Origin of the sequence: Nostoc sp. (assembly GCF_036917275.1) — a bacterium.
Lineage (GTDB): Bacteria > Cyanobacteriota > Cyanobacteriia > Cyanobacteriales > Nostocaceae > Nostoc.
Window position 1 is genome coordinate 1 of record NZ_JBALDF010000014.1, and the last position, 41,380, is coordinate 41,380.

The 41,380-nt window shown below is 42.3% G+C and carries 28 protein-coding genes and 1 pseudogene; 18 read left to right on the top strand and 11 right to left on the bottom strand.

Annotation, left to right across the window (positions count from 1 at the left end; genetic code table 11):
• Nucleotides 1-279: 279 nt before the first annotated feature.
• From V7K35_RS05675 to V7K35_RS05690, 4 genes are all read left to right on the top strand, one after another.
• Complete coding sequence (locus tag V7K35_RS05675; protein WP_335077093.1) at nucleotides 280-618, top strand: hypothetical protein; 339 nt, start codon at nucleotides 280-282, stop codon at nucleotides 616-618.
• The gene (locus V7K35_RS05680; protein WP_335077095.1) at nucleotides 537-2,825 is read left to right on the top strand and encodes a hypothetical protein; all 2,289 of its coding nucleotides are present in this window, start codon (nucleotides 537-539) and stop codon (nucleotides 2,823-2,825) included. Before V7K35_RS05675 ends, V7K35_RS05680 begins: the two co-directional genes overlap by 82 nt.
• Nucleotides 2,826-2,933: 108 nt before the next feature.
• Complete coding sequence (locus tag V7K35_RS05685) at nucleotides 2,934-7,424, top strand: aldo/keto reductase (RefSeq protein WP_335077096.1); 4,491 nt, start codon at nucleotides 2,934-2,936, stop codon at nucleotides 7,422-7,424.
• Nucleotides 7,425-7,580: 156 nt separating this feature from the next.
• Nucleotides 7,581-8,438, top strand: coding sequence for a hypothetical protein (locus V7K35_RS05690; protein ID WP_335077097.1), 858 nt, complete (start codon nucleotides 7,581-7,583; stop codon nucleotides 8,436-8,438).
• 275 nt (nucleotides 8,439-8,713) lie between these two features.
• Here V7K35_RS05690 and V7K35_RS05695 read toward each other — a convergent pair whose 3' ends face one another.
• Genes V7K35_RS05695 through V7K35_RS05730 form a run of 8 tightly spaced genes read right to left on the bottom strand, consistent with a single transcriptional unit; the run spans nucleotide 8,714 to nucleotide 21,775 of the window.
• Nucleotides 8,714-14,149, bottom strand: a complete 5,436-nt coding sequence (locus V7K35_RS05695; protein ID WP_335077099.1) for an amino acid adenylation domain-containing protein — start codon at nucleotides 14,147-14,149, stop codon at nucleotides 8,714-8,716.
• Nucleotides 14,150-14,201: 52 nt separating this feature from the next.
• A complete protein-coding gene (locus V7K35_RS05700) occupies nucleotides 14,202-15,077 on the bottom strand; it encodes a glycosyltransferase family 2 protein (protein WP_335077101.1) in 876 nt (291 codons plus the stop codon).
• A 15-nt stretch (nucleotides 15,078-15,092) separates the two neighbouring features.
• Complete coding sequence (locus tag V7K35_RS05705; RefSeq protein WP_335077103.1) at nucleotides 15,093-16,097, bottom strand: radical SAM/SPASM domain-containing protein; 1,005 nt, start codon at nucleotides 16,095-16,097, stop codon at nucleotides 15,093-15,095.
• Nucleotides 16,094-16,963 carry a glycosyltransferase family 2 protein gene (locus tag V7K35_RS05710; protein ID WP_335077105.1) on the bottom strand — a complete coding sequence of 290 codons (870 nt, stop codon included), beginning with the start codon at nucleotides 16,961-16,963 and terminating at the stop codon, nucleotides 16,094-16,096. The genes V7K35_RS05705 and V7K35_RS05710 overlap by 4 nt, the downstream gene beginning before the upstream one ends.
• Nucleotides 16,960-17,859, bottom strand: coding sequence for a glycosyltransferase family 2 protein (locus tag V7K35_RS05715; protein WP_335077108.1), 900 nt, complete (start codon nucleotides 17,857-17,859; stop codon nucleotides 16,960-16,962). The genes V7K35_RS05710 and V7K35_RS05715 overlap by 4 nt, the downstream gene beginning before the upstream one ends.
• Nucleotides 17,860-17,877: 18 nt before the next feature.
• Entirely contained in the window at nucleotides 17,878-18,774 is an 897-nt protein-coding gene (locus V7K35_RS05720) for a glycosyltransferase family 2 protein (protein ID WP_335077110.1), read from the bottom strand.
• A 37-nt stretch (nucleotides 18,775-18,811) separates the two neighbouring features.
• Nucleotides 18,812-20,560: a carbamoyltransferase family protein gene (locus V7K35_RS05725; protein WP_335077112.1), complete on the bottom strand. Its 1,749-nt coding sequence runs from the start codon at nucleotides 20,558-20,560 to the stop codon at nucleotides 18,812-18,814.
• 42 nt (nucleotides 20,561-20,602) lie between these two features.
• Complete coding sequence (locus tag V7K35_RS05730) at nucleotides 20,603-21,775, bottom strand: radical SAM protein (protein WP_335077113.1); 1,173 nt, start codon at nucleotides 21,773-21,775, stop codon at nucleotides 20,603-20,605.
• Nucleotides 21,776-23,179: 1,404 nt separating this feature from the next.
• Between V7K35_RS05730 and V7K35_RS05735 the strand changes: the two genes are divergently transcribed.
• The 8 genes and pseudogenes from V7K35_RS05735 (at nucleotide 23,180) to V7K35_RS05770 (ending at nucleotide 27,927) form a co-directional block, all read left to right on the top strand.
• Nucleotides 23,180-24,121 (top strand): glycosyltransferase family 2 protein, encoded by a 942-nt coding sequence (locus V7K35_RS05735; RefSeq protein ID WP_335077115.1) that lies wholly within the window; start codon nucleotides 23,180-23,182, stop codon nucleotides 24,119-24,121.
• A gap of 106 nt (nucleotides 24,122-24,227) precedes the next feature.
• A complete protein-coding gene (locus tag V7K35_RS05740; protein ID WP_335077118.1) occupies nucleotides 24,228-24,464 on the top strand; it encodes an acyl carrier protein in 237 nt (78 codons plus the stop codon).
• 19 nt (nucleotides 24,465-24,483) lie between these two features.
• Complete coding sequence (locus V7K35_RS05745) at nucleotides 24,484-25,848, top strand: hypothetical protein (protein WP_335077120.1); 1,365 nt, start codon at nucleotides 24,484-24,486, stop codon at nucleotides 25,846-25,848.
• 32 nt (nucleotides 25,849-25,880) lie between these two features.
• On the top strand, nucleotides 25,881-27,020 hold the full coding sequence (locus V7K35_RS05750) for a hypothetical protein (protein ID WP_335077122.1): 1,140 nt from the start codon (nucleotides 25,881-25,883) through the stop codon (nucleotides 27,018-27,020).
• A gap of 154 nt (nucleotides 27,021-27,174) precedes the next feature.
• Nucleotides 27,175-27,337, top strand: a pseudogene (locus tag V7K35_RS05755) (transposase); the annotation flags it as partial.
• A gap of 40 nt (nucleotides 27,338-27,377) precedes the next feature.
• Complete coding sequence (locus V7K35_RS05760) at nucleotides 27,378-27,527, top strand: hypothetical protein (RefSeq protein WP_335077124.1); 150 nt, start codon at nucleotides 27,378-27,380, stop codon at nucleotides 27,525-27,527.
• Nucleotides 27,503-27,745 carry an ABC transporter substrate-binding protein gene (locus V7K35_RS05765; RefSeq protein ID WP_335077126.1) on the top strand — a complete coding sequence of 81 codons (243 nt, stop codon included), beginning with the start codon at nucleotides 27,503-27,505 and terminating at the stop codon, nucleotides 27,743-27,745. The genes V7K35_RS05760 and V7K35_RS05765 overlap by 25 nt, the downstream gene beginning before the upstream one ends.
• A complete protein-coding gene (locus tag V7K35_RS05770; RefSeq protein ID WP_335077128.1) occupies nucleotides 27,742-27,927 on the top strand; it encodes a hypothetical protein in 186 nt (61 codons plus the stop codon). Before V7K35_RS05765 ends, V7K35_RS05770 begins: the two co-directional genes overlap by 4 nt.
• A 93-nt stretch (nucleotides 27,928-28,020) precedes the next feature.
• Here V7K35_RS05770 and V7K35_RS05775 read toward each other — a convergent pair whose 3' ends face one another.
• Nucleotides 28,021-29,397: a dihydrolipoyl dehydrogenase family protein gene (locus V7K35_RS05775; RefSeq protein ID WP_335077130.1), complete on the bottom strand. Its 1,377-nt coding sequence runs from the start codon at nucleotides 29,395-29,397 to the stop codon at nucleotides 28,021-28,023.
• A gap of 422 nt (nucleotides 29,398-29,819) precedes the next feature.
• Here V7K35_RS05775 and V7K35_RS05780 point away from each other — a divergent pair, with 422 nt between their 5' ends.
• Together V7K35_RS05780 and V7K35_RS05785 are read left to right on the top strand one after the other, a co-directional pair.
• Nucleotides 29,820-30,392, top strand: a complete 573-nt coding sequence (locus V7K35_RS05780) for an HdeD family acid-resistance protein (protein ID WP_335077132.1) — start codon at nucleotides 29,820-29,822, stop codon at nucleotides 30,390-30,392.
• 613 nt (nucleotides 30,393-31,005) lie between these two features.
• The gene (locus V7K35_RS05785) at nucleotides 31,006-33,096 is read left to right on the top strand and encodes a glycoside hydrolase family 10 protein (RefSeq protein WP_335077134.1); all 2,091 of its coding nucleotides are present in this window, start codon (nucleotides 31,006-31,008) and stop codon (nucleotides 33,094-33,096) included.
• A 9-nt stretch (nucleotides 33,097-33,105) separates the two neighbouring features.
• Here V7K35_RS05785 and V7K35_RS05790 read toward each other — a convergent pair whose 3' ends face one another.
• Nucleotides 33,106-33,258 carry a hypothetical protein gene (locus V7K35_RS05790; protein ID WP_335077136.1) on the bottom strand — a complete coding sequence of 51 codons (153 nt, stop codon included), beginning with the start codon at nucleotides 33,256-33,258 and terminating at the stop codon, nucleotides 33,106-33,108.
• A 1,129-nt stretch (nucleotides 33,259-34,387) separates the two neighbouring features.
• On the opposite strand from V7K35_RS05790, the gene V7K35_RS05795 reads away from it, so the two are divergent.
• The 4 genes from V7K35_RS05795 to V7K35_RS05810 all read left to right on the top strand — a co-directional run bounded on the left by V7K35_RS05795 (nucleotide 34,388) and on the right by V7K35_RS05810 (nucleotide 40,115).
• The gene (locus tag V7K35_RS05795) at nucleotides 34,388-35,704 is read left to right on the top strand and encodes an efflux RND transporter periplasmic adaptor subunit (protein ID WP_335077138.1); all 1,317 of its coding nucleotides are present in this window, start codon (nucleotides 34,388-34,390) and stop codon (nucleotides 35,702-35,704) included.
• A 251-nt stretch (nucleotides 35,705-35,955) separates the two neighbouring features.
• Entirely contained in the window at nucleotides 35,956-36,696 is a 741-nt protein-coding gene (locus V7K35_RS05800; protein ID WP_335077140.1) for an SDR family oxidoreductase, read from the top strand.
• Between the two features lie 306 nt (nucleotides 36,697-37,002).
• Nucleotides 37,003-38,682: an RluA family pseudouridine synthase gene (locus V7K35_RS05805; protein ID WP_335077142.1), complete on the top strand. Its 1,680-nt coding sequence runs from the start codon at nucleotides 37,003-37,005 to the stop codon at nucleotides 38,680-38,682.
• 98 nt (nucleotides 38,683-38,780) lie between these two features.
• Nucleotides 38,781-40,115 carry a DUF4041 domain-containing protein gene (locus V7K35_RS05810; protein WP_335077144.1) on the top strand — a complete coding sequence of 445 codons (1,335 nt, stop codon included), beginning with the start codon at nucleotides 38,781-38,783 and terminating at the stop codon, nucleotides 40,113-40,115.
• A gap of 39 nt (nucleotides 40,116-40,154) precedes the next feature.
• On the opposite strand, the gene V7K35_RS05815 is transcribed toward V7K35_RS05810, so the two are convergent.
• Nucleotides 40,155-41,261 carry a formylglycine-generating enzyme family protein gene (locus V7K35_RS05815; protein ID WP_335077146.1) on the bottom strand — a complete coding sequence of 369 codons (1,107 nt, stop codon included), beginning with the start codon at nucleotides 41,259-41,261 and terminating at the stop codon, nucleotides 40,155-40,157.
• Between the last annotated feature and the right edge of the window lie 119 nt (nucleotides 41,262-41,380).

Below are 41,380 nucleotides of genomic sequence, written 5' to 3' on the forward strand. Positions count from 1 at the left end.
TTCATAGTACTCCTAGCAGATTATTGATAAATTTTTTAATATTATTTTATATCTATTCTTAATAATTTGGCATAACAAGTACTGAAGAACCATAAAAATAAAGATTGCGTTGAGAAACCTAGTGCATGTTCGACGGGTAACATAAGTTCGGCACCAGAAGAGGGTGCTGATGGTGAGGTACAAAGTCAATCATCAAGTAATATACCAAAATCACAACCACGTCAAAAAGCTGTTTCCAGAGATAATGGTTCCCAGCTGCATCCACAAGGTAGGGGTAAAGTGGTTAGCTCTAAAACTAAACTACAGAAGGCAAAAGCTAGAACTTTGGCCCCAGAAGCACCAGCAACTCATTTAGATTTGGAAACCCAGGCTAAAGCGGCTAACCGTGGGATTCTAGTACAGAAAGCTGAAGCCACAGAACAAGCCTTAAAAGCACAAGTACAGCTATATGCGACCAATGCTGAGACAGCACGGTTGACCTCTATAGGAATCACCTTTGCATTACCTCAGCAGAAAACAACTAAGATAATGCTGTCTTGCAACGACAGCAAAAGGCGATCGCTACCAGTATGGCGAGTAGCTTCTTGGCTCAAGGGGCTTTGCAAGTGCAGAAGGTGACAGCACTAGGGCAAGAAATTCTGGCACAGATTCAGGAAGCCTCAAAAAGTTCTATAGCCTCCGTTAGGGGGACAATTGAGCAACAAAAGGCTGGTGTTGCTACCCAAATGACGGGACAGCGTGACCAAGCTCAAAGCGATGCACAGGAAACAATCGCCCACATTCATACGCGTTATCAGGTAGCAAGAGCCGCAATTCCCCAAAAAACTATCATTGGTCGCCAACATACAGAAACAGAATACGCAAAAGTTCTCTTTACAATAGATGAGCGCGAAGGCAAACAACTCGATGATATTAACGAATCTTATGTTGAGGTTTGCGGTCAATTCCAGAATGTTGGTCAAACGATTGGCGATGAAGCGTTGGCCCTTGGGGAGCAGAGAGCAAAGGAATGGGAGTCTCAAAAGATACATCGAGAAGATAATTTTTGGGACGGATACCTCACAGACAAGCGACTCGAGGCTAGGGCTGATGCAGCTAGAAAAGTAGCAAAACAATACAAGTGTGAGTTAATTAACGAAGCCAACGCTCAAGCTGATGAGATCCAAAAACAGAAGCCAAAAGATATTCAAACTGCTCATACCATTGCCGAGCAGTATCGCCAACAGGCGCAAATTCTGCAACAACACAGTCTCGAAAATTTGAATGTTGTCGAGGAGCAAGCTCTCTCTCAAGTAGCAGAAGCACAAATGCAGCTAACTCAGGCAGCTAAACAAACCCTGCAATCTACGTTACAGTCTTTGAACCAACAAGAAGCTGTGCAATTGCAATTGCTGGAGGGTTACGGTAAACGCCAAATATTGGCAATTGAACGGGATGCCCAAAATGCGATCGCCTCCCTACAAAATGGAGTTAATCAAGTTGCGACATCTTTGCAAAATGCTTTGGAAAATAGCATTGCCCAGTTTCAGGGTTTAGAAGCTCCTAAACCTGAGGAGTTGAGTGTCACTTTAGCAGAAATTCTGAGGCACTTTGACAGTGCTATTGCTATGGTACGGGGGCAAACACAAAAGGGTATTGCGACTTCAATCAAAGGAATTACCCAGGGAGGAAAGCAAGCAATTGGTGCTGTAACTGGAATTGCTGAAAGTGGAATTAAGGAGTCTGCAACTGTTGTTGAAGAAACGAAAACGACCCTAGCTCATTTGAAGAAAGGCGCTACACACACCTTCAATGAAATTCGGCGAGCTTATACAAAAAGATTTACAGAAGCTACTCAAACCGTTGTTAAAGGTTTTAGTCAAATAACAGAAGGGATTGAAACCACCTTCAAGCAGAATTTCGACCGGAGTCGCTTCCAACAAAGCGTCAACGACTTGGAAGAAGGGCTACGAGGATCGATTCACGGATATACTCAGCAGAGTGAAGAATGTGCTATTAAGTATGCTGCTGACAAAGCAGCAGATCAAGTACAACCACGCTGGAAAGAAGTCCTCAAGTGGTTTGTGATAATTTTTATCGCTGTTGTAACGATAGTTGTAACAATATTTTTTGCTCCAGCAGGGGCACTACTTGCTGTCGCTTTTGGGGTATTAATTGGTGTTGTCTCAAGTATCATCACCACCATCATCATCAACGCGATCGATGGCAAGAAGTGGTCGGATGATATCGGATATGCAGCCCTTGCTGGTGCAATTGGTGGTGTGCTTGGTGGTGCTGGCGGGGCGCTTGGTCAATTTGTGAAAATCGGCGTGAAAGCGGGCAAAGAAGTACTCAAAAAATCGTTGGAATTTGCTGCTAGGTTTGGAATCGATCAGGTTTTCAATGCCCTTGGTAGCCTTTTTGGCGATTTAGCCGTTACAGCAATGAAGGGTGAGCCGATTGATTGGAAAGCAATTGGGGAAAATATTGGCATAGGGGCTGCTATGGGTGTAGGCGGTCATTTTGTCGGTAGTGGAGTTAACCGCAAGCTGGGTGGAATTGCGAAACGAGCTAAAGTTGCTGAATTTGCTAAAAAGCATCAAAGTGAAATTGGTAAACTTGATAACCTAGACCCTAAGAATAAAGAGACGTTTGATGAGGGAGTAAATAAAGTTGCTGAACAAACTGGAGTAGACCCTAAATTTATTGCTCAACTTGCAAAACTCAAACCCGATCAATTAAAGAAACGGGTTGAACACGCGACTAGGTTAACCGAAAAACTTGATAAATCTGGTTTCGGTAGATTTATTAAGCAACGTGCTATTACGATCGCGGATATGCATTAGCAACCCTTACGGGAAGAAAATGCAACGGGCGAAAAAGCACTTGAGACAACTACACTCAGTGAAACTAGCGATCGCAATACCTCAACAGTTAGTCGTGCTGATACAGATGTGACAGGTGTTAAACGTCCTGAAACTGAAGAAAAAGCACCTGATACAACTACATCCAGCACAAAAGGAAATAAAGAAGCAGAACCTTATCAGGTTTTGATGAAAACTCTAGACGGCAAAACAAAGATATTGCGTATCACGGCAGAAACAAAGATAAGCGAGTTAAAAAAAGATTTGGGTTATGAATCTATAGATGGGTATCTAATCAGCGGCGGTAAAGTGCTTCGAGACGAATTAACTGTAGCTGACTACCCGAATATACAGGAATTAAGCACGATCGAATTTAGGGGACGATTACGGGGTGGGATGGAAGCCGAACAAAGCAGGTCTGAGTCGCAGACACGACTTTTAACAGAAGATACAGAAGTAAGGCTTAAATCTACAGACAACTTAATTAATCAGCTAAAAGAAGCAGTCGAATTTGTCCATAATAACTCGCAAACGGAAGTTAAGGACATTCTGAATAACTTAAAAGCAGATGAGCCAACGAGTCTTAAAGAATTAGAGACTGTTTCCCAGGCTACAAATGAAATATATAAAACTTTTGACTTTGCAAAAGCAAATGAATCAGTAGATTTCCAATTAAAGTTAGGAAGTTGGACACAAAAAACGCAGGAACATATCTACCAGCTGCGGGATAATATGCTTATTCAAAAACCAAGTGAACTTGCAAGATTTAGTCTGAGTGAGCAATACAAAAAACAATTCAATCAAGAAGCTCCTGAAGAACTATCGACCATTGATGAGACCCTTGGTACAGTAATCTTTAGCAAAGATGTACAAAACGATTGCGGAAGGTTTGCAAATAGATTATTCGAGCAACGAATGAGAAGTATCCTTAAAGATTTCCTTAGTGATAAACCAAACACAGTCACGCGCGAGGAATTTAATCAGCTACTAGACAGCCCTCAAGTAAAAGCCACTCGACGTTTGCAACTCGTCTACAAAGAGAATCCCAGTTCTCCATATCCTCATCATTGGAAAACATCAGTGGCAGAAGTCAACAATCAAATATACACATTGGAAGCCAATACAGATAAACCTTTTCTATTAGCCCCTGAACTTTATAGTTATAAGTCTAAAGAAACATTCAAGGAAATGAATGATCAAGACATAGAAACTAGAAAGGAGACGGAACTCAGCACAAAAATGGGGGAAGGAGTCAGTTCTGATGCACAAGAGAAACTTTTGTACAGTCAGCTCCAAAATTTGAGGGGAATCAAAGATCTTCTCAATCAACCTTTTGGTAAAAAGCCAAGTAGTTTTGTAGAGCAAACTTTGACCCAAGCCCTACCCCCCAAACTCCAGGGCAAAGTTATTGTAAAAGTTGACCCTGACCTACCTGGTAACACTGTTCGCGTCGATTACAAGGTTGCTACTTTGACTGGACAAGTCAGGAAGATTCGTATGCGGGTTGGACTAGATGCAACTGCCGTTGATATCAAGTTGCACGTCAAAACTGTCGAGTTGATGCAGCGCTACTCCGGCTTATTGGGGGTAATACGCATACTCAAACAGCAGATTCAATCTTGGATTCGTAAAAATGGTAAACCACCAGTTGGTTCGCGTGCTTGGGAAGCCAAACTGGAAATTGAGAAATTACCTCGGATAATTAATGAGCGGTTGGAACGGCTTTCTAAAGCTGATTTAGATGCAGATACTGAAGCTTCTCTGCGAGCAGATATTGAGAATTTAAAACAGCAGTTAGCCCAACATCAGCAAACCTTGGATGTGATGGATACAAATCCTGGTGCGGGGTTTGTAGCAATGAATTCGGATAATACTAAGGCTCCAGCGACAAGAAAGCGAAAAAGTACTCAGATGCTAGGAGAAAGTTCCGCCGTACCTATGAGGTCACGAACACAACGAAGGAACACCAGGATGTCAGCAGAAAGTTCCGGCATACCTACGAGGTCACGAACACAAGATACGGTAGAAGAAGCTCCAGTTAGTAGCGCTGGTCTCAGTAGTAGCGAACGCGCCGAGCAGGCAGTACCTTCGCGGCGACCACCACTAACAGAAGAACAATCAGCAAAAGTCTCAGAAATTCTGGGTGTCTCTAAAATGGACGAGGAAATCTTAAATGCCCAGATGGAGATAAATAGCGAAACTAAAAACAATATTATAAAAGCAATAACTCGACAGGCAGACAAGGACTTGCAGGGGAATGCCGATAATCCCAACTATGATGAACCTCGGTATCAGGAAGAATTAGATAAAGCTAAGAACATTGTCACTAGCAAATTTGGAAGTGAGATTGAGGAAATTTCACAAACAAAACTAGATGAAGCACAAGTGCGTCATGCGAAATCTCGCTATGCCGCAACTTCAGAGGAAGAACGTCAGGAACAAGGTCTCGCAGCACTAAATTGGTACATGAGTAGCATAAAAGATGTAGGAAATATTATTAAAAGAGTAGCGCAGACTTCTGGTTCCAGCGAAGCGACTGTACGCGCTGCGTATGAACAAACTATTGCTCCCGACCCTCAAGCCCAAGATCTCCTTGAAAATGTGGCTCATGTACGGTTAAATTGGGGACCAATAACCGTGGGAACTGACGTTTATATGGAAATGGCTGAAGGAACTTTCAAGAAGGATCAAAAAGGAAAATGGCTAAACGAAACCTTGGTGCATGAAGCGATACATGCGGCAGAACACCCTGAGTTTACGCAATTTCTCGATTCGCATATCCCAGAGTATATGCGATCTGACATCAGGGAAGGTATAACAGAATATCTTGCGATGGATGCATTAGGGAAGAGGGGCAAAAAAGCCAAAGTATACAAAGATCAAAAAGCCAAAATTGACAAGATAGTGAATGCTTTGGATCATGGGCATGAGCGGCTTCTTGATGCGTACTGGCATGGAAATGCAGAAGCATTTTTTGGAAAGAGTCTGCTGGAAACTGAGGTGAATATGCCAAGGGAACCCAGCACTAACTCCGACACTGTTGGACTGACAAAGGAGGAGATGGAGATTCTATCACAAACTGCTTCTAAGGGTAGCCAAGATTTGACACACGAGGAAATTAATGCAGAATTTAAAGTGGCAATGAGGTTCAAGCCTGAAGAAATCAGTGATGGAGACTATATAGCAGTCATTAAACTGTCCAACGATCATGAGTGGAAGTTGTATCGGGACAACAAGTGGTGTCGCTTCTCTGAAACCGGCTTATGTCTGAGACAGGCGTTTGGAACAGATATACCAAAGAAGACAACAGAAGAAAGAACTGTTGAGAGAACTAATGAGGAGAAGGTGAATATCTTGAAGGACGCTTTGCAGGCGGGGTACAGACTGTTCGATACTGCTGAGATTTACGATAGTGCTCAATTTTTAGAACAAGCGGCTGAAGCAGCAGAGGTGCATGTTAAAGAACTTCAGATAGTGTACAAGATAAAACCGGAAGTAGACGAAGCAGCGCCACCCCAAGAATTGGGAAAAATACAGGTATTCAAACAACGCTTAAACAAGCAGATGGAGGTGATTCCCGAACAGGCAGAAAAAGTGCTGATGTTGCATGAGTTGCCCAGTGATCCTGAAGAAGCAGAACTGTACCTTAAAGCGCTCTCTGAGGCAATAGATGAATCTGAGATACAGAACGTTAAGAGCATTGGCTTAAGCAACGTAGATGACCAGACATTAAAAAATTTATATAAGTACATGGAAAAATCCGATCTACAAATTGGGTTCGTTCAGAATCGCTTCTCCCCCTATGAGCAAGATGCAGAAGTGCGAGATTTCTGCAAGGAACAAAATATCACATATATGGGTTTCGGACTGTATGGTGGTTCCAGTCTGGGGGTTTGCCATGAGGGATTTGCCATGCCCCAACGTAATCTGCAAGCGCTACAAGATCCGAGGCTGATAAAACTAGCGGAAGAACTGGAATTCATCCCCAGTGTGCTGCTGCTGGCATGGGCACATCAGAAAGGAGTGACAACTGTAATTTACTCCGGAAATCATGCAAAAGAGAACTTTTATGCGCTAGAAATCCAACTTAGCGAAAACACAATGGCTCAGCTTGACTCATTCTTTCAAAACACCAAAAGAGAAAGCGGTAACGAGGAAAAACTAGAGGAACTGTACAAAGCAGTGAAGGACTCTACAGCATGGTACATCTTAGACATCTTAGTAGAGAATTCAAAAACGCAGACGCTACTGAAAAAGACAGTAGAAAAAATAGACAAAGAGAAAAAAGGAAACCCGGAAAAGGTAAGAGAAGCAAAAGCAAACTTTGTATACAAACTAATGCGGTTGGTAACTCACCTACAAACCCTCTCAAAGAAGGTAAACAATGGAGAAAATTGGAAAGATATGATGCAAAAACAATTTGGGACCATAGCGAACGTACAGGATAAAGGAGAAGTGTTGACACGTTTCTATGAATGGGGACAGCAGCCTTACAGCGAAGTAGGTGGTGCAAACAATGTTGAAATGCAACTATTCCACATATTACAAGGAGCGGAGCCAGAAGAAAAAACATTCGATTAAAAGGCTAAGGAACTATATGAGAATGCCCCGAAAGATGAACAAGGCTCATTAAATGAGCAAGATTTTAAGAATTATGCTCTTGAACAAGGATTAACTGAGGAAAAGATAAAGGAATTTTGGCAGAAATTTTTGGAATGGAATATCGTTTAGTTTCTTATGAACATTAAAGATAAACTTTCCCTCTGGGCTGATTCCACCCGCTCTCGCTACTTTCTCATTCCCGAAAACCAACAACTACCCAGTAGAGACTTCATCCTCCACACGCTAACTGGCGAAAAAAAGAAAGTCACACAAACTACATTTACTTCCTTTGAAATCACAGAATCAGAAGCAAAAGCGTACCTTAAAGCTGAGATAAACCGAGCGATAGAACAAGCAAAAACCGCCTTCTCCAACGTCATGACTTCCCCAACGCAGACATCACAACCAGATCCATCACCCGACCAAACCGAAACAGCCCAAACCCTCATCTTCACACTCTTAGGTTTCACTCCCGAAGAACTGCAAAACAATCCAGAAGCCGCCCAAGCCGCTTTTCTCAATCTCTACACTGGATTGAAAGAATTTGTTAGTGACTTCACCTCTAAAAAACCTGCCAAAGTTAAAGCCGCCCGTGCGCGTTTGCGTTCCCTACGCAAAACTTTGCAAGCACAGGGAATTGAAATGAGGGAAGAGATAGAAAAGGAACTCCCCAAAAAGCTGCAAGAGTTATTCTCCTACTCAAAAATCGAGCAGTACCTCCAAGAACTTGTCAGCCAACTACAGGAATTGGCCGACCAAATCGACCAGTCCCCTGAGTCAGTTGGACAAAAAATTGATGAATTCATCACATCCTTAGACAAAGACTTGTTTATTGAAGAAAAGAAACGCATAGAAGAACAGCAAAACCAAGAATATAGCCAAATGGCACGAAATGCGATCGCTCAATCCTTCAAATCTCGTGGTCTTCGCTCATTTGCTGGTGGCGATCTTGGATCAAAAACACAAACACCGCTCGAAGATGAACAACAATAAACCCTCAAAAGTTGCATCGTGTGCTCTGCCTAAATATTTGTAGGCTGCTTGACGGAATTCTTCTAATCTGGCACGTTTCATATTGGCAGCTGAGTAATGGTAGTTCGTTTCTCAGCTTCTGCCTTCATGGGGGCCTGTATTCAATCAGACACCCCTTTTCTCTGCAAACATACTACACAATAATTGTTCAAGGTCGCGGATGCTTTGAGGCTGACAAGATAATATTTTTAACCTCTAATTCCATTTGGTTTGCGTTCTCTCATATCGCTTTTAGTCTAAACTCCAGTTAGAAGATAAGCTGCAATATATTCTCCATAAGTATCACGCAATATTTGTTCTCGGAATTTGAATCCTAATGTTTTCCCTCGACAAGATAGAGATCCGCACAAGCACCCAAGCACAGCAATTGATTCATACTCAGTGGTTTCGTAGTCCCAGGTAATCTCCTCACCTACTTCGATATTTTCTAAAGCAATGAAGTCATATCCTCCAAATTGATTGTTTCTGACCCCAGTATTTGGATCGCAAGAATGGTTAATGACCACAGCAGGCTCATCTAGGTTTACATGCAAATTAAAATCCATCTGAAAGGAATAAATTGTTCGTTCTGGAACTTCTTCAATTGGGATACCCAGGACAACGGTTTCCCCTTGAACAAATTTTTTTGTAGAAAATACTCCTCGTCCTTTTGTTGTTTGCTGAATAGTGACATGAGAATTGAGCTTTGCAGTTGAAATAGGGAAACCAAGGGGGTGTAACAAATAGTTTGCCATACTATGAATGCTAGGGTACGTGAATAAATCCACAATCTTCAGGGAAGGATAATCTTCAGACAACAAGTGATGAACCTGCACTACTAAAAGTGAATGACCGCCAACTTCAAAAAAGTTATCGTGGATGCTGAATTTTTCACGATTTAAAACCTGTCGCCAAGCAGCGGCAATTTTTTCTTCTGCTTGATTGCAGGGAGGGGCATATACGGCAGATGAGAGAATCGTGGGGACGGGTAATGCTTTTCGATCAACCTTGCCATTGGGGGTTTGTGGAAATTGTTCTAAGGTGACAAAAGCACTGGGAATCATATACCCCGGAAGTCTTTGTTTTAAGTAGTTACGCAAATCCCAGATTTGACAATCGGCAAATTGGGGTGTCAAGTAGGCGACCAATCCGGAGCTACCATTCTCTTCTGTCCGTGCTACCACCATGACGTTCTGGACATTGGGATATTGACCTAGCATTGATTCAATTTCTCCCAACTCAATGCGGAAGCCACGAATTTTGACCTGATAATCAAGGCGTCCTAATAACTCAATATTGCCATCGCTCAAGTAGCGAGCCAGATCCCCTGTTTTGTAAAGACGGGTGCTTAATTCATTGCTGAGACTAAAATGATTACGGATGAATCTCTGCTCGGTCAACTCTGGTTGATTGAGATATCCGCGAGCCAGACCCATACCACTAATATAGAGTTCGCCTGGAACACCGATAGGAACTGGCTGGAGATTTCGGTCTAAAATGTAAATTTTTGTATTAGCAAACGGTCGTCCAATCGGTACTAGTCCATCAACAGATAAATTAATTGAAGTATTTTCAAAATATGAACTGTCAATGGTAGCTTCAGTTACCCCATAACCATGAATCAAACGAGTCTGGGCACCTAAAAAATGTTGAAATTGGCGATACTCTTGTACATACCAACTATCTGAACCTACGATCAACAACTTCATGAAGCTCAGGTTCTGCTGTGTTTTCTCTAGGTACTGAATTAAATTCCGCAAAACAGGTGGTACAAACTCTGCACAATCAATCTTCTGTTTTTGCATCAATGCATATAGCTTTTCCGGTTCTAAAAGCCACTCTCGCGGGCAAATGACTAGTTTTGCTCCAGAACAAAGCGCCCGAACCATATCCCCAGAGAAAACATCAAAAGAGAAACTTGCCATTTGTAAATGACTGCTACACAGGGAGCGAAGTTGATAGGCATCTTCCCAAGCCATATATGCATTAACCAAATTTCGATGAGTTACCATCACTCCCTTGGGCTTACCAGTAGAACCCGAAGTGTAGATGACATAAGCTAAGTTCTCGGCTACTGCCTCACTTACCGGATTTTGCTCACTTTCGTGAGAAATTTTTTCCCAATCTGTGTCTAAGCAGATTACATAAGCTCTATGTTCGGGCAATTGATTCACTAACTTATTTTGAGTCAACATTACTGACACTTGTGAATCAATCAACATAAAGCTCAAGCGTTCTTTGGGATAGTCCGGGTCTAACGGTACATAAGCCCCACCTGCCTTGAGAATACCAAGTAGTCCTACCACCATCTCTAAAGAACGTTCAACACACACCCCAACCAGTACATCAGCTCCTACACCTAGAGAGCGCAAATAATGCGCTAACTGATTAGCTTGAGTGTTCAATTGCTGATAAGTCAGTTTTGCAAAGCCAAACACCACAGCCACCTCGTCGGGTGTGCGCTTCACTTGCATCTCAAACAACTGATGCAGACATTTATTCTGGGGATACTCGCTTTGAGTACAATTCCACTGCACCAGTATTTGATTTTCTTCAGCTGGTGTTAACAATGGCAAGTCTGACAAACGCTTGTCCGGGCTAGCAATAATACCTTTTAACAAAACCTGAAAATGTCCTGCCATCCGCTCAATGGTGCTAGCATCAAACAAGTCTGTGTTGTATTCAAAGCTGCCAGTAATGCCGCTTGCTATTTCCTCCAAACTCAGCGTTAAATCAAACATTGCCGTTTCGGTTTCTACTGGCATTAATTCCAACTTTAATCCTGGTAGTTCCAGCGCCGCAGTTGTGGCATTTTCTATAGCGAACATCACCTGAAACAGTGGGTTGCGGCTGGTGTCGCGTTGCGATCGCACTTCCTCCACTAGTTTCTCAAAAGGCAAATCTTGATGGGCATAAGCAGATATTGCCACTTCGCGCACTCGTTGCAGTAGTTCGCTAAAACTGGGATTGCCACCTAAATCAGTACGCAGCACGAGGGTATTGACAAACATACCAATTAATGGATCTAATGCTTGATGGTTGCGGTTAGCACTGGGAGAACCAATAATAATATCATCTTGCTGGCTGTAGCGATGCAACAGTACTTGGAACGCCGCCAGTAGCGTCATAAACAGCGTCACACTTTCACGCTGCGCCAGTGCCTTCAGTTCGTCAAGCAAAAATTTGGGAAATTCCAACGCCTCTTTTTTGCCGTTAAATGTCTGTATTACCGGACGCAGATAGTCAGTTGGCAAATTTAAAACCGAACTATCAGCTAGTTGCTGCTTCCAATAGTTTAACTGTTCTTCCAGTACCTCTTTTTGCAACCATTGACGCTGCCAAACTGCAAAATCTGCATACTGAATTGATAAATCAGTTAGAGGAGAAGGCCGATCCTGGCTGAAGGCAGAGTAGAGAGCTGTTAATTCTTTTAGTAAGATGTTGAGCGACCAACCATCGGCAGCAATGTGGTGGATGGTAAGCAGGAGGATGTGATGGGTTTGTGAGGGATTGAGGCGATCGCAACCTGTAGCAGAGTCAACACAGAAGGAAGATTGACCGAGATGCAGCAAAGTGGCTCGCAGCATCGGGTCTTGGCTGAGGTCAAACGGACAGTTTGCTTCAGCAACAACCAGACGCTTCACTTCCAGCCTAATTTCTTCTGGTTCCCAGGAACTCAAGTCAACCACAGGCAGAGCGATCGCCATTTGGGAGTGAATCATCTGATAGGGACTACCGTCATCTGCGCTAAATGTAGTCCGCAGACTCTCATGGCGATCGACAATTTCCTGTAATGTTTGGTGTAGTGCTGTGACCTTGAGCGCACCAGTAAACACTAAAGCCATCGGCAGATTGTAGGCAACACTGCTGCCAAATTGATCTAGAAACCAGAGTTGTTGCTGGGCAAAAGACAGGGGAAGCTTATTTTCTCTTCCTACAGGCTCAATTTTGAGCGATGTTATGCCAAGCTCCTGTTGCAAGCAAACCGCGATCACCTCTGCCAGCGCTGCAATGGTTGGATGTTGAAAGATAGGCAGAATCGGTAACTCTGCACCGAACGCTGTATTTACACGGGAAATTACCTGGGTTGCTAGCAGAGAATGTCCCCCCAGTCCAAAGAAATTGTCATAAATACTAATCTGCTCTCGCCTCAATACGTCTGACCAAATCTGTGCTAGCTTCTGCTCAATGGGTGTGCGGGGAGCAACGAATGGTTTGGTAGATTCCCTTGAAAGTGCCAATAACGATAATTGCTGCTCGTCCGTCACCAACGGCGGCAAATCTGAGAGTTGCTGATCGGGATTCTCAACCAGATTTGCTAATAACTCTTGAAAATCTTCTAATAATTTTGCAATTGCCGAGGGCGTAAATAGCTCGGTTTTATATTCTAAATATCCTGTAAGTTTATCGACAGGTTTCTCTAAGGAAACGAGGGATAAAAATAAGTCAAAATTAGCGGTGCAATTTGAGAGAAACTGCGACTCAATCCGTACTTCTGGAAGGATCAGAAGTTCATTAGGCGTATTTTCCAACCCCAACATAACCTGATACAGCCGCTTATGGGCAAGATATGAAGTGTCTGCCAACAGTTGTAGCGGCATATCCTGGTGTTGGAATCCATCTAAAACAACCTGATGGATTCTGTCCACTAAATCTAAAAAGCTCGGATTCCCAGACAAATCGGTTCGTACTGGAACAACTGTATTGAAAAACCCAATCAATCCCTGAACTTTACTTAGATTACGGCCCGCTTGGGTAGAACAAACAATAATATCCTCTTGTTGCGTATATTGATATAGCAGTACATTCAATGCCGCTAACAGAACCACAAACAACGTCACCCCTTGACGATCGCCTAGTTGTTTCAGGGCTACTGTGAGTTCGGGGGAGAACTCTACAAGCTGACGCTCACCCTTGTACTTCGTGCTGAATGCTTGCACAACTTGAGGTAGCTCAAACGGCAGGTGCAGGGTCGGTAAGTCGCCCGCTAGCTGCTGTTGCCAATAGGATCTCTGGGATTGCAAAATTTCGCCTGTTAGCCATTGCCGTTGCCAGTGAGCAAAGTCAGCATACTGGATTGGCAAATCGGGTAATGAGGGTGGCTGACCGCTAGAAAAGTCTTTATAAAGAATTGAGAGTTCTTTGGTAAACACACTTTGAGACCATCCATCATAGATAATGTGATGAATGGTCATCAGTAGCACGTATTTCTCTTCGGAAAACTGGAGTAATTGAAACCGGCACAGCGGCCCTTGGGCTAAATCAAACGGCTTGCTAATTTCATCTTGGCTAATGCACTGATACCGCGCTTCTTGCTCTGCTGGAGGTAGCTGTCGTAAATCAGTCACTGGTAACCTCAGATCGCTCTTTGGGGAAATGACTGGGACAGCTTGTGCGCCGACTGACAAAAAAGTAGTTCTGAGAATGTCGTGACGACGAACAATTTCCTGTATACTTTTCTCCAGTGCATACAGATCCAGAGAGCCATTTATCCAAAAGGCAAACGGCATATTATAAACCGTATTATCCCCACCGAACTGGTTAAGCAACCACAGCCGCTCCTGACCAAACGAAAGCGATAGGTTTTCCGATCGAGCGATCGCTTGCAACGGCGAACCCTTGCGATAGGTCGTCAAAAGGGCTTGAACGGCTTTCCAGCGTGCCTTTTTATTATGTTCAGAGCGATCTACCACGGAAACCTCCAGTCATGCTCATAAATCCATTGATCACACGATTGATTTACCTCTACAGTTGACGTTGTAGCAATGCTTTTTGACGAGTTTTCAAATTCCCCAAATATCCCTGCACTCTACCTAGAGATATGCCAGGAAAACAAATTGCCGCACGGGCTTTGCCTTGAAAAATAAAAATAGGCGTATAAATTAATGGATTAGTCACTAGCCAAAGCACCTTTGACAATGGAAACTTGCATTTTCTCATCAAGAATCCAGCACCACGACCGTGGTTATACTCTCTGCGAATTGATTGAGAAATAGAATAAAGTTTAGTCGGCGTAGGATGTCGAATAATGATCGCTGGATCGAAGTAAGTCTTGGCTCCGGCATCAAGACAGCTATATAAGTAATCAACATCCTCGGCTCCTGCCCAAGGCGTACCAGGCCCCATTTCTTCGTCAAATTGAACCTTGGCAAATTCGCTTCGATAAAATAAGGCAGCAGTCATGCCAACGATCCATCCCTTGTCATAATCAACCACTCCAGCACTTTCAGGACTATGGAGCATCGCCTCTTTATCTGACTCTAAATCCAGAACGTTAATGATTAATCCGCCCCAAGCTGAATCACGATTAAAAAACTCGGACACCTTTGCCAAAAAATCAGGAGGGTAAATACAGTCATCGTCAGGGAAGCCAAATAACTCACCCTTGACATACTGCAAGCCTTGATTCCGGGCGCGAGATAGTCCAGGTGATAATTGTTTTATGTGAATAATTGGAAATTTCTGACTGTAGAACTTTACGAGTTCTGCCAATCGGTCATCGGCATTTTGGTCAATTAGGATTAACTCAAAATCAGCGCAGGTTTGGGCTGCAAGTGATTCGAGAAAACGCTTTAACTCTTGTACTCTATATTTTGTTGATAAGACGAGAGAAAACCGCATCTTTAAATTTCCTAATTATGCTAAAGACAAGAGTTCAGGATGTTTCTCAATGGCATCAATGACTTGCCCAACATCGCCACATTTTTTGCAAGAATTATCTACTCCTAATATGGCGGGCAACTCACAGCGATCGCAGAACGATTTACGTAAATTTTCAACGTGATTATCTGCGATCGCATAAGCACAGCTACGGCAGATAAAATCTGCTGGCGCTTCTTCTTCTCCGCTAACCCAACGTCGCCATTGCTGGATAGGATTTCCTTGATAAATCTCGCTCACACTGGCATCACTGATGTTGCCCATTTTATATTTAGAGAAGTAATCGTGGCAGCATAAAATAGCTTCACCGTTAGCATCAAAATGTAGCCACTCTTTGTCACGATGCCACAGGCAACCTTGTAATTTTTGATGATTGGGTCTAATGGGTAATAATCCCTGGTTTGCTTTTCCAGCAAATTCAACCATCGGAATAATTAAAATACTAGAAACCGCTGTATTTGCAAATCTGTCTTGAATCATTTGAAAGCTTGCAGCATGTTGCCGATCCAAAGCCCCAACTACGACCAAATCTACTTTCACCTTTCGCGCTTGAACAGGTGCTTGAGCTAACAGATAGTCAAGATTAGATAAAACTTTGGGTAAATCTCGCGAGCCGCGAGTTTGCTGGTACTGGGCTTCATCCAACGTTGAGAGGTTAAATGTAAAACTGCTTACTTCTAAATTGAGCAGTTGGTCGGTTAATTCTGGCTTCAGCCCCGATCCATTGCTGTAAACCGAAACTTGATAACCTGCATTCCGAATAACAGTAATCTTCTCAACTAGCTCTTTATCATAGGTTGCTTCCATAAAACCGCTGAGAGCGATCGCCTCAATCGGATAGTCATGAAGTCCCTGAATAATTTTCTCTATTTTCTCCAGAGATAGCGTACTTTTTTCTCGTTTATCCATAGATACAGGACAGAAAAAGCAGCGATGATTACAAACACTAGTTGTTTCAATTTGAACGTATTTTAAACTCATAAAAATTTCCTCTGATTAAATTTTTGTACGCCCTCCCAATATCCGAGTACCCTACCTAATCCTATGCCTGGACAAGGCAATGCATAGCGGAAGTTACCAGTTGCTATATATTTTCCTATCAAGATAATAGGTTCAACTAGTTGATAAAGAACAATTGATAAAGAAATATTTCGTTTTTTTAATAAATATCCAAACCCTCGACCATAAGTAAATTCCCGCCATGCTAGCTGACGACTCGTATAAATTGCATAAGGTTGAGGATGTCTAACAAATAGCTCAAAATCATAGTAAATCGCAGCATCGCGATCGAGACAGTGCAGCAAATAATCCGTATCTTCTCCGCCAACCCATGTTGCTCCAGGCCCCATTTGTTCATCAAAGATAACTTTTTTTGCCAGATCCGCTCGGAAAAACATTGACGGGCCTATTCCCAAGCTCCATGCTGTAAGATGGTCAACTTTCCCTGATTTTTGCAAACAATAATCAAATGCATCTTTGTCACTATCTAAATCCATGACTCTGACAGTTAAGCCATCCCAGGTTGTATTAGTCTGAAAAAAGTGGGCTACTTTAGCAAGAATATCAGGAGGATAAAGACAGTCATCATCGGGATAAGCGATAATGTCACCCTTGGCAAGTAAAAGCCCTTGATTCCGAGCGCGGGATGTACCAGGATTAGCCTTTTGTATATGTGTAATAGTGAATGTCTGAATATAAGAATTGACTATATTCATCAAGCGATCGTCCGAATTTTGATCGACAATTATCACCTCGAAGTTGCTATAGCTTTGAGTCATTAGCGATCGCAAAAAGCGATCAACCTCATTGACTCTATTTTTAGTGGCTACGATCAGTGAGAATTTCATGATATCGAACCCACTGTTGATTTTTGCATGGTCTGAATACTTTTGGGTTGTTTTACACTATCCCAATACCCTAACGACATCCCAATAATTGCCGCAGCAACATATACAGAATAATCGAACCGACCTTTGAACATATATGTAATTACATAGGGGAAATTGGGCAAAATCTCAGCCCTGACAAAGGAAGTAGGAAAATTATTACCCATTAAATATCCATTTCCCCGACCATAGCTATATTCACGCCACACTAGTTGACGGAAATTATAGATTTTAAACGGATTTGGATGCCGCACAATCAGTTTGGCATTGTAATAAATTTTGTATCCCGCCCTAATACATTTGAACAAATAATCCATATCTTCTCCGCATCCCCAGGGTGTACCTGAACCTGGGCCAATAGTTTCGTCAAAAGCAATTTCTTTGACGATATGGGCATGAAAGAACATCAAAAATGTGATTCCAATCCGAAATGCTTTTTCTAAATCGACTATACCTGAGTTATCATCGCCACAATATAAAAATGCGTTTTTATCTTCATCTATATCCAAAGCTCTAGCGATGACACCTTCTGTCTGACTATCTCTAAAAAAACGTACAACTTGGGCTAACAATTCAGGTGGATATAAGCAGTCATCATCTGGAAAAGCAACCAAATCACCTTTGATGTGCGATCGCCCCAGATTTCTGGCACGCGACAATCCAGATTCTAGTTGTTTCAAGTGCAAGATAAAAAACTTTTGACTATAGAATTCGATTAATTCGACTAGGCGATCGTCTCGATTTTGATCGACAATAATCACTTCAAAATCTGTATGACTTTGAGTTGCGAGCGATCGCAGAAAACGCTCAACTTCTGTGACTCTGTTTTTAGTTGCTAAAACAAGAGAAAATCGCATAATACACCCCTATCTCTCCTAAATTGGTTGGCTGCTCGATAGATGAATTATTTGGCATTTCTTCATTCCCTGAGAATATCCAATCGAGGTTCCCAAACCATAGGCAAAGAAATAGGCAGCACGTTTTAGGTTCCCTTTAGTAACTTCCAAAATTGTATGTTGGTACGATGAATTTGTAGCAGAATGAATTAATGGCTCAGGTAATTTATGCTTACCTAGCAAATAGCCATTACCCAATCCATAGGAATATTCTCGTTGAATTTGTTGGCGAAAGTTATTTTTATTAAGTGGAGTTGGATGTCTAACTTTTAACTTAGAATCATAGTAGAACCGATAGCCTGCATCAAGACATTGAAATAAATAATCAACATCTTCACCTGCGCCCCAGGGTGTCCCTGAACCCACACCCATCGCTTCATCAAAATCCAGAGATTTTACGACAGAAGCACGAAAGAACATGGCATGGGATATACCGACTGTATATCCTTTCCAGTAATCAACACATCCTGATTTATCGTCGCCCCCACAAAACTCAAAGGCATTTTTATCATCATTCAAGTCAAAGATTCTGGCAATTACCCCATCCCAAGCAGCTTCATTTTCCAAAAAATCAGCCACTTGGGATAATACTGTTGGCGGATACACACTGTCATCATCAGGAAAAGCGATGATGTCGCCTTTGAGATGTAACTTTCCCAGATTTCTAGCACGGGATAAACCCCGTTTTGTCTGCTTCAGATGCAAGATGGAAAACTCTTGACTGTAAGAAGTCACCAACTTTTCCAATCGATTATCCAAATTCTGGTCAACAACAATCACCTCAAAATCATTGTGATCCTGGGTGGCAAGAGACTGAAACAGCCGCTCTAACTCGTTGACTCTATTAATAGTAGGCACAATTAGAGAGAACCGCATGACTTACCTCAGATGGATAGACAGAAACTAAATATATCTAGGCACGAGCGGCGATTTCCGTGCCAGTAGTTTCAGGCTTCGTGAGGTAAAAGTCCTCAATTACTAAAGTTTGGACATCCTCTTTAGTAGAGTAAATATCCAATACCTCCTCTGGCTTGTGAACAAGGGGTTGACCAGCCACGTTCAGAGACGTATTACAGACTATAGGAATACCTGTCTTTTGATAAAAGCGATCAATTAAAGACCAATAAATCCCATCTTGCTCTTTTTCCACTAGATGAGAGCGGGTGGTAAAATCAACGTGGACAACAGCCGGAATTTTAGTTCGCCATTCTGGTCGGATGGTGGCTGTACCTAACATATAGCGATGTAGCCCCGAATCTAGTGAACCTTCCAGTACTATCTCTGCCTTTTCGCTCAGAACGCTGGGAGCCAAAGGTCGCCACATTTCCCTACCTTTTATTTTATTGAGCCGTCCTAGAGTTTCTCTGTGTGAAGGATTAGCTAGAAAGCTGCGTCGTCCCAAGGCACGAGGGCCAAATTCGTCTTGACCTCTAAACCAAGCCACAATTTTGTCGGCGGCTAAATCCTCAGCTACACGCTCAATCAGCGCTTCTGAAGACAGTTTTTCAGGGATAAAGCCGTAGTCTTTAATCGCCGCGATGATTGCCTCGCTGGTGTACGTAGTTCCAAAAGCGGGACTGGGTAATCTCTCCAACGGTGAAGTTGGTGGATTAAATAGATGAGATACTGCTAGTGCTGCACCAATGCTGCACCCGGCATCGTTGGCAGCAGGAAAGACGTAAATGCGATCAAAAATCTTCTGCTGACTTAACGCCTCGTTCATCGTACAGTTCAATGCACAACCACCACTGAGAACTAGATTCTTCTCTCCTGTTAATTTCTTGAGACGGATCGCCAAATTATGACCAATGATTTCTAGGGTATGCTGAACGGATGCAGCAAAGTCGGCATAATGAGCGATATGGTAAGCCTTGACCAATTCCCAACTCGGTGTCCACGTCTGCTGATAAGGATAGTGATATTTCTCGAAATAGTCAAGCCAAAACGTGCCGATGTCATTCGCTGTTGTGGGTGTTGGTGAGTCATTAATCGCTTTTTGGATGAATGCAGGCAGCGTGAAACGTCCGGTGTCTGGGTCGAAATGAAAATCAATTGACTCCCTAACTTGACCAAAGGGCGCTAGCCCCATCAGCTTACCAGGGCCAGAGTGCCAACCCAGACCAGCGCGGGCCCCTGCTGCTCCGTAGAACATTCCCAGTGAGGTATCTACGGGATAAGTTTCAATTAACTCAATGGTGTTGCCCTTAGCGTGAAACAGAGAAACCGAAACCCCCTCTCCTTGTCCATCCATCACCAGGACGGCGGCGCTGTCGAAACCACTAGTAAAAAATGTGACGGCAGCATGAGCATAGTGGTGCTTAACAAAATGAATATCAGGCGGCTCGGTGTATCCAAACAGTTCCGGCGGCAAGAGTATTGGTGTAAGTTCATTAGACGCAACCACGTAGTCTGAAACTTGAGTACCCGACTTGAGGTCTTCAAGCCAGCCATAGGCAATGTAGTCTATGTCTTTTAAATGAAGACCAGCACTGTCTAAACAAGCTTTTGTAGCATCAAAACAGCCTTGACCTTCGGCATATCGTGTACGGGTCAAGCGTTCTTGCTCAAGAGCGAACTTAATTTTATTATTGATGATTAAGCTAGCAGCACCGTCATGGGCTAGGGGAATATCTGAACGCCCAATGAACCCTAAAATTTTCATTAATGTACTCCGGTAATCAGAACTTAGCGGCTAAATATTGTTTTAGAGTCCGTGTCGATACAGAAGCACACATTTAGAACAAATCGGGGTTAACCCGCCGTGGATAGTTTCCCGCACTCTTTTAAAGACATCACTTTGCCAAATCTCTAAAACACCTTGTTCATAAAGGTTGCCAATATTAAATTCGGGGAATAGTTTACACGAGCTAACGCTGCCATCAGCGAGAACATCCATTCTGTTTGAAATCGATAGACATCGGGTGCGTCTCTGTCCTGGTTCATCACTACCCCCCACAAAAGCAGAGAACTCATCGGCTTCTAGAGCTGGCTGATACCTGATGCGTATATTCCAGGTGCGAGTATTGACTTTCTCAACTTGCTGACGCAGTTGTTCCACCTTCTCGCTATCAACGTGATATGTGTAAGAGTGCCAACTGGCTTTGGACTGCTCTGGTAATGTGTTTAGCCAATCAAAGTTAGTCTTAAAATACTCGTCCATTTTGTTGGCAATAGTTTCTGGAATATACCAAGGGTAGACAAGGTACAGACTGTCAATTTCAAGGCTCTCGCAGTATGCAACAAAATCATAAAGTCGAGGTGCGAGTTCACCATTCAACACAGCGCTGATTGAGATTTTGCCCTTAAACTCACCCTTTTTCTGTAGGGAGCGAATGATGTCAATGTTATGTAGGACACGGTTAAAAGTTCCTTTACCCCGGATTGCGTCGTTGTCTTCCTGAAATCCATCAACACTAACCAAAAGGACAAGATTTGAGGAAATAGGTAGCAGCGAATCTAGCTCTTTCTCAATTAGAAGACCATTGGTGCAAATGACAGTCCACCGGGGGTCTTTCTCCAGCATTCGACAAATTTCAGGCCAGTCATGGTGAACTAGTGGCTCACCACCCCATAGGTATAAGTTTGACTTGGCAGACTCAGTTTCATAGAGGATCTTCTCAAAAATAGAAGCGTCCAATTCACCCTTCAACTGAGCCTTATTCAGATGATGGAAAAAACCTTGATCGTTCCATTGAAAACACGTTTCGCATCTTAAATTGCATCGATAGGTAAGCTGAACACCAATCTCTTGTGGAATTTCAGTGGCAAAGCTTGGAGAATTCTGTCTGCCTCGATTTGTCTTAGATAAAAGTTCGATATCTCGCTTCATTCTGTTGAACGTCTCTTGATCGAACTTAACCGCAGTTTTAGGATACATTTTGGTAGCTGCTTTATTATCGTGTGTAAGTTATAAATTATACTTTTTGGTTGGAAGTAGTGCGGAAAAAGCATCTCCGACTACAATAAATTAAGCCGAGATGAGAGCAAATTTTTGCTCACTTCTAAGTTCCACGCTTCAACTTAGAATACATGAACTTTTGCTTGATACTATCATGTTTCTTGCATTATTAATAAAAGTTTTCATTGGTGAAAAATAAAAACCAAATTACTCATAGCTAGGTCAATTTGAACACATATATGAATATAACTATTTCCTGAGTTTATCGACTTATCTACGACACGTAAATGCAGACTGACAGTGGGTTTAATAGATTAAAATTGAATAGGCAATTGCAATTTTAGTCTACGATTAAATAAGTATTTTCCGGCGTTTAGGGACAAAAAATCACAGATTAGGGTGAAAAATATAAAAGTTTAAAATTCCTCGTCCACAAGAGGACGAGGAATTTTGTAATAGATAATAATTATTTACTACCGAAGCCGTTTACGATGAAATCAATTCAAAGATGAAAGATTAATATACAGCTTAATCAACCGGATAATCAAGTGTTGATACAGAACATCCTACTTTTCCTACTTTTCTTACTTTTTCTAATAAGTAGTAAAGCGATCACTAGATAATAATCTTTACCCAGATAAAATATTTTATACAAATAATTATGTATTAATACTTAAAATCTTTCGCAAGACTTACATCGTGCGATGTCTCACGACAAGCCGCAAAGCGTCTACGCAGTTATTTTCCCACAAATAGACTGATAAGCTGTAGTGTTACTCAAAGAATTCTAAAAATAGTGTGTATTGAAAATACTCTTTCAACTTATCATAGTTGCAAACTTGCTCTCTAGGCTTTTTCTGTGCCTGCTTTTGCAGGAGCATTGGTGCGTGGTATGGTGACACTGATAGGAAATCATGGATTTGATTCATTGTCTCTTGCGATCGCAAAATAGAGTACAGGATATTGACTACAAAATGATTACATTTTCTTACCCAAAGCAATCATACATAGTCGAACCTTCGGGAAGATTTTTAAACAAGTACCAAATTTAAATATTAATGTGTCATGTACATAAATCTTTAGATTGTTTTATAAAATTCCAAGATTGCTCCTACTTTTTTAATAAAAGTTTATATACATCTCTGTTTTTGAGAAAATATAATTATTGAAAAGGCTTGACAAGTGAATCGTATTTTTACTAATGTTCTGTAATAGCAATCCTATTTGATTTGTGAAATTCTCTGTGTATCTCTTTCCTTGACTAGCTTACTGTCTCTCCTACGGTAAGCTACTTTACGTCTGGTACGATTCGTTCTAAAAAGAACTTTCAAAAATCAAATCAGATTTTTATAGTTAATCAACATAGCAAATAAAAATTCAAAATTGAAGACGTTAGTATCTGTCATACTACCTACGTTCAATATGGGTATGTATATCAGCCGAGCAATAGACAGCATTTTGTCTCAAACACTTGAAGACTTTGAGTTAATTGTTCTTAACGATGGGTCTACCGATCAAACTGCTGATATCCTAGCCGCATATGCACAGCAAGACCAACGGATTGTCGTTGTACATAACCCGAAAAATATAGGATTGACTCAGACACTTAATAAAGGGTTAAACGTTGCCCAAGGAACCTATGTCGCACGTCAGGATGCGGATAATTATAGTACCCCAACTCGACTAGCCGAGCAAGTTTGCTATTTGGAGCAGCACCCGCATATTGGTTTGGTCGGCACGCGTGTTTTTGTGATTGACAACCACGAGCAGACGGCCAGCAACGACATCTATCCCTATTTTGTTTTAACACCCGCGTTAATTCCTTGGGAGTTACTCTTTTATCCATACTTTTCGCATGACACAATTATGGTTCGCCGCGATTTATTATTGCAGGTAGGTGGTTATCGGGTTGATAGAATTGCCGAAGATTATGATTTGTGGTGTCGATTGAGCCGAATTACACAACTAGCCATCCTGCCAGACGTGCGAGGGTGTTTGTATAGAAATCCAGAAGGTTTTTCACAAAAGTTTGCAGATGCACAAAATCAATCATGCAAGCAAATTATTCGTGATGCAATGTCTGAACTATTAACCGAATCTGTCTCTTTGGCAGATGCCCATATTATGTTTCAAATCGCCAGAACGGCGGTGTTATCAACAGCAGATGAAATGCACCGTTGTGAGATATTGTTGAGCCAACTACATACAGCTTATTTAAACAAATTTGCATTGACAGAACAAGAGAAAGCATTTTTGGAGGCTAATTTAACAAACAAATTATCTATAGGAAAGATGTTGTTTCATGCAACACAATTATCTTTTTAAGTGTAGGATAAATCAGTCTAAGATTCTATTCCGATGAGACAGAGTGACTTACTAGTAAAAATTAATAGAGTTTAAAATTGACAAATTAACGAAAGGAAACGAATTCATGCAAGAAACAATTAAGAAAATTCTCAGTGAAGTTAAGGACACTCCTGTAGCAGTGATGACCTTATCGGATGATACGGATATCATCAATGATATTGGTCTGGACTCTCTGCAAATGGTTACGTTTATGTTAAAGCTTGAAGAGGAGTTGAATATTCAGATTGATTTTAATAACCTCGACTTTTCTAACTTGATGTCCGTTGGTAGCTTGTGTGATTTTCTCTCAAAGCAAAAATAGCTTGAGCAAAGAGGCTTAAATGCGAATTGATAGCCCTTGTTTATATTTAGGAAGCTTTAATGCAGAGCAATTCTGGAGAGAGGCAGACATTTCGCAGTTGCCGGCGATCGCAGATCCGCAAGCTGATGAAATCGTCAGCGTCATGGACGAGCTACAATTTGTGTTCTGTGATTCGACTGATGACGTGCTGATTACACGCCTGCCTATGGATAGTTCCTATAAAGATTATTTATGGGAACTAGGCTTTTGTTTTTCTCACAATCAGTTTCCTTTAATCGAAAAAACGTTAGGGGAAGAGAAGCGATCGCATAAAGGTATTTGTGAGCTGCTTCTTAACACTGGTAACGATGGTTACTACCAAGACTTACTAACTCCCCTATCAACGCTTTCGCCTTACTCAATAGAACCCTTTACTAAAAAACTGTGTCAGCACTATGGTCTTCAATGTCCAGGCTTAGATATTGAAATTGTCAAGAAGGTCAATTCCAAGTTATTCTCCCATCAGCTAGCGAAACACCTGTTTCCAGATACTGTGGGAGAGATTGTCTATTGTGCCAGTGATTTAGATGCAGTCGGTCAGCGTTTTCTTGAGTCCTCTCCATTCCTGATTAAAGATGAATTTGGAGTCTCTGGAAAGGGAAATCTGCTAATTTCTTCAAAGCAAATTTTGAAGCGAATTGTGACATATATCTCAAAACAGGAGTGTGAGGGGAAACACACAAGATTTTTGTTAGAACCGTTGCTGAATAAGCAGACCGATTTTTCTTGTCAACTTGAGATACATACCACAGGTGAAACCAAAATTTTATCTATTCAAAAGATGCAAAATTCTGGCTTTGCCTTTTCTGGTATCCAAACAGCTGAGTCGTCGTTTCAAGAGTTCCTGGACACATCAGGATATTTTGAACAAGTTGAGGCGATCGCTGCCCAGTTGCATCGAGTGGGATATTTGGGTTCTGTCTGTCTTGATTCAATGCTTCTGGAATCAGGAAAAATCGTGCCGATCGTGGAAATTAATGCTAGGAAGTCAATGGGGTTGATCAACCATCATATCGATCGTTTCCTTGCCCAATTTTCTACTCAGGGTAAGCTGATGTTCTTTTCGCTCGGTCTTTCACGTCATGTAGCGTTTTCCGAAATTCTTCAACGAATGGAGCAAGCCGAAATTCTATTTCTCAAAGATAAACCAAGCGGTGTTCTACCGCTTGCATCAAACACCTTGAATGTGAACTGGCAGCTATACAAAGCTAGTGCTAACCAGAGAAAAACCTATAAGGGTAGACTTTATGGGTCTGTTGTATCTAATAATGACGAGGATAAAGGACGAATTCTCAACAGCATGGACAATATTTTTGCCGAGCTTGATATTCAAAGATTGAATTAATCACATTTTAATATCAACCGATGTCGAGAGAAATGAGACAAGAAACCGTAACAATACTATGCTCAGGGGCTTCATTAGGGGCATACATTCCTGCATTAATTGCTAGTCGTCAACTCAGCAAAAGAGGGATTGCTTCTGATGTCGTTGTGCTGGAAAATATTCTACTTGAGAACAAGAGAAATAACGTACCTGAAACGAAGTTCGCCTTTCATCGGAATTTTTCGCTTGCCTTGATGGCTCAAAAACTAGCCAAGGACATTACACCCAGCCTCAATTTCGATCTAATGTCTAATCTATTGGCCACCTGGAAGCACCAAAGATGCAAACAATTTATGATTTTTTCGGGATTTTGGCTGCCGATTGCCAACCGATATCTTCAGGAAACTGATTGTCAAGACATCGCCATCGATCTTTGTCACATGGATGCATCTGTTTCTACCTCGTGGAAAATGTACGATGCAACGCATTCGGCATTTCGCCATGTTTGGTTCTTTAACTGGGAGGACAAGTGCTTATCGTACAATTTCTGTGTTTCAGACGATGAACCCATACCCTACAATCAGCGTTCTGACCGCTTTCTGATTCACGGTGGAGGGTGGGGAGTCGGGACATATAAAACTAAGGTTCCAGAATTAGTGCATAAGGGAATCAAGCTGGATGTGATTGCTTATGAACAGCAAGATATAGAAAAAACAGAGCATAGCCGATACTTTCTCATCGATCCAACATGGAAACCGTGGGAGAAAGATGCACAAGGATATCACCAGTTTCCACCGTTTGGTGAAGTTAAGGATAATGGCAAAATTGCATTTCAAAACAGTCAGCCATATCCTGAAGTTTACAACTTGATTCGGCAAAGTCGAGGAATTATTAGCAAACCCGGTGGTGGGACTCTTATTGACTCCCTTTCTGCGGCAACTCCACTAGTGTGGCTTGCCCCTTATGGTGACTATGAAAACAACAATGGGCTTTTGTGGGAATATCTTGGATTTGGCATTTCCTATGAAAAATGGGCTGATTCTGGTTATTCATTTGACATTCTTGAGAAATTGCACCTAAACATTAGGCAGGCTGGAGCTAGTTTGCCCACCTATATCAATAGCTATGTAGAAACGTACTGCCCTGAGATGATTACAGAACCGCTAAAGCATGACCGTAGCCGAGTCCAATAAGAACAAAACGTATCGGCTCAATAAATTGGGGTAGCACAGAAAAATTAAAAGGTTTGTGAGGTACACGCAGCGTCATAAAATATGACATATGACGCAAAAGCCATCAAATGACCAGTTAGGATTGGAGTTGCTGCAAACCATTGAAAATTTAATTACAACAGCTGGATGCTTCCTTGTTTACTTACCTCCCTATTCACCTGACTTAAACAAAATTGAAAAATGTTGGTCATGGCTCAAGAGTCGAATTCGCTTTTCAGATAAAAAACTTCGATAGTCTACGAACTACGATAGAGGATGTCTTGCGTTTAGCGTCCTAATCTATCTAGCTACTGCTATATTTTGAAGCTGGAGGAGCGATTGCCAGAGAATTTGCCACTACCAGTCAATAGCAATCAAACTATGTTCAAGGTTGCAGTTGATGTTGCTAGACGCGGCAATTTAACTGGACGCGAGTTAATTAAGGCTTTAGGTGGTGGTGGACAGTGTTTTCACTGCCTTACTATGTAGCTCGCGATCAGGGCTACTTTGCTGACGAAGGGCTGGAGATCGAGTTTGTCAAAAGGAATTATAGCGATCGCTCACCCAATCTCACACTGATTGAGAATCACCGTCTGGTGAGTTCTTTCGGCGCTTCCTCTCTTTTCGAGCAAGGCCAAAGCACCCTTTACCGCGCTTGCGAGTGGGGACAAGTACGTTGCACATACCATAGTAGCCGTGGTAGGTGATAGCTAAACGGGCTGCCATTGCTAGCCAAGCCATCATTGTGCGTCCAGACTCACCCTACAACATCTCCCAAGACTTAGCTAATGTGCCAGTTGGTGTGAACTTTCACCACGGCTCTCACTACATCGCCATCCAAACTCTTGAAGGTTTTCTCCCTTCAGAAGAGATTAAAAGCGCAAGTTAAGAACATCGAGAGCCGGATGCACGGAAACGCGCACGTCCGGTTTTAACAGAGAGGGACCGGGAATAATATCCTCTCTCGACTCTACTAGCCTCTTCACCTGTTCGGACAGCCGGGTATATTATCTCCAAGGAGCAACCGTGCTAGGCTAGGTAATGCTTCACCATAGGTGGGATGGATATGAACCGATCGCTCTAACAATTGCCAGGTTGCTCCTGCCTCCATCAAATCTAGAAAAACATGCACTACTTCAGCCGTTTCATACCCTACCAGGGTGGCTCCCAAGATTTTGTCAGTATCGCTATCGATCACCATGCGGTAAAACCCCAAATCATGTCCCCACTCGATCGCACGAGCAATTTGGCTCATGGGTAACGTAACAGCACGCGCGTTGAAGCCTTCCTTGTGAGCCTGTTCTAACGTCATCCCCACTCGCCCAACCTGAGGTTCTGTGTAGATAGCATAGCCAAGGACGCGATCGCTCCGCGTCCGGTTTTCTCCACATAAAATTGCCTTCAAGCGGCGATAGTCCTCCCAGGACACATGTGTAAAGGCAGGCTGTTTGGCAGCATCTCCGATCGCATAGACTCCAGAACAGGTTGTGTCGAAGTGGTCGTTAATTTTGATAAACCCCTGATCATCTAGCTCAATGCCACTCTTGGCTGCATTTAATGCATCTGTATTTGGTTTGCGTCCAATCACAACCAGCAACGCCTCTGCCTGGAATTGCTCACCACTGCTCAATGTCAGGCTAAACACATCATTCTCGTGTGCAACCTGATTTACATTTACTCCAAAGTGAAGCCCAATCCCATCCTGCTTTAATGCTTCTGCTAAGACCTTGCTGACATCAGCCTCTTCCCGATCGAGGACGCGATCGCCCCGCACAATTAAGTCGGTCTGACTGCCCAAACGCGCCAGTCCCTGCCCCAGTTCTAATCCAATATAGCCAGCCCCAATTACCAGTAACCGGGGTGGTAATGCTTTTAAGTCAAAGAAGTTACGGTTAGTCAGGTAGGGAGTCCCTGTAAGACCAGGAATATCAGGAATCAGCGATGATGTGCCAGTGTTGACAATCACCAAAGGAGCCTGAACGGTGATATCACCCCCTTTAACAGTACGTTCACCAACAAAGGAAGCTTCAGCGCAAACGATTTTGACACCTGCATTGTCCAATCGTTTGTGAATACCCTGGTTAAAGCTGTTACGGATTCCCCGGACTCGCTCCATGACGGCGGGAAAATCAACCTCAACTTCTGTATGAATGCCTAATTTCTTTGCCTGACGAGCACGCCCTGCTGCATGAGCTGCTGCCAAAAATGCTTTGGAAGGAGTGCAGCCATAATTGATGCAACTGCCGCCTAAAGCATCTCGCTCAAACAAGACTACCTTGCGACCCGATGAAGCAAAATCAGCTGCCAGTGGAATGCCTCCTTGACCGCTCCCAATCAGAATGACGTCTGCTGTTTCCATCAGTGCTGGACTCCTTGAAGATAGTTTGTTTTCATAACATTCTCACACTCCAAGTTAAAGATTTTTCGGGCTACGCCTACGCAGTTTTTCTGCTTCTTCTGTACTCAAGTTTACAGTATACTTTTTTGCCATAAGGATGTACGCAGAAAAATGGTTGTTTGTTACCTTTTGGTTGAATGGGATACGGCATTTCTACTAAAGAAAAGCTGAGAAGTCGGGGATATAACTTTTTACGAATGATTTAGGATTGCCATAGTTAGTTGTCATCATATCACTGGTTTGGGGCCTCAATAGTCGTAAAGTTTAGTCATGATCAGGATTAAGTTAATACTGACGAGTCTATCTTAGGGTTCATACCCTGTTACTTAGAAATTCCCTAATCTAAATGTAGAGTTGAGTCTAAAAATAGGGAAAAGATTTGTATGACAACCGATGCCCCTAAAAATATTAACAAGGATTTTAATGGGTCACTGATAACTGGTGTTCTCCTGAGTATTTTGGGAGTTATTGCGATCGCAGTGCCTAGTCTCTCGACCATATTCGCTGAGACTTGGACTGCGCTGATTTTAATTTCCGTAGGATTTACAAAATTAGTTTATGCCACTCAAACCCGCCACAGAGGAGGTTTTATTTGGAAACTTTTATTGAGCGGACTCTATATTGCAACCGGCATAATGCTGTTTGTTTATCCTTATACGGGTGTTCTCACACTGACTCTGTTGCTTGGCACCTTTTTGCTGACTGAAGGCACATTCGAGTTAATTCTGGCATTCCGGTTACGTCCGCAAGAAAACTGGACGTGGGTACTAGGTAATGGCATTATTACCCTGGTCTTAGGCGCAATTATTTGGTTCCAGTGGCCCTTCGATGCACCCTGGCTTCTTGGGACACTAGTTGGTGTCAGCATTATTTTCACTGGCATTTCACGCGTGATGCTATCGTTGAATGCGCGTTCTAACTTGAATCCTCCTGACCAAACTGCAAAAGCCACTTAGTACAGCATTTGATTAATTCGTAGCGAATTAAATTTGGCAATCCGTTGCAATGTTAATGCAGCCCGATACAATTAGGACTTACGCAAAAATTGCCAACTTCGCTTAATTTATCGAACCGCCAAGACGAGGCAGTGCGTTGGGCGGCTCTGCCGACTTGAAGCAACTGCCGTGCCAAGAGCGCCGAGAATTCGTAGAGTGTGCGTAAGTCCTAACAATGTTAATGCGTTTCGATACAATGCTAATGCGTCGGCTGCATTGTTAATGCGTTTCGATACAATGCTAATGCGTCGGCTGCATTGTTAATGCGTCCCGATACAATGCCAATGCGTCGGCTGCATTGTTAATGCGTCCCGATACAATGCCAATGTATCTCGATACAATGTTAATGCGTCGGCTGCATTGTTAATGCGTTCCCGTGCATTAAAAACGTTACGATTTTACGCAAAACTGTAGTTAGCAGATGGGGAATGGGGAATAGGGAATAGCAATTACCAGTACCCCATGCCCAATCTTCAATAGTCAAAGTTTATAAGACATTGACAGCAGCGATCGCTCTGATATTGCTAAATTAACTAAGGAAATCAAAATCCAGGCCAGCTAGTTGCAATCAACAATGGTATCTATTACTACTCCCTTCTCGGATATTCAAAACCATTGGGCACGCTTATTTATTACAGCCTTAGCCCAACGTGGTATTGTCAGTGGGTCACCTAATGGCACATATCGCCCCGATAACTCACTCACTCGTGCTGAATTTGCCGCCATCATCGCTAAGGCATTTCCCACAGTTACCAAGAAGCGGCAGTATATCCCCTTTGTTGATGTACCTACTAATTATTGGGCAGCAGCCGCCATTCAAGCAGCTTACGAAAAAGCATTTCTTAGCGGGTTTGCTGATAAAAGTTTCCGTTTTGCTAACCGAATTACGAGAGTAGAAGTCTTAGTTTCCTTGGTAGTAGGCTTAGAAATTGCCAGCAAGGTGAAACCTGACCTCCTCTCAGCACTCCCAGAAATTTATCAAGATTCTGTTCAGATTCCTGAGTATGGTAGAAATCACATAGCTATTGCCACCAGCGCTGGATTGGTGGTTAGTTTCCCAAATGTGAAATTACTCAATCCCAATCTCGCAGCTACCCGTGCAGATGTAGCAGTAATTATTTATCAAGCTTTGGTGTATTTAGGTGAGATAGAAAAAATTCCCTCTAGCTATATTGTGAAGCCGCCAATACCGATACCAATACCGATACCAATACCAACGCCAACGCCAACGCCAACACCAACGCCAATACCAACGCCAACGCCAACACCTGTCGGTAGCGTTAGGATAAATCATAGTCGAGAATTCCGGGGGGCGTGGGTAGTATCTGTATGGAATGGTGATTGGCCATCCATTGCGGGACTTTCTGTTGCCCAACAAAAAGCTGAACTCAGCGAGATTATTAGTAAATTACAAGCGCTAAACTTTAATGCCCTGATCTTTCAGGTGCGACCAGAGGGAGACGCCTTATATGAATCTAAATTAGAGCCTTGGAGTGCTTGGATTACAGGAACTCAGGGTAAAGCACCAGAACCATTTTATGATCCTTTAGCGTTTGCGATCGCAGAATGTCATAAGCGCAATATTGAACTTCATGCTTGGTTTAACCCCTACCGCGCTAGCACTTCCACCGACCCAGCCAAAACAGTTCGTCCTCACATAGCAGTTACCAATCCAGAAAGCGTTTATTTGTGGAAAACTCAACGCTGGATGGACCCAGGACTGAAAGTAGTTCAGGACAGAGCTTACAACGTAATTATCGACGTAGTGAAGCGCTACGATGTTGATGGCATTCACTTAGATGATTATTTCTATCCATATCCCATCGAAGGGCAATCTTTCCCTGATAACAAAACCTACGCTGCATATAAAGCAGCAGGTGGTACATTCAGCCTTGGCGACTGGCGACGGGACAACGTTAACAAAATGGTACAACGCCTCTGGCTGGGAATTAAAGCAACTAAACCCGACGTTAAATTTGGTATTAGTCCCTTTGGAATTTATCGCCCCGGACAACCTGCTGGGATTACTGGGTTGGATGCTTACAACGTGCTGTATGCTGACTCGAAGAAATGGTTAGAAGAAGGGTGGATTGATTATATTGCGCCTCAACTTTATTGGCGCACAGACCAACCACAACAAAGTTATTTTGCGTTGCTAAAGTGGTGGACACAGGTAAATACAAAGCAAAGACACGTTTACGCTGGTAATAATTTGACAGAACCAAGCAACAAGAGTCGGGAGAGTGATGAGATTGAAAAGCAGGTAAAAATTAGCCGTAGCCAAGCTGGACAGTTGTCACTGGGGAATATCTTCTTTAATCTCGCTGTTTTGAGGGAAAATAGTCAGGGCATTGCAGATAAATTCCAAAGTCTGCTTTATAACAAACCTGCGCTACCTCCAACTTTGTCTTGGCAGGATACAACACCACCCCCTCCACCGATTGGATTACAAGTGAATAACCGTAAACTGAGTTGGCAGCCTGGTGATAATCAGCCAGTTCGTTCTTGGACACTTTATCGGCAAACTGGCGATACTTGGACAATTCAACGAATTTTGTCTGCTGGCACAACCTTTGCTACTGTCCAACTAGCGGGAACCTATGCCGTGTGTGCGGTGGATAGATTGGCGAATGAGAGTGTGGGAATAGTTATTACAGTTAGTTGAACAAAAGTGCTACCCATGAGTGCCATGCCTGCGGTGGGCAACGCGATCGCACTTATGCTGTTGTGTACTATGAGTACGTTGGCGTAACCCGTCGTACCCTTCTCTAGGAGAGGGCACGCCAACGGGAAACAAGCTACGCGTAGCATCTGGCAGAGAAGACATAGCATCTTTAAATACTGGTGCAAAGTAATCAACCTGAGCCAGTTAAGGCCGATTGGATAGTCAGCCTTTTAGCGCTCTTCTATAACTCTCACGAGATAAAAATCAGAAACCTTTGTTGTCATTAGTTTTTATAAATCTAGGAGTAGGTTGGGTTGAGGAACGAAACCCAACATCAAAAATCCTTGATTTTGTTGGATAACACGAATGTTCAACCCAACCTACAATATCAGGCGATGGCGTAGCCCAGAGCAGGCATCGCACTTCTGATCTCAATGTCTGAGCCGTCCCCCCTTACCAAGGCTATCGTACACAAGTCGAATTACCCCCCTTAATCCCCCCTTATAAAGGGGGGAAATAAGAGATTCTCGTTCCCTCCCCTTTATAAGGGGAGGGCTAGGGTGGGGTAAAACCTTGGTTAATGAGCGAATGGCACTAAGAAAAGCCGAAAAGCTTGTGTAACCTTGTTCCCAGTCTGAAGACTGGGAACGAGTTCCAAAAGGGGGGAAATAAGAGATTCTCGTTCCCTCCCCTTTATAAGGGGAGGGCTAGGGTGGGGTAAAACCTTGGTTAATGAGCTATTTCAGACTTGTACACCGTAGCTTACCAAGGGGGGACTACAGGGGGGTTAAAACGATCTCAAATTCTCACGAATGATTTAGGACTGCTATGTAAGCAATAGATACCTCGAAGTCGTATTGAGGTACTTAAAAGTCGTATTGAGGTACTTAAAAGTCGTATTGAGGTACTTAAAAGTCGTGTTGAGGTACTGCATCTGGGTTTACTCAGATAAAATTTGCACAATTATCAGCTGGATTGTCACTAACCCAAACAATTTTGTAGTTGTTTAATCGTCATTAACGTTTGACCATTACTAAGCGATATGTATTGTGAGGTGCTTAAAATAGCACTTCGCATTCTATTAATCCAAGTTATTTTGATTAGTGATGGTCTGTGGAAAATTAGGAATTCACCTTTTGATAGATTTAGACAGAATTATCAAAACTGTATATTTGGATGGGGGAACACATAATTTGCCACAAAACCTCATGCTAAATCAGTAATTTCAATATCAACAGATGCAATTTTGATTGAATTATAGTTAATTTGTTCCTTAAGTTCCTCATTAGCCATGACACCCCCTGACCCTCAAAATGATTTTGGAGACAAACCTCCACAAACCCCATTTGAGCCACCTTCTGGACAACGGCGGTGGCTTTGGTTATTTTTACCTGCATTACTATTATTAGGGGGCGGAACAGCTATAGTTTGGCGTTTGCTCACTCCGCAAAATTCAGCACCTTCAACTGCTAATGCTCAACCTCAAGGGGTAAGAGTCAAAATATCGACAGTACAAAGCGGCATAATTGAGGAAAGTTCAGATTTTATTGCTAGCCTAAAATCCCAGCGCTCAGTCACGCTTCAGCCGAGGATTCAGGGCCAAGTTACTCAGATATTTGTCAAATCGGGAGATCCAGTCGCCCAAGGAGCGGCAATTATCCAAGTAGATCCTACGCCACAAGCAGGTGTCAATGGGAACAATGCTGTGCCTCAAGGATTTTTAGTGCAACTGGAAAATGCCCGCGCTACACTCAAATCTCTGGAAGCACAACGACCATCCTACGTTGCGAATCTGCAATTGTACCAGCAGAACTACGAAAAGTTTGTCACCCTAGCTCAAGAAGGAGCCGTGTCTCGACAGACTCGCAATCAGTTTGCTGATCGGCTCACGACTGCTAAGACTAGTCTTGATGCAATTGATTCCAGGATTCAAGTACAACGCTCCAACATATTGCAGGCTGAAAAAGCCTTGCAGCAAGCTAATGTAAATATTCCAAACCAACAACTCCCGCTCCAGTTCGACAAAATTAGCGCTCCCTTTGGCGGCACAGTTGGCAACATCGCCGTGAAAGTAGGTGATTTAGTTAACACTTCCACACAATTAGTTAATATCACTCAAAATCAACCTTTAGAAGTTAATATCTCTGTGCCACTACAGCAAGGGGGCCAATTGCGTAAGGGAATGCCAGTGGAGGTCATGAATACACAAGGTGAGAAGCTTGGTAGAAGTAGGGTATTTTTTATTGCACCTAATGCCAGTAATCAAACACAAGGGATACTGATCAAAGCACTTTTTAACAACCCTAACGGTCAGCTACGTGCAGATCAATTGGTAAGGGCTAGAGTGTTCTGGAATCAGCGCCCCGGAGTTTTAATTCCCACAACAGCAATGACTCGTATCGCTGGGGACACTTTTGTTTATGTAGTTGAAACCGAAAAATCTCCCCAAGGTGTATCCCAACAAGTAGCTCGGCAAAGGCGAGTGAAACTAGGCGAGATCAGAGATAATAATTACCAAGTTATTGAAGGATTACAGCCAGAAGATCAAGTTATTATCTCAGGATTGCTCAATCTCAGGGATGGTGTTGCAATCGTTCCAGAATCTTAATTACATCAGTTGTTCATGTATTTGAACCACATCTGTCGTAAGGGCACAGCATTGCTGTGCCCCTACCTTGTGGGCTATTTACCTAAAAATACCTGTAAAGCGATTGAGAGCTTTCTGAACAGCTTTGTAACCAGGAGCCTGCTTGCCTAATTTAAGATTCAATTATTAGGCGATCGCTAAATTTAACCTCGATACAGTACTTCAACAGCAGATAATCACTTTGGTGAACCAAAATAAAATCAGATTAATCTATGGCATCTTTAGCTGGAAAAGTCGCAATTATCACTGGTGCATCGCGGGGAATTGGACGAGCGAGCGCACTAAAATTAGCAGGTAACGGCGCATCTGTTGTCGTTAACTATGCGCGTAATGCAGGTAAAGCACAGGAAGTTGTTGCGGAAATTGAAAAGTTGGGAGTAGAAGCGATCGCTATCCAAGCTGATGTTAGCAAAGTACCCGACATCCAACAGTTATTTGAGCAAACACTTGAACGTTTTGGTAAAGTCGATATTTTGGTCAATAATGCCGGAATCATCTTTTATAAACCAATTACTCAGGTGACAGAAGAAGATTTCGACAAAATTTTTGCCACTAATGTCAAAGGCACTTTTTTTGCTTGCCAACAAGCCGCGCAACATATGGCAGAAGGGGGACGGATTATCAACTTTTCCTCATCAACCACGGCGATGATGCTGCCAACTTATAGTGCCTATGTAGGAACCAAGGGTGCTGTTGAACAAATCACGCGGGTACTAGCTAAAGAATTGGGTGCAAAGGCGATCGCAGTTAATGTTATTTCTCCTGGCGCTACCGATACAGAACTATTCCGAGAAGGCAAAACACAAGAGCATATAGACGGTGTAGCCCAAATGGCTGCTTTTGGCAAACTGGGAGAAGTGCAAGAAATCGCCGACGTAGTAGCATTTCTCGCTAGCGACGAAGCCAGGTGGATCACTGGGCAAAACATCCGTGTAAATGGTGGAGCCGCGTAAGATGATCAAACTTAAGGGCAAATCCCATGCGCCCCTCAATACTTCTCGGTTAAACGGCAATACAGTTTAGTAGGTTGGGTTGAGGAACGAAACCCAACATTATCAACCGTTCGTTGGGTTTCGCCACCGCTCAACCCAACCTACCATTCTTATCAGAAAAGTATTGGTGCGCCCCTACTAACTAAACATGATCTGAAAAAGTTTGTATAAACTATACCTGAATTCAGAAACGCCGCTAAATACTACAGATTAGGGCGATCGCACTTACTCAACTTTATATTTTAACTCAGCAACGCCGTATATTTTATGGTAATAATACGTTCGCTTTCAGATTTCATTGACTGCAATGCTATCAGCAACTCATCTCCTAGTTATTACTATGAAGGGCATTGTCTCCAAAGTGGCGTAGGCGTAGCCCGTCGTAGACATCGCTTAAAACTACCCCGTACCTCAATGGCTGAAGCGATCGCCCAGGGACTAATGCAACAGCTTGCCAACAATGATTGTTATTCTCGTGAAGGCAAGATGTATGGAATACTATTGGTTGAACTGCCTAATGGCGAACAACGGGTACTCAAAGCCTTTTCCGGTCTTTTGAATGGTTGCAGTATGGTTGAGGATTGGGTGCCACCAATTCCAGGAAGAGACGAAGTTGCTTTAGAGGAAGCCCGCACTTTGGCACAGTTGGACGCGATTAAGCAAGAAATTCTTACCTTGAAGCAACTGACCGAACGCCAGCAGTACCAAACCCTATTTGATGAATTTGAGCAGCAATTGCAAGCAATGAGCGATGGCCATCGCCATTGCAAACATCAACGACAGGAAAAACGTCAGCAAATCTGCGATCCACTTACTCTTGAACAACTCGACGAAGAGAGTCGTCAGCAGGGAATTGAGCGACGACAACTTAAACGCCAGCAAAATGCAGTATTACAGCCTCTTCAACAGTTAATTGCAGTGACAGATGCGCGAATTAGCGAACTGAAACAACAGCGTAAAGCGCTGTCCCGTCAACTCCAAGCTCAGATGCACGCTACATACAGCCTGACTAATTTTTCCGGGCGATCGCGATCATTAGAAGAATTGATGCCAGGAGGTTTACCCACTGGCACAGGAGACTGTTGTGCCCCAAAGCTGCTCCATTATGCCGCAACACATAATCTCAAACCACTGGCAATGGCGGAATTTTGGTGGGGTGCGTCTTCTGTAAATCAGGATAAAATTCAGGGAGAATTTTATGGAGCATGTGCCGAGCGATGTCAGCCAATAATGGGGTTTTTGCTCTCAGGGTTGAAACCTATTTCAATCCCAAACAGGGATGTATACACAATTAGCCTACTTTCCCCTACCAAAGGAGAGATGCCGATTATTTATGAAGACGAATGGCTGATTGCTGTAAACAAACCTGCTGGGCTGCTTTCAGTACCTGGTCGTTATCGCGATCGCCAAGATAGTGTTTTGAGTCGCTTACGTCATCTATTACCGGATGGCATAACCCTTGCATCTGTGCATCGCCTAGATCAGGAAACTTCTGGTATTTTGTTGTTGGCACGCGATCGTCAAACCCATCGGCAACTCAGCCAGCAGTTTCAGCAACGCCAGGTTCACAAGGTTTATGAAGCCCTACTTTCCGGTGCTGTGACAGTTGAACAAGGTACAATTGACTTGCCACTGTGGGGAGATCCTGAAAATCGCCCTAATCAAAAAGTTGATTGGCAGCACGGTAAACCTAGCTTGACACATTTCCAGGTAATGGCGAGACAAGGAGACTACACCCGCGTAGAATTTACGCCGCTAACTGGACGCACTCATCAATTGAGGGTTCATGCAGCTGATGTGCGAGGACTTGGGGTAACTATTTTAGGCGATCGCCTTTATGGATGCTGTGTAGTTACCAGTCGGTTACATCTGCACGCTAGAGAACTTCGCTTCGAGCATCCGCAGTTAGAAAAAAGCCTACATTTACAAGTAATTACGCCCTTTTGATAAAATATTTCATCGGCGATGACTAATTATTTTGCCAAACGTCTAAAAAAATACTTTAAGCTAAGTTTAAGGGTACATAAGTGTGAATACTAGGTTCTATGTCGTTAACACTTTTAGGATTAGTGGTATTAGTAGCTGGACTGATTGCTGCATTAGTACAAGCATTAATTGCAGAGTCTCAGGTGAGGAAGAAGTTACGTAGGTATGATACATTAGCTGACAAAGAGGGGTATCAACAGCAGTTAAAATCAAATATTCATTTACTTGAAAATCAACAGGAATCTCTTAATACCAAAATCATAAATCTTCAGCAGCAATTTTCTGAACTTGATGCAAAAGTCTATCTTCAATCTATAGATTATTATGAGTCAAAGTATGAGTTTATCAGTTCTGAAGACTACATACATAGGTTGAAGAAGATCAAGCTACAACAGGAAAATATGGTAAAAAATAACCAAGCCTATATTTTTGATACTCAATGGACTGTTGGTGATAGTAAAAGAAAAGGCGATGAAATGATAAACGATATTCTCAAATTGGTTGAGCTTGCGTTTGAAGAACGATGTAAGTATGCGGTAAAAGAAGTTAGATATAACAATGTTGATTCTTTAAAAAAGAAAATAAATAATACATTTAATAAATACAATAAATGTTTAAAAACTTTAAATTTTAAAATATCAGAAGAATATTTACAATTGAAATTAATTGAGTTAAATTTACAGTACGAGCTAGAAGAGAAAAAACAGCAAGAGCGCGAGAGAGAGCTAGAAGATAAAAAGCAAAACAAAGAACGTGAATCAATTGACAAGGCAAGACAGAAAGTTGAAGAAGCTGAAGAAAGAGAAATACTTCACCAACAAGAGCTTGACAAAGTTAGACAAGAAGTAGAACTGACTGAAGGCGAAAAGCGACAACAACTATATTTTAAAATTCAGGAACTAGAACGACAAGTTGCTGAAGATCGCAGTGATAAAGAAAATGCTCTTTCTGAATCTAGAAGACTCAAATCGGGATACATTTATATAATTTCTAATATAGGCTCTCTTGAACGGGATGTATACCGAATATGTAGAACCATTCGTAATAAAGAAGATGAATATATTAGGGATATGAACCCCGCAGTTCCATTTCAATTTGATGTTCACTTCAAAATATTCTCTGAAGATGCTTTTGATACATTGCAGCGCTTGCATCAACGTTTTGATGATAAAAAGGTGAATACAGTTAACCCAAAGAGAGATTTCTTCAAAGTTTCAATGGATGAGATTGAGCAAGCTGTTAAAGAAATTGAGAAAGCAACTGGCGTTTTAAGGATTGATATATTTGAACCAGCGCCTCAAGCATACGAATATCGCCAAACTCTTGCAGCACGCAAAAAGCATCAACACCTTACCATCGACAATTCATCTCTAGAGGAGGATAAAATAGCATAAATTATGAATAAATCAGATAAAAATTTACAATACATCAGTCTAAAGACAGCAAATAGTTCTAAAACCAACATGGTTGGACATCTCACTCGCATTTTTTTGTAAGCGGGAACTTGATCGGCACAGGTGCGGGTCGTTGCGCCATGATCCACCACGCATTACACGAGTTTGATTATCACTGCGCCCCCACCAAGTATCTCCATTATTCGGTGCATTATAATAATTTTCATGCCAATGGTCTAAACACCACTCCCAAACGTTACCGTGCATATCAAATAGTCCAAAGAAATTAGCAACCTGCAAACTACCCACGGGAGTAGTTATTTCACGATAAATTCCTTTTCTTTCTAACCCATAAGAGTAACTACCATCATAATTAGCTAGGTCGGAGGTAATAGTTTCCCCAAAATGAAAAGGAGTTGTAGTTCCAGCACGACAAGCGTATTCCCATTCTGCTTCGCTAGCAAGACGATACTGTTTACCTATTTTTTCAGATAAGCGATCGCAAAACTCAACAGCATCAAACCAAGAAACTTGGGTAATAGGATGACTTTTGCCTCCGTCGCGTAACGGACGAAGTTTTAAGTTTTGACGAACTTCTTGCAAAGTAGCAACTTCTCTCCATTGTGCTTGTGTAATCGCGTACTTGCTTATCAAAAATGGCTTAACTGTTACTTTATGTTGAGGTCTTTCATTAGAGTATCGCTTTCCTTCCGATTCTGGTGAACCCATCCAAAATTCTCCACCTGGAATATAGACCATTTCTAAAGTTACCCCGTTACCAAGGTCTTGAGTTAAGTAATAGTTTTGCCTTCGACTACGTTTAATCTCTTGACCTTGGACATCTACTATCACAACTGTAAATTTAAAAGGCTGAGTTCCCAGAATAGGTGGAACAAGCAACTTTGTATGTTCTTCTTGCTCTAAGCTTTCCCCACGTTGGCTGGGAGTAGGAACAATACTAATTGCTTGAGTACTTTTACGCTCAATAAATTCGCTATTCTGTTGTTGAAATTCTAAAGTGGAAATCTCTGCAATAATAGCATTGAGTTTTTGCCTAGTTTCCAAACCACTAAATTCACTATCTGCAAGCATCCTGACAAATGTCAAGAATTGCTCTTGTCCTTCAGAGAATACAAGTTCAATCAATTCTGTAAAAAAGACAATATTACTTGGTTCTTCAGTACTTGTTATGCCAAACTAATAATAAAAATGCCAATTTAATAAGCATCTTACTCTAAAATTATTAAAGTTTCTAAACCCATAAG

Coding starts and splice junctions, on each gene's coding strand:
- V7K35_RS05690 (WP_335077097.1), top strand. CDS start 7,581: ATGAACATTAAAGATAAACTTTCCCTCTGGGCTGATTCCACCCGCTCT.
- V7K35_RS05700 (WP_335077101.1), bottom strand. CDS start 15,077: ATGCGGTTTTCTCTCGTCTTATCAACAAAATATAGAGTACAAGAGTTA.
- V7K35_RS05705 (WP_335077103.1), bottom strand. CDS start 16,097: ATGAGTTTAAAATACGTTCAAATTGAAACAACTAGTGTTTGTAATCAT.
- V7K35_RS05710 (WP_335077105.1), bottom strand. CDS start 16,963: ATGAAATTCTCACTGATCGTAGCCACTAAAAATAGAGTCAATGAGGTT.
- V7K35_RS05715 (WP_335077108.1), bottom strand. CDS start 17,859: ATGCGATTTTCTCTTGTTTTAGCAACTAAAAACAGAGTCACAGAAGTT.
- V7K35_RS05720 (WP_335077110.1), bottom strand. CDS start 18,774: ATGCGGTTCTCTCTAATTGTGCCTACTATTAATAGAGTCAACGAGTTA.
- V7K35_RS05725 (WP_335077112.1), bottom strand. CDS start 20,560: ATGAAAATTTTAGGGTTCATTGGGCGTTCAGATATTCCCCTAGCCCAT.
- V7K35_RS05730 (WP_335077113.1), bottom strand. CDS start 21,775: ATGTATCCTAAAACTGCGGTTAAGTTCGATCAAGAGACGTTCAACAGA.
- V7K35_RS05740 (WP_335077118.1), top strand. CDS start 24,228: ATGCAAGAAACAATTAAGAAAATTCTCAGTGAAGTTAAGGACACTCCT.
- V7K35_RS05745 (WP_335077120.1), top strand. CDS start 24,484: ATGCGAATTGATAGCCCTTGTTTATATTTAGGAAGCTTTAATGCAGAG.
- V7K35_RS05750 (WP_335077122.1), top strand. CDS start 25,881: ATGAGACAAGAAACCGTAACAATACTATGCTCAGGGGCTTCATTAGGG.
- V7K35_RS05775 (WP_335077130.1), bottom strand. CDS start 29,397: ATGGAAACAGCAGACGTCATTCTGATTGGGAGCGGTCAAGGAGGCATT.
- V7K35_RS05780 (WP_335077132.1), top strand. CDS start 29,820: ATGACAACCGATGCCCCTAAAAATATTAACAAGGATTTTAATGGGTCA.
- V7K35_RS05785 (WP_335077134.1), top strand. CDS start 31,006: ATGGTATCTATTACTACTCCCTTCTCGGATATTCAAAACCATTGGGCA.
- V7K35_RS05790 (WP_335077136.1), bottom strand. CDS start 33,258: ATGTCTTCTCTGCCAGATGCTACGCGTAGCTTGTTTCCCGTTGGCGTG.
- V7K35_RS05795 (WP_335077138.1), top strand. CDS start 34,388: ATGACACCCCCTGACCCTCAAAATGATTTTGGAGACAAACCTCCACAA.
- V7K35_RS05800 (WP_335077140.1), top strand. CDS start 35,956: ATGGCATCTTTAGCTGGAAAAGTCGCAATTATCACTGGTGCATCGCGG.
- V7K35_RS05805 (WP_335077142.1), top strand. CDS start 37,003: ATGGTAATAATACGTTCGCTTTCAGATTTCATTGACTGCAATGCTATC.
- V7K35_RS05810 (WP_335077144.1), top strand. CDS start 38,781: ATGTCGTTAACACTTTTAGGATTAGTGGTATTAGTAGCTGGACTGATT.